Origin of the sequence: Mesorhizobium sp. WSM3864, from assembly GCF_002294955.1 — a bacterium.
Lineage (GTDB): Bacteria > Pseudomonadota > Alphaproteobacteria > Rhizobiales > Rhizobiaceae > Mesorhizobium.
The window spans coordinates 54982-111220 of the sequence record NZ_NSGD01000010.1 but is presented as its reverse complement, the minus strand read 5'-3'; the positions used below and the strand labels follow the sequence as shown (position 1 = coordinate 111220).

The 56239-nt window shown below is 64.2% G+C and carries 56 protein-coding genes (1 of these 56 cut by a window edge); 23 read left to right on the top strand and 33 right to left on the bottom strand.

The genetic code is table 11. The features are described from left to right. On the bottom strand, positions 1-394 hold the start of the coding sequence (locus CK215_RS20675) for a LysR family transcriptional regulator (protein WP_066993015.1). The gene continues 500 nt to the left of window position 1, outside the view; the window shows 394 of its 894 coding nt (coding positions 1-394); the start codon lies at positions 392-394; its stop codon lies beyond the left edge, outside the window. A 148-nt stretch (positions 395-542) separates the two neighbouring features. Here CK215_RS20675 and CK215_RS20670 point away from each other — a divergent pair, with 148 nt between their 5' ends. The 5 genes from CK215_RS20670 to CK215_RS20650 all read left to right on the top strand — a co-directional run bounded on the left by CK215_RS20670 (position 543) and on the right by CK215_RS20650 (position 4865). Next, positions 543-1733: an MFS transporter gene (locus CK215_RS20670; RefSeq protein ID WP_170950343.1), complete on the top strand. Its 1191-nt coding sequence runs from the start codon at positions 543-545 to the stop codon at positions 1731-1733. Continuing rightward, a complete protein-coding gene (locus CK215_RS20665) occupies positions 1730-2200 on the top strand; it encodes a cyclophilin-like fold protein (RefSeq protein ID WP_095831995.1) in 471 nt (156 codons plus the stop codon). Before CK215_RS20670 ends, CK215_RS20665 begins: the two co-directional genes overlap by 4 nt. A 19-nt stretch (positions 2201-2219) precedes the next feature. Further along, complete coding sequence (locus CK215_RS20660; protein WP_095783361.1) at positions 2220-2615, top strand: cupin domain-containing protein; 396 nt, start codon at positions 2220-2222, stop codon at positions 2613-2615. Between the two features lie 28 nt (positions 2616-2643). Further along, positions 2644-3660, top strand: coding sequence for a zinc-dependent alcohol dehydrogenase family protein (locus CK215_RS20655; protein WP_095831994.1), 1017 nt, complete (start codon positions 2644-2646; stop codon positions 3658-3660). 317 nt (positions 3661-3977) lie between these two features. Continuing rightward, the gene (locus CK215_RS20650; protein WP_245418746.1) at positions 3978-4865 is read left to right on the top strand and encodes an MFS transporter; all 888 of its coding nucleotides are present in this window, start codon (positions 3978-3980) and stop codon (positions 4863-4865) included. Between the two features lie 61 nt (positions 4866-4926). Here the strand turns inward: CK215_RS20650 and CK215_RS20645 are convergent, their stop codons facing one another. Further along, positions 4927-5451, bottom strand: a complete 525-nt coding sequence (locus CK215_RS20645; RefSeq protein WP_141245503.1) for a hypothetical protein — start codon at positions 5449-5451, stop codon at positions 4927-4929. A 219-nt stretch (positions 5452-5670) separates the two neighbouring features. On the opposite strand from CK215_RS20645, the gene CK215_RS20640 reads away from it, so the two are divergent. After that, positions 5671-6273, top strand: a complete 603-nt coding sequence (locus tag CK215_RS20640) for a cupin (protein WP_095778986.1) — start codon at positions 5671-5673, stop codon at positions 6271-6273. A 96-nt stretch (positions 6274-6369) separates the two neighbouring features. On the opposite strand, the gene CK215_RS20635 is transcribed toward CK215_RS20640, so the two are convergent. Further along, positions 6370-6729 (bottom strand): hypothetical protein, encoded by a 360-nt coding sequence (locus tag CK215_RS20635; RefSeq protein WP_095778929.1) that lies wholly within the window; start codon positions 6727-6729, stop codon positions 6370-6372. 149 nt (positions 6730-6878) lie between these two features. Between CK215_RS20635 and CK215_RS20630 the strand changes: the two genes are divergently transcribed. Beyond that, positions 6879-7169, top strand: a complete 291-nt coding sequence (locus CK215_RS20630; RefSeq protein WP_095831992.1) for a DUF982 domain-containing protein — start codon at positions 6879-6881, stop codon at positions 7167-7169. An 18-nt stretch (positions 7170-7187) separates the two neighbouring features. Here CK215_RS20630 and CK215_RS20625 read toward each other — a convergent pair whose 3' ends face one another. The 4 genes from CK215_RS20625 to CK215_RS20610 all read right to left on the bottom strand — a co-directional run bounded on the left by CK215_RS20625 (position 7188) and on the right by CK215_RS20610 (position 9766). Next, positions 7188-7757 carry a DNA-3-methyladenine glycosylase gene (locus CK215_RS20625; RefSeq protein WP_095831991.1) on the bottom strand — a complete coding sequence of 190 codons (570 nt, stop codon included), beginning with the start codon at positions 7755-7757 and terminating at the stop codon, positions 7188-7190. Beyond that, positions 7747-8112 (bottom strand): hypothetical protein, encoded by a 366-nt coding sequence (locus tag CK215_RS20620; protein ID WP_095831990.1) that lies wholly within the window; start codon positions 8110-8112, stop codon positions 7747-7749. The genes CK215_RS20625 and CK215_RS20620 overlap by 11 nt, the downstream gene beginning before the upstream one ends. Then, the gene (locus CK215_RS20615) at positions 8063-8425 is read right to left on the bottom strand and encodes a VanZ family protein (protein ID WP_067321824.1); all 363 of its coding nucleotides are present in this window, start codon (positions 8423-8425) and stop codon (positions 8063-8065) included. Before CK215_RS20615 ends, CK215_RS20620 begins: the two co-directional genes overlap by 50 nt. Positions 8426-8617: 192 nt before the next feature. Continuing rightward, positions 8618-9766: an amidohydrolase gene (locus tag CK215_RS20610; protein ID WP_095832040.1), complete on the bottom strand. Its 1149-nt coding sequence runs from the start codon at positions 9764-9766 to the stop codon at positions 8618-8620. A 196-nt stretch (positions 9767-9962) separates the two neighbouring features. On the opposite strand from CK215_RS20610, the gene CK215_RS20605 reads away from it, so the two are divergent. After that, complete coding sequence (locus tag CK215_RS20605; RefSeq protein WP_095831989.1) at positions 9963-10868, top strand: alpha/beta hydrolase; 906 nt, start codon at positions 9963-9965, stop codon at positions 10866-10868. Positions 10869-11051: 183 nt separating this feature from the next. On the opposite strand, the gene CK215_RS20600 is transcribed toward CK215_RS20605, so the two are convergent. Continuing rightward, positions 11052-11768 carry a class I SAM-dependent methyltransferase gene (locus tag CK215_RS20600; protein WP_095831988.1) on the bottom strand — a complete coding sequence of 239 codons (717 nt, stop codon included), beginning with the start codon at positions 11766-11768 and terminating at the stop codon, positions 11052-11054. 175 nt (positions 11769-11943) lie between these two features. Here CK215_RS20600 and CK215_RS20595 point away from each other — a divergent pair, with 175 nt between their 5' ends. The 5 genes from CK215_RS20595 (at position 11944) to CK215_RS20575 (ending at position 17814) form a co-directional block, all read left to right on the top strand. Beyond that, positions 11944-13434 (top strand): winged helix-turn-helix domain-containing protein, encoded by a 1491-nt coding sequence (locus CK215_RS20595; protein ID WP_164750424.1) that lies wholly within the window; start codon positions 11944-11946, stop codon positions 13432-13434. A gap of 88 nt (positions 13435-13522) precedes the next feature. Further along, positions 13523-14842 carry an aspartate aminotransferase family protein gene (locus tag CK215_RS20590; protein WP_095831987.1) on the top strand — a complete coding sequence of 440 codons (1320 nt, stop codon included), beginning with the start codon at positions 13523-13525 and terminating at the stop codon, positions 14840-14842. Between the two features lie 25 nt (positions 14843-14867). Beyond that, positions 14868-16019: an FAD-binding oxidoreductase gene (locus tag CK215_RS20585; RefSeq protein WP_095831986.1), complete on the top strand. Its 1152-nt coding sequence runs from the start codon at positions 14868-14870 to the stop codon at positions 16017-16019. Between the two features lie 134 nt (positions 16020-16153). Beyond that, complete coding sequence (locus CK215_RS20580; RefSeq protein WP_245418753.1) at positions 16154-16723, top strand: EF-hand domain-containing protein; 570 nt, start codon at positions 16154-16156, stop codon at positions 16721-16723. 137 nt (positions 16724-16860) lie between these two features. After that, positions 16861-17814 (top strand): EamA family transporter, encoded by a 954-nt coding sequence (locus CK215_RS20575; protein ID WP_095778913.1) that lies wholly within the window; start codon positions 16861-16863, stop codon positions 17812-17814. 430 nt (positions 17815-18244) lie between these two features. Here CK215_RS20575 and CK215_RS20570 read toward each other — a convergent pair whose 3' ends face one another. After that, a complete protein-coding gene (locus CK215_RS20570) occupies positions 18245-19156 on the bottom strand; it encodes a LysR substrate-binding domain-containing protein (protein ID WP_066993073.1) in 912 nt (303 codons plus the stop codon). Positions 19157-19553: 397 nt separating this feature from the next. On the opposite strand from CK215_RS20570, the gene CK215_RS20565 reads away from it, so the two are divergent. The 4 genes from CK215_RS20565 to CK215_RS20550 all read left to right on the top strand — a co-directional run bounded on the left by CK215_RS20565 (position 19554) and on the right by CK215_RS20550 (position 23996). Then, positions 19554-20321 carry an SDR family NAD(P)-dependent oxidoreductase gene (locus CK215_RS20565; RefSeq protein WP_095831984.1) on the top strand — a complete coding sequence of 256 codons (768 nt, stop codon included), beginning with the start codon at positions 19554-19556 and terminating at the stop codon, positions 20319-20321. Positions 20322-20329: 8 nt separating this feature from the next. Further along, positions 20330-21094, top strand: a complete 765-nt coding sequence (locus CK215_RS20560; RefSeq protein ID WP_095831983.1) for a glucose 1-dehydrogenase — start codon at positions 20330-20332, stop codon at positions 21092-21094. Between the two features lie 237 nt (positions 21095-21331). Further along, positions 21332-22885 (top strand): trimethylamine methyltransferase family protein, encoded by a 1554-nt coding sequence (locus CK215_RS20555; protein WP_066993209.1) that lies wholly within the window; start codon positions 21332-21334, stop codon positions 22883-22885. A gap of 82 nt (positions 22886-22967) precedes the next feature. Further along, positions 22968-23996 carry a GlxA family transcriptional regulator gene (locus tag CK215_RS20550; protein WP_170950342.1) on the top strand — a complete coding sequence of 343 codons (1029 nt, stop codon included), beginning with the start codon at positions 22968-22970 and terminating at the stop codon, positions 23994-23996. A 43-nt stretch (positions 23997-24039) separates the two neighbouring features. Here the strand turns inward: CK215_RS20550 and CK215_RS20545 are convergent, their stop codons facing one another. The 9 genes from CK215_RS20545 to CK215_RS20500 all read right to left on the bottom strand — a co-directional run bounded on the left by CK215_RS20545 (position 24040) and on the right by CK215_RS20500 (position 33766). After that, the gene (locus tag CK215_RS20545; protein WP_095832039.1) at positions 24040-25035 is read right to left on the bottom strand and encodes a 4-hydroxyproline epimerase; all 996 of its coding nucleotides are present in this window, start codon (positions 25033-25035) and stop codon (positions 24040-24042) included. A 67-nt stretch (positions 25036-25102) separates the two neighbouring features. Continuing rightward, a complete protein-coding gene (locus tag CK215_RS20540; protein ID WP_095831982.1) occupies positions 25103-26434 on the bottom strand; it encodes an FAD-binding oxidoreductase in 1332 nt (443 codons plus the stop codon). Beyond that, the gene (locus tag CK215_RS20535) at positions 26431-27948 is read right to left on the bottom strand and encodes an aldehyde dehydrogenase (RefSeq protein WP_095831981.1); all 1518 of its coding nucleotides are present in this window, start codon (positions 27946-27948) and stop codon (positions 26431-26433) included. Before CK215_RS20535 ends, CK215_RS20540 begins: the two co-directional genes overlap by 4 nt. Next, entirely contained in the window at positions 27933-28853 is a 921-nt protein-coding gene (locus tag CK215_RS20530) for a dihydrodipicolinate synthase family protein (RefSeq protein WP_066993091.1), read from the bottom strand. The genes CK215_RS20535 and CK215_RS20530 overlap by 16 nt, the downstream gene beginning before the upstream one ends. A 109-nt stretch (positions 28854-28962) precedes the next feature. Next, the gene (locus CK215_RS20525; protein WP_095783384.1) at positions 28963-30003 is read right to left on the bottom strand and encodes a betaine/proline/choline family ABC transporter ATP-binding protein; all 1041 of its coding nucleotides are present in this window, start codon (positions 30001-30003) and stop codon (positions 28963-28965) included. Beyond that, positions 29996-30883: a proline/glycine betaine ABC transporter permease gene (locus CK215_RS20520; protein ID WP_095831980.1), complete on the bottom strand. Its 888-nt coding sequence runs from the start codon at positions 30881-30883 to the stop codon at positions 29996-29998. Before CK215_RS20520 ends, CK215_RS20525 begins: the two co-directional genes overlap by 8 nt. A 146-nt stretch (positions 30884-31029) precedes the next feature. Continuing rightward, positions 31030-32022: a glycine betaine ABC transporter substrate-binding protein gene (locus CK215_RS20515; RefSeq protein ID WP_095831979.1), complete on the bottom strand. Its 993-nt coding sequence runs from the start codon at positions 32020-32022 to the stop codon at positions 31030-31032. Between the two features lie 432 nt (positions 32023-32454). Further along, positions 32455-32703 carry a hypothetical protein gene (locus tag CK215_RS20505; protein ID WP_141245502.1) on the bottom strand — a complete coding sequence of 83 codons (249 nt, stop codon included), beginning with the start codon at positions 32701-32703 and terminating at the stop codon, positions 32455-32457. Between the two features lie 376 nt (positions 32704-33079). Continuing rightward, on the bottom strand, positions 33080-33766 hold the full coding sequence (locus CK215_RS20500; protein WP_095831977.1) for a GntR family transcriptional regulator: 687 nt from the start codon (positions 33764-33766) through the stop codon (positions 33080-33082). 195 nt (positions 33767-33961) lie between these two features. Here CK215_RS20500 and CK215_RS20495 point away from each other — a divergent pair, with 195 nt between their 5' ends. Next, positions 33962-34942 (top strand): GlxA family transcriptional regulator, encoded by a 981-nt coding sequence (locus tag CK215_RS20495; protein ID WP_095831976.1) that lies wholly within the window; start codon positions 33962-33964, stop codon positions 34940-34942. A gap of 36 nt (positions 34943-34978) precedes the next feature. Here the strand turns inward: CK215_RS20495 and CK215_RS20490 are convergent, their stop codons facing one another. The 7 genes from CK215_RS20490 to CK215_RS20460 all read right to left on the bottom strand — a co-directional run bounded on the left by CK215_RS20490 (position 34979) and on the right by CK215_RS20460 (position 41606). Beyond that, on the bottom strand, positions 34979-36139 hold the full coding sequence (locus CK215_RS20490) for an ABC transporter ATP-binding protein (protein ID WP_095831975.1): 1161 nt from the start codon (positions 36137-36139) through the stop codon (positions 34979-34981). Next, entirely contained in the window at positions 36132-37274 is a 1143-nt protein-coding gene (locus CK215_RS20485; RefSeq protein ID WP_095831974.1) for an extracellular solute-binding protein, read from the bottom strand. Before CK215_RS20485 ends, CK215_RS20490 begins: the two co-directional genes overlap by 8 nt. Beyond that, the gene (locus CK215_RS20480) at positions 37271-38113 is read right to left on the bottom strand and encodes an ABC transporter permease (RefSeq protein WP_095783389.1); all 843 of its coding nucleotides are present in this window, start codon (positions 38111-38113) and stop codon (positions 37271-37273) included. The genes CK215_RS20485 and CK215_RS20480 overlap by 4 nt, the downstream gene beginning before the upstream one ends. 13 nt (positions 38114-38126) lie before the next feature. Then, positions 38127-39005: an ABC transporter permease gene (locus CK215_RS20475; RefSeq protein WP_095783469.1), complete on the bottom strand. Its 879-nt coding sequence runs from the start codon at positions 39003-39005 to the stop codon at positions 38127-38129. A gap of 264 nt (positions 39006-39269) precedes the next feature. After that, a complete protein-coding gene (locus CK215_RS20470) occupies positions 39270-39701 on the bottom strand; it encodes a hypothetical protein (protein WP_066993122.1) in 432 nt (143 codons plus the stop codon). Positions 39702-39917: 216 nt separating this feature from the next. Continuing rightward, the gene (locus tag CK215_RS20465) at positions 39918-40640 is read right to left on the bottom strand and encodes a haloacid dehalogenase type II (protein ID WP_095778896.1); all 723 of its coding nucleotides are present in this window, start codon (positions 40638-40640) and stop codon (positions 39918-39920) included. Between the two features lie 30 nt (positions 40641-40670). Further along, entirely contained in the window at positions 40671-41606 is a 936-nt protein-coding gene (locus tag CK215_RS20460; RefSeq protein ID WP_095832038.1) for a DMT family transporter, read from the bottom strand. 210 nt (positions 41607-41816) lie between these two features. On the opposite strand from CK215_RS20460, the gene CK215_RS20455 reads away from it, so the two are divergent. Continuing rightward, the gene (locus CK215_RS20455; RefSeq protein WP_095831973.1) at positions 41817-42707 is read left to right on the top strand and encodes a LysR family transcriptional regulator; all 891 of its coding nucleotides are present in this window, start codon (positions 41817-41819) and stop codon (positions 42705-42707) included. Positions 42708-42806: 99 nt separating this feature from the next. Further along, entirely contained in the window at positions 42807-43337 is a 531-nt protein-coding gene (locus CK215_RS20450; protein WP_095831972.1) for a dihydrofolate reductase family protein, read from the top strand. Between the two features lie 45 nt (positions 43338-43382). Here the strand turns inward: CK215_RS20450 and CK215_RS20445 are convergent, their stop codons facing one another. From CK215_RS20445 to CK215_RS20410, 8 genes are all read right to left on the bottom strand, one after another. Then, a complete protein-coding gene (locus CK215_RS20445; RefSeq protein ID WP_095831971.1) occupies positions 43383-44702 on the bottom strand; it encodes an HlyD family type I secretion periplasmic adaptor subunit in 1320 nt (439 codons plus the stop codon). 3 nt (positions 44703-44705) lie between these two features. Next, positions 44706-46463, bottom strand: coding sequence for a type I secretion system permease/ATPase (locus CK215_RS20440; protein WP_095831970.1), 1758 nt, complete (start codon positions 46461-46463; stop codon positions 44706-44708). Positions 46464-46514: 51 nt separating this feature from the next. Then, a complete protein-coding gene (locus tag CK215_RS20435) occupies positions 46515-48026 on the bottom strand; it encodes a family 16 glycosylhydrolase (RefSeq protein ID WP_095831969.1) in 1512 nt (503 codons plus the stop codon). A gap of 356 nt (positions 48027-48382) precedes the next feature. Continuing rightward, positions 48383-49174, bottom strand: coding sequence for a pyrroline-5-carboxylate reductase dimerization domain-containing protein (locus CK215_RS20430; RefSeq protein ID WP_095831968.1), 792 nt, complete (start codon positions 49172-49174; stop codon positions 48383-48385). 293 nt (positions 49175-49467) lie between these two features. After that, on the bottom strand, positions 49468-50172 hold the full coding sequence (locus CK215_RS20425; protein ID WP_067322013.1) for an SDR family oxidoreductase: 705 nt from the start codon (positions 50170-50172) through the stop codon (positions 49468-49470). A 121-nt stretch (positions 50173-50293) separates the two neighbouring features. Then, positions 50294-51529 carry a patatin-like phospholipase family protein gene (locus CK215_RS20420; RefSeq protein WP_095831967.1) on the bottom strand — a complete coding sequence of 412 codons (1236 nt, stop codon included), beginning with the start codon at positions 51527-51529 and terminating at the stop codon, positions 50294-50296. Between the two features lie 169 nt (positions 51530-51698). After that, the gene (locus CK215_RS20415; RefSeq protein ID WP_066993153.1) at positions 51699-52142 is read right to left on the bottom strand and encodes an SRPBCC family protein; all 444 of its coding nucleotides are present in this window, start codon (positions 52140-52142) and stop codon (positions 51699-51701) included. A gap of 113 nt (positions 52143-52255) precedes the next feature. Beyond that, positions 52256-53155 carry an SMP-30/gluconolactonase/LRE family protein gene (locus CK215_RS20410; RefSeq protein ID WP_095831966.1) on the bottom strand — a complete coding sequence of 300 codons (900 nt, stop codon included), beginning with the start codon at positions 53153-53155 and terminating at the stop codon, positions 52256-52258. Between the two features lie 104 nt (positions 53156-53259). On the opposite strand from CK215_RS20410, the gene CK215_RS20405 reads away from it, so the two are divergent. From CK215_RS20405 to CK215_RS20395, 3 genes are read left to right on the top strand one after another with little or no spacing between them, the layout of a single operon-like run. Continuing rightward, on the top strand, positions 53260-53979 hold the full coding sequence (locus CK215_RS20405; RefSeq protein ID WP_095778886.1) for a FadR/GntR family transcriptional regulator: 720 nt from the start codon (positions 53260-53262) through the stop codon (positions 53977-53979). Then, positions 53979-55181, top strand: a complete 1203-nt coding sequence (locus CK215_RS20400) for a mandelate racemase/muconate lactonizing enzyme family protein (protein WP_066993162.1) — start codon at positions 53979-53981, stop codon at positions 55179-55181. The genes CK215_RS20405 and CK215_RS20400 overlap by 1 nt, the downstream gene beginning before the upstream one ends. Positions 55182-55223: 42 nt before the next feature. Further along, entirely contained in the window at positions 55224-56201 is a 978-nt protein-coding gene (locus CK215_RS20395) for a sugar ABC transporter substrate-binding protein (RefSeq protein ID WP_066993164.1), read from the top strand. The last annotated feature ends 38 nt before the right edge of the window (positions 56202-56239 follow it).

Genomic DNA, 56239 nt, shown 5'->3' with positions numbered 1-56239 from the left:
CGTTGTCGCTGTAGAGCTCGACGCGCAAGTCGGGATAGTCGCAGAGCATCGGCTCGAGCTTCGGCCAGACCGTCGTCTCCAGCGCATGGTCGGACAGCGTGATGCGTACCGTGCCAGCGGGCTTGTCCCGGAAGGCGACCAGACCCGCGAGATCCGCCTCGATCTCCTCGAAGCGTGGGGCGAGCGACTGGTAGAGCCGCTCGCCGGCTTCCGTCGGCGCCACGCTTCGCGTCGTGCGCGTAAGCAGGCGAACGCCGAGGCGGGCTTCCAGCTGCTTGATGGTGTGGCTGAGCGTCGACTGTGACGTGCCGAGTTCCGCCGCTGCCCTGGTGAAGCTGCGCTCCCGGGCGACAGCCAGGAACCACAGCAAATCTTTCATGTCGCCGCGCTGCATGGAGAACCTCCTGGTCGATTTATATCACAGGTCGATAAGTCCATACGGATTATCTGCTCTAATCGAATTGGTTGCACTGCAATATCTTCCGGGCAGGTCGCGGCGGCCGTGGCCGATTCCGGCGCCCCGCTTGCAAGGATGCCCCCGAATGGAAACCACTTACGACACAAGGCTTGTCGAAGACCGCGCCATGCGGGGCGCGGTGCTCTCGATGGCGCTTTGCGTTTCGGTGCTCATCGCCTCGGAGTTCATGCCGGTCAGCCTGCTGTCGCCGATCGCGACCGATCTCGGTATCACCGAGGGTCGGGCGGGCCAGGCGATCTCGATTTCGGGCATTTTCGCTGTCGTGACCAGCCTGCTGGTCGCCGGCCTGACGCGCCGCATCGATCGCAGGCTGGTCGTCACCGGCTTCACCGTGCTTCTCATCGCGTCCGGGCTTGCCGTCACCTTCGCCCCCAACTACGCGTTCCTGATGGCCGGCCGCGCGCTGCTCGGCATGGCGATCGGCGGCTTCTGGTCGATGTCGACCGCGATCGTCATGCGCCTCGTCCCCGAGGAGCAGGTCCCTAAGGGCCTCGCCATGCTGAACGCCGGCAACGCCGTCGCGGCCACCATTGCCGCGCCGCTGGGCAGCCTGCTTGGGGCCTATGTCGGTTGGCGCGGCGCGTTCTTCCTGGTCGTGCCGCTCGGGTTCCTGGCGCTCGTCTGGCAGTGGCCCAGCCTGCCGCCGCTCCCGCCGCGCCGGCGGAAGGGGCCGGGCAACAGCCTGGCTCTTCTCGGCCGTCCTCCGGTCGCCGTCGGCATGGCATCGGTCATGATGCTGTTCATGGGTCAGTTCGCGCTCTTCACCTATCTGCGTCCCTTCCTCGAAAGGGTCACCCAGGTCGACCTCGCGACGCTTTCGGCGATCCTGCTGGTCATGGGGCTCGCGGGCGTCGGCGGCACCTGGTGCATCGGCCGGCTGCTGCGCGCGCGTCTGTTCAGCATCCTGATCGTCATTCCGCTGGTCATGGCCGTGCTTGCGCTCGCGCTCATCGCCCTCGGCGCAATACCCCTTCCTACAGCCCTGCTGCTTATCGCCTGGGGTTTCTTCGGCACGGCCGCGCCTGTCGGCTGGGGCACCTGGCTCAGCCGCACGCTGCCTGAAGACGGGGAGGCCGGCGGCGGGTTGCAGGTGGCCGTCATCCAGCTTGCCATTACCGGCGGCGCCGCGATCGGCGGCACGCTTTTCGACACGGTCGGCTGGTGGGGAGCCTTCGCCTTCGGCGCGGCGCTGCTTTGCGGATCGGCGCTCGCCGCGTTGGCCGCATCGCGCATGGCCGGGAGGTCTCTGCCATGACGACCGACCGTCCCACGCTCAGCCGCCGCATTTTGCTCGGCGCCGCGCTCGCATCAACGCTCCTGCCGCGGCGCGCCCGCAGCCAGCACGGCAGGGACCCAGCCAGCCAGGAACCCGCCGACATGAAGATCAGGATGACATTCGATGGCCGAACCATGACGGCCAAGCTCTACGACAATCCTTCGGCACGCGATTTCTTCTCCATGCTGCCGCTCGATCTCACGATCGACGACTACGCGCACAACGAGAAGATCGCCTATCTGCCGCGCAAGCTGACAGAAGAGGGCAGCGGCCCGTTCGGCAACGAGCAGCCCTATGACCTCTGTTATTTCGTGCCCTGGGGCAATCTGGCGATGTTCTACGCCGACTACCGCCATCCCGGGCTGATCAGGCTCGGCCGCTTCGACGAGGGCGAAGAGGCCCTGCACATACGCGGCGAGTTCCCGCTGCGCATCGAACGCATGTGAGAACGCAAAGGAGATCACCATGGACATTCTTCGCGCTGGCACGAGGCCGTCCGGCAAGGGGCCTTCCGACTGGTTCACGGGCACGGTCCGGATCGATCCGCTCTTCAATCCCTTCGATGCCGCGCGGGTGCAGGGCGCGCAGGTCACCTTCGAGCCCGGCGCCCGCACCGCCTGGCATACGCATCCGCTGGGGCAGACGCTGATCGTCGTCTCCGGCCGTGGCCGCGTGCAGCGCGAGGGCGGGCCGCTCGAGGAGATCCGCCCCGGCGACGTCGTCTGGTTCGCGCCCGGCGAGAAGCATTGGCACGGCGCGTCGCCCGAGACGGCCATGACCCACATTGCCCTCCAGGAGGTCAAGGACGGCAAGGTCGTGGACTGGCTGGAACATGTCAGCGACGCCGACTACCGCGCCTGATCACCGATCGAACGAAAAGGAAAGCAAAATGCTCGCAACTGTTCTTCATAAGCCCGGCGATATCCGCTGCGAGGAAATCGAGGACCCGAAGATCCTTCGCCCGACGGACGCCATCATCAAGCTCTCGGCGAGCTGCATCTGCGGCTCGGACCTGTGGCCGTATCGCGGGCTGCAGCCGATCGATCGCCCGATGCATATGGGCCACGAATATTGCGGCATCGTCGTCGAGGTCGGCGCGGAGGTGCGCAACGTGCGCCCCGGCCAGTTCGTCGTCGGCTCCTTCTGCCTCTCCGACAACACCTGCCCGCATTGCCGCTTCGGCTTCCAGTCTTCCTGCGTGCAACGCGAGTTCATGTCGGGCGCGCAGGCGCCTTATGCCCGCGTGCCGCTGGCCGACGGCACCCTGGTGGCGACTTCCGAGGTTCCGCCGGCCGACCTGGTGCCTGACCTGTTGGCCGTCTCGGATGTGCTCGGCACCGGCTGGTATGCGGCGGATGCGGCCGAGGTGCGCGAAGGATCGACCGTTGTCGTCGTCGGCGACGGCGCCGTCGGCCTGATGGGCGTGCTCGCGGCGAGCGAGATGGGCGCGCAGCGCATCATCGCCATGAGCCGGCACGAGAGCCGCCAGAAACTCGCGCGCGAGTTCGGCGCGACCGACATCGTGGTCGAGCGCGGCGAGGAAGGCATCGCCCGCATCAAGGAACTGACTGCGGGCGTCGGCGCGGACTCGGTGCTGGAATGCGTCGGTACGGCCGAATCCTTCGACCAGGCGCTGGCCTGCTCGCGCCCCGGGGGCACCATCGGCTATGTCGGCGTGCCGCATGGCGTGAGCTTCGACGGCCAGAAATTGTTCTTCGGCCAGAAGCGCATGCTCGGCGGCCCGGCGCCGGTGCGCCGCTTTCTGCCCGACCTGATGGAGCGCGTGCTCAAGGGCAGGATCAAGCCCGGCAAGGTCTTCGACCTCAAGCTGCCGCTGACTGAGGTCGCCGAGGGCTACCGCGCCATGGACGAGCGGCGCGCCATCAAGGTCATGCTCGAGGTCTAGGCGCCGGCGATGGTCGCGACGGACACAGCAGCCGACGAAAGCCGGACGATGGCGAAATTGCTGCCGATCATGGCGGCGGTCTTTGCCGGCTTCCTGCTCATCGGCCTGGCGTTGCCCGTCCTGCCGCTGCATCTGCATGACAGGCTCGGCTTCGGCCCGTTCGCCGTCGGGCTGGTGACGGGCAGCCAGTTCGTCGCTCGCTGCTCTCGCGCATTGGTGCCGGAAACTATGCCGATCTGCGTGGCGGCAAGCGGGCCGTCGCGGTCGGCCTTGTCGCCGCCGCGCTGGCCGGGCTTGTCTATCTCGGCTCGCTGGCTTTGCTCGCTCAGCCGGTCGCGTCCGCTACGGTGCTCTTCGTCGGCAGGGCGGTGCTGGGCGCGGCCGAGAGCTTCATCATCACCGGCGGCGTCGCCTGGGGCCTGGCGCTTGCCGGCGGACAGAACTCCGGCAAGGTCATCGCCTGGATCGGCATGGCAATGTTCGCGGCGCTGGCGCTCGGCGCGCCGATCGGGTCCGCGCTCTATGAAGCCGGGGGCTTCGCCGCGATCGCTCTCGCCACAATGGTCCTGCCCCTTGCAACACTGCTCGCCACTCTGCCGATGCGCGGCGTCAAGGTCGCCGGCAGCGCCGCGCGGCAGTCCTGGACGAGCGTCGCGCAAGCGATCTTGCTTCCGGGCGTCGGAGCGGCCCTCAGCAGCCTCGGCTATGGGGCGATCCTGTCCTTCGCAGCACTGCTCTTTGCCGAGCGCGGCTGGCATCCGGTGTGGCTTCCCTTCACCGCCTATGCGGCATCGCTGATCGCGGCAAGGCTGTGCTTCGGCCATCTGCCGGACAGGCTCGGCGGCGCCCGCGTCGCCGCCACCTTCGTGGTGGTCGAGGCGGCGGGCCTTCTATCGATCTGGCTGGCGCCGGGGCCGCTCGTCGCGGCTATTGGAGCGGGCCTGACCGGGCTCGGCTACTCGCTGGTCTATCCGGGCCTCGGCACCGAGGCGGTCGCCCATCTCCCCGCAAGCAGCCGCGGCTTTGCCATGGGACTCTACACCGTCTTTCTCGACGTGGCGCTCGGCTTCGGCAGCCCGGGGCTCGGCCTGATCGCCGCGTCCGCCGGGCTGCGGTTCGTCTTCCTCGCCGCCGCCGCGGCGGCACTTCCGGCTTTGGCCATCGCGCTCTTGCTTCGCCGCAGGTCAGCCCGGGCAAGGATGTAACGGCAAGCGCGCCGCCGCTGCGCCGTTTCTGCAGGTCGTCGGATCGGCTCTTCGGTCAGCCTCAGTGCCGGGGCACTTCGGCCCACAACCGGGCGGCAAAGCCGCGCTTGTCGAGCACCCAGGTCTCGCCGGTCACCACCGCCTTGCCGTCCAGACATTTGTAGGAATAGAGCGCGTCGTGACCGGTCGCGAAGGCTGGCACGACGTCGTCATTCGGGTTGGTCCTGCAGAATTCGTCCGCGCCGGGATTGTCGCGCGCGGCGTTCATTTTGGCGCAGGGCAGGTTTGCCCCGACGAAGCAGGCCAGCACCTTGCCGTTCATGCAGCGGTAGTTGGCCTGCGCCTGCAGTTCCGATTCCGCCGGCGCGCCCTTGGCGTCCGGAAAGAGCTTCCTGAACGCCTTGACCGTGCCGCCGTAGAGCTCGTGCGAGTAGGCGCGGATCGTATCGTCGTTCTTCACCTGGCGGCACAGTTGATGGAGATTTTGGGCCTTTGCCACGCTGCCTGAAGCGAGCGCCGGGAAGGCGGATGCCGCAAGCACCACCGAAACGAAAACGCCGATGGTCGAAAGGCAAAATGCACGCATTTTGAACTCCTCGGGAAGGGCGCGCGGCCATTGCTGGCGTCGCGCATGGACGCCGGCAACCTCCCACAGCTTGACCGCTGCGATGCCGGGAAGCAATCCGGGTCGCTCGTGCCGCAAGCGGGCGTCGGCAACCTCTGGAACCAAGGCTGTCCCCACGGGTTGAGTTCGGTCGGCCGAGGTCGCAAGGCGTTGCAAGCGGCACTTATGGAGGACCCGGCTTTGAGCATTGTCGAGAGCATCAAGAAAGCAGCCGAGAAGCTGACCGGGATCGCAAGACCGGGCACGTCCAGGCTCGCGGATCTGGTTAGGCAGAGGAAGGCCAATGCCTTCCGCTTCAAGGACGACGGCCTTGTTCCGAACCATCCGTCGTGGCCGCTGATCGTTTACCGCGGCGCCGTGACGTTGCCGGATGATCTCGATCCGGCAGCCGTCTTCGAGGAGCTATTCAAGGCGAATGGCTGGGGCGACAGCTGGCGCAACGGCATCTACGACTATGTCCACTACCACTCGCGCATCCATGAGGTGCTGGGCATTGCGCGCGGCACGGCCAAGGTGCGCTTCGGCGGCGACAAGGGCCGCGCGCTCACGGTCAAGGCCGGCGACGTGGCGGTTCTGCCGGCCGGCACCGGTCACCAGCGGCTCTCGGCTTCCGACGATTTCCTCGTCGTCGGCGCCTATCCGCGCTCCGGCACCTATGACGAATGCACCAAGCCCGAGCAGCACGCGGAAGCGCTACGCATGATCCCGAAGGTGAGCCGGCCGCGCAAGGACCCGGTCTATGGCCGCGACGGACCATTGCTGAAGGCGTGGGGCGAACGCTGAATGCAAGCATCTCGCCATCAAGCGAGGCCATCTCCACCTGCGCCTTCAACAAGAAACAGCGGCCGCCGATTCGAAGTCGCAGCGGCGCGCTTTCGCCTACGGATACTGCGTCTTCTTCGGCGCGTAGGTTGCCGGATCGAAATCCAGCTCCTTGGGCAACGGCTGGCTGGAGCATTGCAGGTGCACCTGGCGGGCAAGAAGCCGTCGCTGTTGCTGCTCATGCTCCTTCACCGCCGCCACCATCCCCATGCTGTACGGGCCGAGCAGCACGCCAAAACCCCAGCCGGGATGCTCCTTTTCGCGCACGTCGTAGTCCGAGGCCGCAATGCGGGCCTGCTGGCATTCCGGCGAGGCCCATTTCGGGTCCTGCTGCGACAGCTTCGCTCCGTAGTCGACCGGAGAGGTCACGCATCCAGCCAGCGCCGCGCTCAGCGCGAGGATCATTGCGATTCGCATCCGCAAGCCTTTCCTAATGTGCGGGCGAGAAAACACAGACGGAGGCTTCGGGCAAGCATCCCTCGACGGGAACCAAAATCGCTTTCGAGCTGCAACCGGCCTGCGGGACGCGCGTTGTCGAAGCAGCTTACCTCATGGAGCCCACACACATGCCCGCCAAGCGTTTCTCTCAGCCCGTCGCAATCTTCGTCGGGCTCGGCTTTCCGCGCGAGTTAAACACCGTCTTCGAGGCCTATCAGTTTCTCGACGAATGGACGGGCAGCCGCAGCCCGACCTACGCAACGACCCTCGCGCTGTGCCGGGCGGCGGTCGCGGGTGAACAGGATGCCGAAGCCGCACGCGTCGCCTTCGAAGCGTTCGCGAGGTCGCGCGGCATTCTCGCTGCCGAAGCGATGGAACTGGCCGCGGCGCGCGCCGCGCAGGAATGGATGGCGGCGTGATCGATCGCTATCGATCTGTCAAAACTTCCGGCTGACATAAGGCGATCCGCCGAGGCCGAACCGCCACTGCGCCTCCACGCCCTTCGTGATGCCGATCCTGCGTCCGCTCAGGATAGCGGCCGCGTTGGTTTCCGAGGCGGCAAACTCGAAGGGCGGCGCGATGAGCGACAGGCCGTTATGCGAGGCGTCGACGCCGATCGCCTGGCAGAGCTTGCCCGGGCCGGAGCAGAGCAGCCTGTCCTCGTCGGTTCCCCGCCTGTCGCGCATGGCGGCGATGCCGGATTGCGGCTGGATCGCGCGGATCAGCACCGCGCTGCCAGGCAGGCACACCGCGTTCAGGCACCAATGCAAGCCGTAGGAGCGATAGACATAGGCCGTGCCGGGGGCGCCATACATCGGCGCGTTGCGCGGCGTGCGGCCGCGATAGCTGTGCGAGGCCGGATCGTCGGGGCGATAGGCCTCGGTCTCGACAATGATGCCGCCGACGCCGGCGAGGCCGAGCCGCGCGCCGATCAAGGCGCGCGCCACCGTGACGGCTTCGCGCGCGAAGAAATTGTGGTGCTGGTCGGCGTGAGCGCTAGGCGGCATGGCGGTCAACGCTCGTCAGATAAGCCATGATCATCCTGCGGCACTGGCCCATCGCGCGTTCGCCGGCGACGCTGACCGGGTGCCGTTCGATGGCGCGGTGGACCACGTTCTCCAGGAGCGTCTCGATGAGCGCCGCCGCATCGCCCAGATCGAGGTCGGGCGCGATCTCGCGGCGGTGCCGCGCCAGCTGGTTTTTGATGATCCGGTCGCCGACCTCGCGGACCTTTTCCGCGCGATAGCGCCGCGCCAGCGAAGAACCCCAAGCGGGTTCCGCGCGGCTATTGCCTGCGCTGCCGTGCCGGGATTCAAATCCTCGGACCTGCCGAACGATCGACGGCCCTGCTCGCGACGGCAAACACAATCCGCGCCAAGGCAATCCCGATGAGCCCGGCCGCCGCTTTCACGAGCGCATCCTGGAGCCGGGCATGCCGGCCGGGATCGACCGCCTGCAGCAATTCCAACAGGCCGGCCGCGGCGCAGACAAACAGCATTGCGTGCATCAGCCGGGCGCGGAATCCGAAGGCCAAGGCAAGGCCGAACAGGGCATAGGCGAGAGCGCGTTCCATGTTCGCTTCACCCAGGTGCGGGCGCATTTGGACGGGTGAGAGGGTGGCAAACGTGATGGCCGCCAGCAGCACGAGCGCGGTAAGACGGGAGATCGAGGTCATTCCCCGCTCATACAAGCGGCAAGCCGGCATAACAATACAGGGCGCTACGCGGCACACGCAAACCGCCGGCGAAAGCTGTCCGGCCGTCCCTGCGCACCGTCTCAGTTCAGCGTTTCATGGAAAAGGTGAACTGCCCTGTCTCTCTGTTCCGACGCAATTCCGGCCGGAGAATGCGCCTCCTTTCCAGCCCGCTCACCCCAGCAGGTTGCGCGCCGCGCGCATGAAGATCTTCGAGCCGATCGGGATCAGGTCGTCCGGGAAATCGTAGTCGGGATTGTGCAGCGCCGGGTAGTGCTCGCCGGCGCCGAGGAAGAACATCGCCGACTTCGCGCTGTGGCCGAAGATGCCGAAATCCTCCGAGGCGCGCATCGGCAAGGCTGCCTCGCCGCGCGACACGCCTTCCTCGTCCAGCGCGCGCTCGAGATGCTCCACCGCGTCCGGCGCGTTGACGCTGGCCACGAAAATCTCGTGGTAGTCGTGGCGGACGGAAAGGCCGTGTTGGGCGGCGATTCTTGCCGCCAGCGCCTCCGCCGCTGCAACCAACTCCGCCATGCGCTCGTCGCGGCGGGTGCGCAGCGTCGCCCACACCTCGGCATAGCCGGGCGCAATGCCGAACACCGCTTCGCCCATCGAGCAATGGGTGACGGTGACCATAGCGAAATCGTCGTCGGCGAAAATGCCGCGCCCGAGCGTCGGCAATTGAGGCATCAGCTCACTCACCGCCAGCATCGGCGAGCTGCCGGTTTCGGGCATGGAGGAATGCGCGGTCTTGCCTTCGAGCACGATCCGCATGCCGCGCGAGGCGCAATTCACCACGCCGGGTTTGAGCCGCACTTCGCCGAACGGCACGCCCGGCAGATTGTGCAGCGAGAAGGCGAAGTCAGGCTGGATCTCGGAAAAGCGTGGATCGGCGACGACGCCGGCCGCGCCATTGCCGGTCTCTTCCGCCGGCTGGAACATCAGCACCACGCGGCCGCGCGCCGGCCTTTGGCGCCCGAACTGGCGGCCGAGCGCAGCCAGGATCGCTGTGTGCCCGTCATGGCCGCACATATGCGACTTGCCCGGCACCTGCGAGGCATGCGCGACGCCCGAAAGCTCATGGATCGGCAGCGCGTCGAGCTCGGAGCGAAACAGCACCGTCGGCCCGGCTTGCCCGCTGTCATAGACCGCCGCCACGCCATGGCCGCCGAGCCCGGTCAGTACCTTGTCGGGCCCGGTATCGGCGAGGAAGTCGACGACCTCCTTCGCCGTCTTCTCCTCTTCGTTGGAGATTTCCGGCTGCCGATGCAGCTTGCGCCTCCATTCCGTCAGCTCGACCAGGTCTCGGTTGGTCAGGGTCACGTTCGTCTCCGCGTGGTTTGCAGCTAACACAAACACAATAGGGTTCTGCTCGCGCCGTGCCATGCCGATCAATTCAAATAGTCCATGCGCGAATTCGCTGACGCAGCTTGACACATCCAGCGACTATCCCAACGATTTCCGTTGCCAAAGCTCAAAGCGCTACTAGTCGCGGCGCGCTTGGTCGTGGGGCGTAGAAATGAGCGGTGCGGGCGAAAACCTCGATCTAAAGGAAATCAACGCAATTCGCGCCTTGCTGGCGTCGAAGCCGCGGCCGGTGGGCTGGGACGAACGCCGGGCGCGGCTCGACGAGGTCGGCTCGTCCTGGCCGGTTGCGGGCGATATACGATGCGCGGCAGTGGTCTTCGACGGCCTCGCCGCGGAGTGGTCCCTGGCGCCCGGGTCCGGCACGGACAAGGTGCTGCTCTTCTTCCACGGTGGCGGCTACTGCTCCGGCTCGATCAAAAGCCATCGTCGAATGGTGACCGAGGCCGGCCGGGCAATGAGAATGCGCACGCTTGCGGTCGGGTATCGGCGCGCCCCGGAACATCCCTTTCCCGCGCAGCACGAAGACGCGCTCGCGGCGTGGCGCTTCCTCGCCGAGCAAGAGATCGCGCCGGATCGCATCGTTGTCGGCGGAGACAGTGCCGGCGGCAATCTCAGCCTGTCACTGGTCGGCCGGTTGCGCGCGGCGGGCGAGCGGTTGCCGAGCTGCCTTTGGCTGGTCTCGCCCTGGACGGATCTTTCGATGTCGGGCACCACATTGTCAGCCAAGGATGCGATCGACCCCATCATCCACCGGGCCTATCTGGAGGAACTGGCGGGCGCCTATGTTCCGCGTGATGTGGACCGGCGCGATCCGCTGATCTCGCCCTTGTTTGCCGATCTGACCGGATTTCCTCCAATGCTGATCCAGGTCGGTTCCGCCGAAACGCTGCTGTCGGACGCGACGCGGCTCGCCGAGGCCGCCGGCATAGCGGACGTCGAGGCACGCCTCGAAATCTGGCCGCATATGATCCATGCCTGGCCGGTCTGGAATGCGCAATTGAGCGCCGGGCGGCGCGCGCTTCTGAGCGCGGGCAGCTTTGCCCGCGAATTTGTGTAGGCACCGGCGGCCAGGCAGGATTGGCATGTTCCCGACCTGACTGCCTTGATGCTGGGGCCGCGCCTGGCAGCTCGATGTCCCGCCCACTCGCGCCCTGCATTTCGACCATTCAGGTAGAGCTTTGGTTCGCGTGTGAGTTCGCCGAGCCCGGCTCGTCGACGCGAAGTTGTCGGCCGCGAGCCGCTAAGCCTTGAAGCTGAACAACCGGAAAAGGTTCGAAGGACTCCTGTAGTGCTCACGCACCTCGCGGAAGCCGGCCCGCCGGCCAAGATTCCGCCAGGAAGACGCCGTCTCAGGGTAATCCATGCTATGCACGTGGGTGGCGAGCAGCAGCCATTCGAGGCTGCTGAGCGCTGAAAAATCTTTGCGCTGCCGTTCCCATCGTCTCATCCAGCCGGCCCGGCTCTCCCACATTTTGCATGTGTTCTCGTAGACCAGAAGCGTCCCGGATGGGCGGACAAGGCGCCGCAGCTGGTGCATGACCTCGAGTTTCTTGTCGAAGCGTAAATGGTGCAAGGACAGGCCGATCCAGGCGAAATCGACAGGCTCCTCCGAGGCGGTCAGCCACTCTACGAAATCCCCGCGCCGCAGTTCGGCGGCGCATGACAGACCGGCGACATTGGCGGTTGCCTCATCGAGCGCTGTCCGCGACAGGTCGATGCCGACATAGCGACCGACGGGCAAGCCCTCCAAGGCAGCCGCACTGAACGAGGCGTCTCCGCACGCAAGGTCCAGGAAAGTGAAGCCAGGGCGTTGGTTTTGCAGCAACTGGCGAAGCACCGCATAAGCTTCACGATGAAACAGGTAGTTGTTGTCCAGAACCTTGCGATAGATGCCCCACATTTCTTGGAACAGGGCAGAGTGGGGCACGGCAACTTCGATCTTGGTGGCGGCGGTCATGGGATCGCTCCTCTCGGTCAGGAGCAATCAAGGTGAAATGCGGGCCGCTAAATGTAGCGAACCGAGGTGCTAAAACTTCCGAAAACTTCCAAAAAACGCCTCATTGCATTAGCGTGAGCTGATGGAGGAGCGGCGCTACAGTTTTGGTCCTTTCTTGCTCGATGCGGGAGCGGGAATGCTTTACCGACGCGGAGTGCCGATTTCGGTAGGCTACCGGGCCATGCTGCTTCTGGAGCGCCTGCTGCGCTCGGCCGGAGTCGTGGTCGGTAAGGACGAACTGCTCGATGCAGCCTGGAACGGACTGGCGGTCGAGGAGGGCAACCTGTCGGTGCAGATCGCCGCCTTGCGCAAGGTCCTGGGCGAGGGACCCGACGCCTCGCATTCGATCCTGTCGGTCGCGCGCGTGGGCTACCGGCTGACCGGCGAGGTGCGGCTTGACGCAAGCGATACGCGAAACGGTGCAGCCGAATCGGACGAAGGGCCGTCCATCGCGGTGACCCGTTTTCGCCTGATCGGCGACGATCCCGAAAAGTCCTACTTTGCCGACGGCCTGTCGGAGGACATCATCACCGGCCTGTCGCGGTTGCGAGGTCTGCATGTGCGTGACCGGAGTTCTTCCTTTGCCTATGACCCGCAGCACATCGAGCTCGATCGCCTGCGCCGCGAGTTGAAAGTCCGCTACGTCCTGCAGGGCAGCGTGCGCCAGTCCGGGCAGGCCCTGAGGATCACGGCGACGCTGAGCGATGCCAGCGCGGGTACGCAGGTGTGGGCGGAACGCTTCGATGTCGAGAGCGGCGATTTCCTGGCGTTGCAAGACCAGATCACCCACAAGGTCATGGCTTCGATCGAGCCCCAGCTTTACGAAGCCGAGCGTCTGCGCCTCCATAGCCGTCCCGCCGAGAGGCTCGACGCCTGGGGCTTTGTGATGAAGGCCATGCCCCATGTCTGGACGTGGGGATCCGAGAAAGACCTCGACATGGCCGAGGGTCTGCTCGTCAAGGCGCTTGAGATCGATCCCGATTATGCCCGCGCCAACAGCCTTCTTGCCTGGACGACCGGCGCGCGGGCAGCGCTTGGCCTGACGCCGAAACCCCGTGAGCTGTTGGCCTCCGCTTTGACGAGGGCACAAGCGGCGGTTGTGCGCGATCAGGACGATCCCTGGGCGCATCTTTCGGCCGGCTATGTTCACATGGTGTCGCGAAATTTTCGCTCGGCGGTAGACGAATTGCTGGAGGCGATCGAACGCAATCCTGGGCTCTCGCTCGCGCACTGCATTCTGGGTTCCACCTATGGCTATGGCGACATGGCGGAGGATGGCTTGCATCACCTGGCGATTGCCGCGCGGCTCAGCCCGCGGGATTTCATTCAGGCGGCGATCTTTTCCACCATGGGTATCTGCCACTTCACCGCGGGACGGTTCGATGTGGCGGCCGATCTGGAGCGCCGGGCCGTTCAGCTTCGGCCGGCTTTCGGCACCGCTTGGCGGACTTATGCGGCAACGGCTGCCCTTGCCGGCGATGTCGCCACCGCCGCCGCGGCGTTGAAGGAGGCCCTGCGGCTACAGCCGAACCTCTCGGTGGCCTGGGTCGACGAGCACCACCCCATCGTCAGGCCCGAAAAGCGCGCTCTCTACATCAGCGGACTTCGCATGGCGGGGTTGGCCTAGCTTTGGCTTCAATTGGGTCTTGGTGGTCACGTCGCAGGCCCCGCCTGGCCGATTGCGCACTGTGCCAACAAAGCCATACGATCGAACCATGCCGCACTATCCAGACGCAATGCCCCTGTCGAAGACCCTGTTCGAACGTGCCAGGAAGGTGATGCCGGGCGGGAACACGCGCACCACGGTCTTTGTCGATCCGTTTCCGATCTATGCCTCGCGAGGCGAGGGGTGCAGGGTCTGGGATGTGGACGGCAACGTCTATTACGACTGCATCAACAATTTCACCTCGATGATCCATGGCTACACGCAACCGGATGTGGCCGCCGCGGTGATCGGCCAGCTGCCGTTCGGCACGGCCTTCGGTGCGCCGACGGTCAGCGAGATCGAGCTTGCCGAGCTGCTGGTCGAGCGGTTGCCCTCGGTCGACCGCATCCGCTTCGCCAACTCCGGCACCGAAGGGGTGATGATGGCCATCAAGGCCGCGCGCGCTTTCACCGGGCGGCCGAAAATCGTCAAGATCGAGGGCGCCTATCACGGCTCATACGACTTCGCCGAAGTCAGCCTCGACAGTACTCCCGCCAATTGGGGAGACATGCCGAATTCCACGCCCTATGCGAGGGGCACGCCGCGCGGGGTGCTGGACGATGTGATCGCCGTGCCCTTCAACGACAGCGAAGCGCTGCGCGCGGTCTTCGCCGCTGAGCGCAATACCATCGCGGGCGTGCTGATCGATCCCATGCCGAACCGCGCCGGTCTCATTCCTGCGCGGCAGGATTACCTGCACGCCATGGTCGAGATCGCCCATGCGGCGGGTGCGCTGGTCATTTTCGACGAGGTGATTTCGTTCCGCCTCGGATATTCGGGCGCGCAGGGGCTGTGGGGCATCCAGCCCGACCTGACAGCGCTGGGCAAGATCATCGGCGGAGGCTTCCCCGTGGGTGCCGTCGGCGGCCGGGCCGACATCATGGCGGTGTTCGATCCGACCCAGGGCAAGCCCGCTTTGCCGCATGGCGGCACCTTCACCGCCAATCCGGTGACGATGCGCGCCGGGCTTGCCGCGATGCGGGCGCTGACCAGGGAAAGCTTTGCCCACCTCGATCGCCTCGGCGCGTTGTTGCGCGACGGGATCGCGGCCTCATTGGGCAAGCATGGTCTTGCCGGCCAATGCGTCGGCCTGGGCTCGCTCTTCAAGGTCCATTTCACGTCGCATCCGGTCACGGATTACCGGTCCGTCTATCCCGGCCAGGCCGAACGCAGGAAGCTCGATGCCTTCCACAAGGGCTTGCTTGGCCGCGGCGTCTTGTCGGCCAGCTATGGCCTGTTCGCGCTGTCGACACCGATGACCGAGGCGGACGCCCGCGCCATTCTGCAGGCGATCGACGAGACCCTGGGCGAGATCGCCCGCCAGTCCTGAGACAGGCCGACAGGAGGATCACGAGATGACAGCTTCTCCTCATGTGGTGGTGATCGGCGCCGGCACGTTGGGTTTGTGCTCGGCCCTCCACCTTGTCGAACAGGGCGCGCGCGTGACCGTGCTCGAAGGCCAGTCGATCGCCTCCGGATCGAGCGGCAGGTCGGTCGGCGTGGTCGGGTCGCAATTCACCGATCCGTTCGAGATCATGCTTCGCGTTCATGCGCTGCGCCGCTTCCGCCAATGGGAGAGCCAGGGGCTTGGCTTCAACCATGTCGGCTACCTGCGGCTGGCGCGCACGCAGAAGCAGATGGAGCTGTTTGCAAAGTCGGTGGAACTTCAGGAAGCGGCCGGCCTGCGCTCGCGACTCTATCGCGCGAACGAACTCACGGAACTCGTGCCGCATATCGATCCGGATGGCCTGGAGGGTGGGCTGTTCGGGCCCGACAATGGCTTTCTCGACCCTCACGAGATGTGCACTTTCCTGGCGCAGACGGTCCGCGCAGAGGGCGGCGAAATCCGCCAGTATCGCAAGCTGCTCGGGGTAAGGCGGCGAGCGCGCGGCTACACGCTGGAGACCAGCGGCGATCCGATCGATTGCGATGTCGTGGTCAATGCGGCAGGAGCCTGGGCGCCTCAGGTCGCCGAGCTCTTCGGCCAGCGCCTGCACATTTGGCCCGAGCGTCACGAGGCGGTCGTCATCCATCTCGACGAGCCGCTCGGCTACACGATGCCGATGGTCATGGATCTGGTGAACGGCGAGGGAAGCGGCCTCAATTTCCGCCATGAGAAAAGCACCGAACTGATCGCCGAGATCCACAAGGTGGACTCGCTCGCGCCGGAGGATCCCGACAATTACAACGACCAGTGCGAGGAACGATCGAAGGTCAGACTGGCGGAGCTTCTCCTCGAGCGGCTGCCGGACCTGCCGGGCGCGCGGCTTGGCCGGGGCTGGGCCGGCCTTTACCCCGTGACCGCCGACCATCGCCCCTTCGTCGGCCCGATCGATGCTTCCGAGCCGACATTGGTGACCGCCGCCGGCGCCGGCGGCTACGGCATCCAGCTGGCCCCGGTGATCGGGCAGATCGCGGCCGACTGGGTTCTTCACGGCGCCCCGGTTTCGGCGCCCGGCACCGAGAGCCTGCTGCCGTCGGCAGCGCGAAACATTGCTCTTAGGTGATGAGCGATGGAGCTTGGCGGGATGTCGAAGTCCGTGTCACGCGACTAGGAGCGCGCCGGCATTCTGCAGGCTCGAAACACTTCTTGGGCCATCGGCGCTTCGCGCGGAACCATCGGATCGAGAGCAGGTTGGTTGTGCATCTCAGTTTGAGAGACAGTCACAGCTCAAGGGAGAACCCGATGAAACTTCCGTACAGAACTACAGCCGCCGCTGCTGCCTTGCTATTCATGAGCTTCCCGGTCCTTGCCCAGACAAGTGCTGCGCCGGAGCCCACGCCGATTCCGCAGAAGCCCGGACCGACCGCGACACCGGAAACCACCGCCCAACCCGCAGGTCCGACGCGCGAGATGATCCGCCGGATGATCGACGACGCGCTCCAGGAAAAGCTGCAGGAAGATCGTTCGGCTGAACAGGGACCCCGGCATGGCGGACGTTGGCACCGCGAAGACAGACAAGCGCGGCGCGACGACGACAGAATGGCTGGCAGGCCTGATCGGATGGGACCGCGCATGATGCACCGCGCCCGTATGCAGGTCATGTTCGCGATAGTGGATGCCGACGGCGACGGCGCACTGTCGCAGGGCGAAGTTCAGGATATCGTCGGCAGGATCTTCAACGCCGCCGACGAGGATGGCGACGGCAGCCTCGACCTGGACGAGCTGCAGTCGTTCATGCATGGCTCCGGTGGCGGGCGCATGCGGTAGCGGCGCCGAAGCACATCCAGCCGGAGCGAAGCATCTTAGCCGCCGCTGTCCATGGAAGCGCATATATGTGACGGCCAGGGATTGAGATATATTGCCGCCATCCTTGGGCGCTGACGTTCTTTGAACGGGGGCATGACATGCAGGCGGTGCCGATAGCTCATCCGGCGGAACAGTCCGCCGCCGCCTCGGTACCTTCGCTCTCCGGCTATCCGGCCGCGGTGCTGTGCTGGCTGCTGTCGGCCGGCGTCTATATCGCGGCCAAATGGGTGGCGCCGGAAATGCCGCCCTGGGGACTCTGCTTCTGGCGGCTTGCGCTCGCCTGCGCCATCCTGCTGCCGATCGTGCATCGCCATCACGGCGCGATGATCGCGCTTCTCAAATCCCGGCCGCTGGAGATCGCCGGCGTCGGAGCGATCGGCCTGACGCTCTGCCAGGGCATGATCTACCGCGGCCTCGCCGACACCGACGCGACCACGGCCGGCATCATCATGGCGCTGTCTCCCGTCATGACGATGGTGCTCGCGCGTTTCGTGCTTGGCGAGCCGCTCGGGCTTTGGCAGGCGCTCGGCGCGGTGGTTGCGCTCGCCGGCATGCTGGTGATCGTCGCGCATGGCGACCTGACGGCGCTGCTCCAGCTCCAGTTCAATCTGGGTGAATTGTGGATCGTCGGCAGCGCGTTCTGCTGGGCGCTCTACACCGTGCTGGTGCGCCGTTCCAAATTCGGCATCGAGTTGTTGCCGCTGGTGGTGCTCCTGCTCGGCGCCGGCGCGCTCGTCGCCCTGCCTTTCCATCTGTGGGAACTGGTCAACGACGAACGCTCCGCCTTGAACGCCCATGGCTGGCTCGCGCTCGCCTATCTGGCGGGCCCGGGCGGCGCCCTGATGTACTATCTCTACAATCGCAGCGTGGCGACGCTCGGCGCCAGCCGGGCGAGCATGCTGCTCTATCTGCAGACGATGTTCGTCGCCATCCTCGCCTATCTGCTGCTCGGCGAGAGCCTGCATGACTACGATCTCATCGGCGCCGCCTTCATCGTCGCCGGCATCGTGCTCGCCACGATGCTGAAGCCGCATGCGGCTCGCGTCGCCTAGCCCGGTCCTGGCAAGTGCAAGGAGAGTTTACCGCATCGGCGCGGTCTGTCGGCACCCTGACACGGAGCGGCCCGGAGCCCTTGTGGGTTTGGTGGCGAAAGGCAAGGGCCACCGGGCCTAACCGGCGGGGACCTAGTACGGGGACTTCGCTAAGAGGGCACCGGCTGATAGAAATATGCGCCAATGCTAATACAATTGGAACGCATCCCTAAGGACGATGGCCAGACTGGCCAGCTTAGGTAAATATCGGCCGTGCGCTTCGCATGCTCGGCCATTCGGACGACCGAGGCCACGACAAGGCATCGAAGCAAGCGCCTGCCTGATCTGGAATCCGTGGGCCAACGGATCGCGGTCGTCGACGAATATGGTGTTGTGGCCGACACTTCGCGCCCAGTCCGCCGACGCTTGGCCGAGGCTGCGGCGGCGAGCTCTAGCTCGCTCGTTCCTCTGCCGCCACTTCCCGGATCCAGCTGCGCAGGCTCTCTGCAGCGGGGGAAAGCTTACGATTGTCATTCCAGGTGAGATAGTAACCGCCGGGCGCCGGCAGTTCGAGATCGGTCAATCTGACCAGCTTGCCTTCGTCGACCTGCGCGTTGACCAGGCGGTGCCAGCCAACCGCAACGCCCTGGTCGGCCTGGGCGGCCTGCAGCGCCACGAAAAACTTGCCGAAGCGCCGACCTCTGGTCGAACCGTGGGGCACGCCGGCGCGTCGCAAAACTTCGTCCCAGCCGGCCCAATCAGGATCAACCCAATCAACATGCAGCAGTGGCAAGTCAGCCAGCGAGTCCGCCGTTGCATCGCGATGGCTGCTCGCAAAGCCCGGCCCGCAAACCGGATAGATGGTCTCGTCGAAAAGCAACTCGGCGGTTTCGTCCGGCCACGACCCAAATCCGTAGCGGATGCGCAATTCGACCTCGGCGCGGCGATAGTCGCGAGGATTGTCCGAGATCAGGTGATCAACGGAAATGTCAGGGTGCCGCGTCCAGAAGACCGGCATGCGCGGGATCAGCCACATCGATGCCAGCGCATCCGAGCAAGCCAGGGTAACGTTCTTCGAACGATCGCCGCGCTTCACATTTCGGACAATGTCGGCGGCTCGCGAAAAGCCGCTGGCCAGCACGCCATAAAGATCTTCGCCTGCGCTTGTCAGCGCCACGCCGGTGCCCAGGCGGGTAAAGAGCGGCACTCCGAGCTCGTCCTCGATCGCTTTGATCTGTCGGCTCACGGCGCCGGGAGTGACGTTCAGTTCCGCAGCCGCCAGCTTGAACGACAGGTGCCGGGCGGATGCCTCGAAAACCGCCAACGCGGTCAATGACGGCAGGTCGTAATAGCGGCGAACCATGTCCAAACTCTCAACACTTCGATGATCGCGCAGCGCGACAGCCTGAGCAAGAGAGGCCCGACTTGTCCGAAACTGCCTGCAGCCGATGCGATAGCGGTGTTTCGACAGCTATGGCGGCGATCCCCAACCCTTTGCGGCGGACCATAGGAGAATCCAATCCGCCCAGCCCCGCCTACCGCGACGCCTTCCAATCAGCGTCCGACACCGCTGCCATGAGGCACCTGCCGTCAATACCGTCAAAGCGTGCGAATGATTTTTCTGCGCGCTGCCTCCGTACGAGTTCTGGCGCCGCGCAACTCAACAAGGAGGTGAGTCTTTTGCAGGCCCGCGCCGCTGGCCTTCGGCGGCGGTTTCGAGAATATGCACTGAACTCTCCCCTAGGAAGATGGCTCGAGCAATGACTGATACTGCGAAGAAGACGGTCGTGATAACGGGCGCGGCCGGAGGCATTGGGCAAGCGATCTGCAGACAGTTCATTGCCAACGGCTATCGTGTGATTGCCGGTGATGCCGACCAGGCCGGGCTGGACAGGCTCGGGGTCGAGTTCAACGGAGGCGAAAAGAATGTCTGGAGCAAGGCCGGCGATCTCCGCAACAAGGCCTATTGCGAGGATTTGATCGACCATTCCATCCAGGCCACAGGGCGTCTGGACGTGCTTGTCAACAACGCCGGCATCATCACCCGCGGAAACATCCTCGAGACGACCGACGACGACTGGGAGCGGACATTCGACATCAACCTGAAGTCGATCTTCTATACGTGCAGGCAAGCCATCGGTCACATGAAGGGCCGCGGCGGCGGCGCGATCGTGAACATCGCATCCTGCTGGGGACTTTACCCCGGGCCTGGCCACGCGGCCTACTGCACCAGCAAGGCGGCCGTGGCGGCATTCTCGAAGTGTCTCGGCCGCGATCATGCCGGCGATGGGATAAGGGTCAACGCGGTGTGCCCGAACGAGGTCAACACGCCGATGCTGCGCACCGGCTTCGCCAAGCGCGGTTTCAATCCCGACACCGCCATTGCAGAGCTCAACAGGTCCGTGCCGCTCGGCCGTATCGCCGAGCCGGAAGATATCGCCGAGGTGGTCTATTTTCTGAGTTCCGACGCCGCTCGCTACGTCGCGGGCACGACAGTCGAAGTCAACGGCGCAAAGCCTGTCTATTGAGGATACACATGGCCGACAGATTGGCCGGCAAGATTGCAATCATCACCGGCGGCGGGCGCGGCATCGGTGCCGGCATTACCCAGCGCTTTGTCGAGGAGGGGGCAAAAGTCGCCATTGTCCAGCGAAATGCCCCGCCCGACGAAGTCCTCAACGAGCGCACCATTTATGTGAAAGCCGATCTTTCGAATTCCCAGGACATTGCCTCGGCCGTCGAGACCGTCGTTGAGCGGCTTGGCGGGCTGGATATCCTGGTCAACAACGCCGGCATCATGTTCGAGAAGACGGTCGACGAGATGACCGAGGCAGATTGGGACCAGATGATGGACATCAATCTGAAGGCTCCGTTCCTCCTGACGCAGGCGGCAATGCCGCATCTTCGCAAGCGCGGCGCTGCAAGCATCGTCAACATCGGCTCGATCGAAGGGCTGGCGTCCAATCCGGGGCATCCCGCGTATTCGGCCTCGAAGGCGGGCATCCACGGCTTCACGGCAGCGGTCGCCGTGGACCATGGGCATGAGGGTATCCGCTGCAATGCCATCGCGCCGGGCTGGATCAATTCAGACCTCAGCGAGGTCTACATCGACAGCATGACCGACAGCGACCGCGTCCGCAGGGAACTGCTTGTCATGCATCCAGTCGGGCGTCTCGGCCAGCCAACGGACGTCGGAAACCTCGCGGTCTGGCTAGCTTCGGAAGAAAGCGCCTTCGTCACCGGTCAGGTCTACGTCATCGACGGCGGCCGCACCAAGAAACTTCCGCTGCCGGTCTCGTAAAGCCGGAAGTTCGGCAATCCGTTACAGGCTCACCACGCGACTAGGGACAAGCTCGACCAGGCCCGAAGCCTGCGTCGTGACCGTCGGACGGCGACGGCTGTTCAGCACTGGAGCTTCGGCCTTTACGCGCTTTTGCTCAACAGGCGCGTGAGACTTTTGCAGTAGGTGAAATCTCCCCGTTTCGGCAATAGTTCCGCCAGCTCACAAGGGTTGCAAAGTTTTTTCTCGGAGACCGCCATGACTGCTCAATTGCAAGTTTCTCGTAGAGGTGGGCGGGAGGCGCGACGGACCATCCGCACGGCACCGAAGATCGACATGCTGCCGACGCTGAAGCGCGGCCTGCCGGTTGTGGAGCCGATGGATGCCGAGCAGGTCGAGCGTATTCATGAGGCTTCCCTCGCCATCCTCGAAGACGTGGGCGTCGTGTTTCGCGACCCGATCGCGATCGAGGATTGGAAGAGGGCCGGCGCCGAGGTCAGAGCCGACGACCGTGTTCATCTCGACCGCGGCCTGGTCATGGAACTCATCAAGACCATTCCCTCCAGGATCGAGTACTTCGCCCGCGATCCGGCGAAAAATGTCGAGCTCGGCGGGCCGAAGTCGATCTTCGTGCCGATGACCGGTGCGCCCTACATGCGCGACCTCGACGATGTCAGGCGCGGCCCGACGATCGCGGATCTCGGGACCTTTCACAAGCTGGCCCACATGATGCCGGCGCTGCACTCATCGGCGCACCACATCGTCGAGCCGATGGACATCGTGGTCGCGCATCGGCACCTGCACATCACCTACTCGTCGATGAAGCATTCCGACAAGATGTTCATGGGCATGACGACTTCGCCCAAGAATGCCGAGGACGTGCTCGACATGTGCGAGATCCTGTTCGGCGAAGGCTTCCTGGAGACACACTCGGTCGCGACGGGCAATTGCAACGGCAATTCGCCGCTGGTCTGGGACCAGGTGATGCTCGGCGCCATGCGCGCCTTCTGCAGGCGCAACCAGCCGGTGCTGTGCTCGCCCTTCGTTCTGGGCGGCGCCAATACACCGGCCTCCACAGCCGCCGCTGTCGCGCAGCTCAATGCCGAGGCGCTCTCCGCGCTCGCCTATACCCAAGTGATCCGCAAAGGCTGCCCGGCGATCTACGGGCACTATCTGTCGACGGTCTCGATGCAATCCGGCGCCCCGATGGCCGGGACGCCCGAGATCTCGCTGATGAACTTCATGATTGGCCAGATGGCGCGCCGCTACAACGTGCCTTGGCGCACGTCCAACCTGCTCGGCGGTGCCAAGGTCTTCGATGCCCAATCCGGCTATGAGAGCGCGATGACCATGATGGCGGTGCTGATGTCGGGCGCGAACTACATCTGGCATTCGGCGGGATGGAACGAAGCCGGCATGCACTGCTCGATCGCGAAGTTCGTCGTCGATGCCGAGGTCTGCTCGATGGGTTATCGGATGACGCAGGGAATCCAGTGGGACGACTTCGATGAGGCCCTGGCTGCCGTGCGTGACGTCGGGCCGGGCGGCCATTATCTTGGCCATCCGCATACGCAGGCGAATTTCGAGCGGGCCTTCTTCATCCCGAAGCTGTTCGACAACAACTCGATCGAGCAGTGGTACGCGGACGGCGCCAAGGACATCAAACAGCGGGCACTCGAGCATGCCCGCAGGCTTCTGGCCGAATACGAAGAGCCCACGCTCGATATAGCGAAAGACGAGGAGCTGCGCGCCTACATCGACCGACGCTCGCGCGAGATCCCCGCGGTCGATGCGCTGAACGAGGAATACTGAGCGTGACCCCCGAGCCCGGAACGTCCGGCAAGCCAATCGGCATCTACGGCGCCTGATGAACGCGTCCGCGAACATAAGGGCCATGAAGTCTTGCGCCACGCCGGAGATTTCGGCGATCGCCGACAGGCCCTTCGACCTGGTGGTTCTGGTGTTGCCCGGCTTCTCGCATCTGGCGCTCCACGCCTATATCGAACCGTTTCGCATCGCCAATACGATATCGCGCTTGCCACTGTTCCGCTGGCGGATCGCGGGAGTGGACGCTCGGCCCGTGGAGGGTGCGAACGCCCTCTCCATTGCAGTCGATGCAACAATCGATGAGCTGGGTTGCAAATCGGACGATCGCAAGCCGGACCAGCTCGCGATATTGGCGGGCGAACCGGTCGAACGGCAACTGACCCCACAACTTAATGGATTTCTGCGCACGATTGCACGTCGCGGCGTTTCGATATCGGCGGTTGGAACGGCGACATGGCTGCTGGCGCAGACCGGTCTGCTTGCAGGAACGCGTTGTACGATCCACTGGTCTCGGCTCGCCGCATTTTCCGAAGTTTTCAATCAGCCGCGAATACGAGACTCCCTGTTCGTCAAAGACGGACAATATTCAACTTGCGCCGGCGAGCTGGCGGCCTTCGACCTCGCGATCGATCTGATCGGCAGTCATGCCGGCGGGTACATCGCGCAAGAGGTGTGCCGGCATGCGACCGTAGAGGGCCAGCGCTCAGGCTCAAACCGGCAGACCGGCCCGACCGGTCTTGCCTTCGCCGGGGTGAGCGACAAGCTCGTGATGGCGATGCGGATCATGGAAGAGAATGTGGAATTTCCGCTCTCCATGGATGAGGTTGCACATCGGGCCGGAGTGTCACGGCGCCAACTCGAACGCTTGTTTGCTGCTCATATCGAGGTGCCGCCAGTGCGGCACTATCTGCGGATACGCACAGACCATGCCAAGCGCCTGATCGAAGGGACGCGCTTGCCCATCATCGATATCGCCATGGCGTGCGGCTTCATATCCGCCTCGCACTTTGCAAAGTGCTTCCGGGCGTTCAACGGCATCTCGCCGCAACAATGTCGCGCGATGGTGCCAGCCTGGGTCGGGCCTGGCCTGGGGTAGGGCCCAGGCGGTTAGCCATGCCGGCGCTTGTGTCCGCTTGCCGTCAGCGGATCTGGAACCCATGCGCGAGCGGATCGCGATCGTCGACGAAGATCGGATTGTGGCCGATGATCTGCGCCCAGGCGTCGATGCTCGGCTTGATGCCCTTGAACGGACCGATGTTAGTTTCCACCTCGACGCGGCCCTTGAACACCGTGCCGATCAGGCTCTCCTGACGGAACGTCTCGCCGACCTTCAGGCGGCCCTTGCCATGCAGTTGCGCCATGCGCGCCGACGTTCCGGTGCCGCCCGGCGATCGGTCGATCGCCTTGTCGCCGTAAAACACCGCGCCGCGGCCGTCGCCATCGCCTGAAGGCCCGTCGCACCAGATGGCATGATGCACGCCGCGTATCCTGTCATCCTCCGGATGGATTGGATCGCAGTTAGGCGCCAGCGCGTCGCGCAGCCGCCGGCTGAGCTCGACGATGTCGCTGGCCGACATGCCGTCCAGACCGTGCCAGTTCTGTTGCGGCTCGACCACCGCGTAGAAATTGCCGCCATAGGCGATGTCGACGACGAGCCGGCCGAGACCAGGTAGATCGACGCCGACATCGGCGGCATGCAGGTAGCTCGCGACGTTGAACATGCGCACGCTTTCGACGAAGGCGCCCGGCTTGTCATACTCGATGTCGACCCTTCCTGCCGGCGTCTCGATCGAGAGCTTGCCCGGGACGCGCGGCGTGACGAGCCCTTCTTCGAGCGCCGCCGTCACCAGTCCGATCGTGCCGGCGCCGCACATGGGCAGGCAGCCGCTGACCTCGATGAAGATGACGGCGAAATCGCAGTCCTCGCGGTAGGCCGGATAGATGATGGCGCCCGACATGATGTCGTGTCCGCGCGGCTCGAACATCAGCGCTCGCCTGATCCAGTCATGCTCGCGCATGAACAACTCGCGCCGCTCGGCGATGGGGGCGTGCGGCAGCAAGGGGCCGCCGCCGGCGACGAGCCGGACCGGATTGCCGCAGGTGTGGGCGTCGATGCAAAAGAAGCTGCGGCGCATGATCGTTCTCATTTCCCATCAAGTGGACGTCGCCATCCGGGCCACGTCCTCACATGCCCCGCCAGGCTCATCCCTCGCGGCCAGCACGCAATTCCTGCAAACGGATCACCGTGTTGATGCCCATCCACGCGAACGGCTCGGGAGGAAGCCGCGCGGGCTGCGGTTGATCCGCATATTTGTCGAGCGTGTTCGACCGGGTGCCGGTCGCGAGATCCGCGGCCATGACGCCCGCGAGCGTGCTTTTGACGGTTCCAAGGCCGTTCTCGCAGCACGCCGAATAAAGGCCGTCATCGATCTCGCCGAAGGCCGGCACGTGGTTGCGGCTGAGGCAAAGCCGTCCGGCCCAGACATATTCGAACGGCACATCCTTGAGGTCCGGAAACCTGGCATCCAGAGAAGCACGCTGCTCGGCGGCGATGCCGGCCAGGCGCTTCTCGCTGACCCGAACGGGCCAGTCATAGGTGAACCGGGTCCGGATCACGATCCGCGAGAGCCCCTCGCTGGTTATCTTCCGGACCGTGGCGCCCATCGGATCGGCCGGCAGCAAGGCCCACCGGTCCTTGCCGGTCGACTTCGCGGTGAATGGGGCGGTCATCGATGCATAGGTGAAGATGTGCATCAGGCGGCCGCGGAAGTAACCGAAATCGTCGATATGGCCGTTGACGCCGAGGATGACTTTCGGCGCGGTGACGCTTCCGGTGCGCGACACCGCCTTCCAGGCTCCTCCGGCCCGGGTGAGCTTGAGCACCGGCGAGTGCTCGAAGATGTCTACTTTCGGTGCGAGCCCCGCCGCGAGCCCGCGGATATAGTCGGCGGGCTGGATCATCACGGCACCGCGCGTGTGGATGCCGCCGAGATAGTAGGACGACCCGGTAATTTCCCGCATGTCGCTCGCGTCGAGGAAGCGATGCCCTTCGCCGATCGCCTTGAGCGAGCGGCCGTAATTGGCATTGAGCGTCATGCCGCGCTCGGTCGCCGCGGCATTGATCTTGCCCGAAGGATCGAAGGTGCGCGCAGACATCCCGTATTCCGAGGCCGCCTCGGCGGCGAAAGCGATCGCGAAGCGGTTCTCGGCGATCTCCGCCTTTGTTTCGGCCTCACCGGCGACGGAATATTCGCCCGACGACAAATTGTGCGGGGTGTCGATCATATAGCCGGAATTCCGGCCGGCGGGGCCTTTGGCGACCTCCCCGGCTTCCAGCAGGACGATCCTGTCGCCGGGCCGAAGCTGGGCGAGGCGCCGTGCGGCGGAGAGGCCGGCAAAGCCGCCGCCGATGATCAGCCAGTCGGCCTTGATGTCGCCGTCGAGCGTGCGGACCGGGAAGCAGCGTCTGCTGATCGCCTCCCAGCCAGAGATTCCGGATTCAGCCGGAAGCCGCTTGACGACGAGATCGCTCACCGGACGGTCTCGTCGACCGAACGGTCCGAAACGTCGATCCAGACCGTCTTCAGTTCGCAGTAATTGTCATGCGCGAAGACCGACTTGTCGCGCCCGCCGAAGCCGGATTCCTTGTAGCCGCCGAACGGTGTCGTGGCGTCGCCTTCGCCGAAGCAGTTGACGGTGACGACACCCGCCCGGATCTCGCGGGAGAGCTTGATCGCCTTGCGCAGGCTCCCCGTGTAGACGGACGCGGTCAGGCCGTAATTCGTGTCGTTGGCGAGCGCGATCGCCTCGCCCAGCGAGTTGAACGTCGTCACCGACAGGATCGGCCCGAAAATTTCCTCCTGGAAGAGGCGGCTCGCAGGCGTGACGCCGTCGACGACGGTCGGCTCGATATAGGCGCCCTTATGCGTGGCGCCGCCATGGGCGACCAAGAGCTTTTCGGTCTTCACGTCGCCGAGGAAGGATTTCACCTTCTCGAAATGGGTCTTGCTGACCAGCACGCCGATGCGGTTTTCAGGGTCGAGCGGATCGCCGGTCTTCCATTCGCGCATGTAGGCGCCGATCCGCTGCAGCAGCTCGTCCTTGATCTTGGCGTCGACGATGAGCCGCGAGGTGGCCGAGCAGTTCTCGCCCATGTTCCAGAACGCGCCGTTGACCACCTGTTCGGCGACGAGGTCGAGGTCTTCGGCGTCGTCGAGAACCACGGCCGGGTTCTTGCCGCCGCATTCCAGCACGACGCGCTTGAGGTTGGAGTCGGCCGCGTAGCGCAGGAAACGGCGGCCGGTCGGCGTCGAGCCGGTGAATGCCACCATGTCGACGCCCATATGCATGCCGATCGGTTCGCCGACCTCCTTGCCGCCGCCCGGCACGATATTGAAGACGCCGGCCGGGATGCCGGCCTCATGGGCGAGCTCCGCGACACGTAGCGTGGTCAGCGTTGTCTCCTGGGCAGGTTTCACGATGACCGAGCATCCGGCCGCAAGCGCCGGGCCGATCTTCCAGGCCAGCATCAGCAGCGGAAAGTTCCACGGCAGGACGCAGCCGACGACGCCGACCGGTTCGCGCACGACCATGGTCAGCGCCTTCGAGCCAACGGGCGCGGTGTTGTCGTAGAGCTTGTCGATCAGCTCGGCATGCCAGCGGATGGTATGGATCGTGTCCGGCACATCGACGGTCTGGCATTCGCGGATCGGCTTGCCGCTGTCGAGGCTCTCCATGACCGCGAGTTCGTGGCGGTTGCGCTCCAGAAGCTTCGCAAACTTCAAAAGCACGGTCTTGCGCTCGCCGGGCGCGAGATGCTGCCAGCGGCCGTCGTCGAAGGCCTCCCTGGCCTTGGCCACGGCGAAGTCGACATCGCTGGCGTCGCAAGCCGCGATGTCGGCAAGCACCTCGCCGGTCGCCGGATTGGTCGTTCTGAAGGTCTTGCCGGAATTCGCCGGGCGGAAGGCTCCGTCGATGAAGGCATTGGCCGGGAATTGAATCTCGGCGGCGAGCGCCTTGTATTCGGCGGCGGTCAAAGGCTCATGCATTGGTTTGCTCCCGACGTGATCTGGGCGACCGTCCGCTTCAGCGTGGCGACGACAGTCTGGAGGGATCGCTTTTCTTCCGAATTGAGAGGCCGCAGCGGAGCGCGCACGCCGCCTGCCTTCAGGCCGATCAACTCGCATCCATGCTTGATCGACTGGACGAACTTGCCGCATTCGAGAAAGTCCATCAGCGGCAGCATCGCGCTCATGATGGCGCGGCCCTTGTCGAAGTTCTTTTCGAGCACGCAGGCCTCGTAGAGCGCGACGTGCTCGCGCGGCAGGAAGTTCGAGCCGGCGCAGACCCAGCTCCTGGCGCCCCAGGCGAAGAATTCCAGCGCCTGGTCGTCCCAGCCGCAGGAAAGCGAGATGTGCGGGAACTTGCGGGCAAGCCGGTGCAAATTGCCCATTTCGCCGGAGCTTTCCTTGATGGCGACGACGTTGCGGGATTTGCCGACGCGGGAGAAATACTCCTCGCCCATCATCACGCCCATGCGGGCCGGATAGTTGTAGAGCATGATGGGAAGGTTGGCCGCGCGGTCGACGGTGAGCGCATGAACCGCGTTCTCGCGCTCCGTCGGCAAGGCATATGGCGGCGACGAGACGAGGATCGCGTCGGCGCCGATCTCCTTTGCCGCCTTGGCGTACTCGACCGAATCTTCGGTCCTGGTAGCGCCTGTGCCGATGACCAGCGGAAGGCGGGTGCCGATCACCTGCTTGGCGTAAGCACCGAGCTCGAAGCGCTCCTGGGCGCTTTGGGCATAATATTCACCGGTCGATCCACCAACGATGATGCCGTGCACCTTGGCTTCGATGAGCGACTCCAGAACATCCGCGAAAGCGGCGTCGTCGATCCGCCCGTCGGGGCCGAGCGGCGTGATCGCCGGTGTATAGATGCCTTCGAATTTCAAGATAATTCTCCATCAATGGAGTGGCGATTTCGATCAATAGGCTGTTCGGCAAAACAGGGGCGTTTGCGAACGCTCGCGTCGTCGCTTTCCGAGAACGCAATTGCGTACCTCACGCGACGGCCCCGGATGAAAGAGCCGCCGTGATCTGCCGCAGCGAAATCAATCCGAGCGGCCGGCCGCCGTCGCCTGTGACGAAGGCTGAATCATAGGAGGAGTTCGTCAGTTCCTTGGCAGCGGTCTCGAGCGTCAAGCCGGACTTCAGCTTCGGCAGCGATCTGCTCTCGGATTGCAGGAGGGATTCCATGATGGCATCGACCTTGATGAAGCGGCCGCGATTGACGTCCTTGACAAACCGCTCGATGTAATCGTCCGCAGGGCGCAACAGGATGTCCTGGCTATCGCCCTGCTGGATGATCGAGCCATCGCGCAAGATGACGATCTGGTCGCCGAGCCTCAGCGCCTCATCGAGATCGTGGGTGATGAAGACGATGGTCTTTTCCAACTCGGTCTGCAGTTCGAGAAGCATGGTCTGCATGTCGGTCCGGATCAGCGGATCGAGAGCCGAGTAGGCTTCGTCCATCAGCAGGATCGAGGCATTGTTGCTCAGCGCGCGCGCAAGTCCGACGCGCTGTTGCATGCCGCCAGACAGTTCGTTCGGATAGCGCGTCTCGAAGCCGGAAAGCCCCACGCGATCGATCCAGCCCATGGCCGTATCGCGGCTCTTGGCCGCTTCGACACCGCGCACCTCCAGGCCGAACGTTACGTTGTCGATGACGGTCCTGTGCGGCAGGAGTCCAAACCTCTGGAACACCATCGCTGTGTGATTGCGTCGGAACTCCCGCAGCTCCAGCTCGGACATATCGAGGACGTTACGCCCATCGATCATGATCGAGCCGGACGTCGGCTCGATAAGGCGGTTGATGTGCCGGATCAGCGTCGACTTGCCCGAGCCCGACAGCCCCATGACGACCTGGATCTTTCCGGCCGGCATGGAGATGTTGATATTATTCAAACCCAGGATTTGTCCGTGCACCTTTGCCAGTTCGGCCTTGGTCATGCCGCTGCGGACCGCGTCGACATGTTGCGCCGGCGACTTTCCGAATATCTTGTAGAGGTCACGGATTTCGATTGACGCGTTGTTGCTAGTCATGTGCTGCACCCCGGTGCTTCTGCAGGCGATGCCCATAGGCCTGGCTGATGCGGTCGAAAATGATCGCGATGCCGACGATGGCAAAGCCGTTGAAGATGCCTTGCGTGAAGTACTGGTTGGCGATGGCTTGCAGAACGTTGAGGCCGAGCCCCTGCACGCCGATCATCGAGGCGATGACCACCATGCCGAGCGCCATCATGATCGTCTGGTTTATGCCGGCCATGATTGTCGGCATGGCGAGCGGGATCTGCACTTTCCAGAGCTTTTGCGAGCGCGAGCAGCCATAGGCGTCAGCGGCCTCCAGGACCTCCTTGTCGACCAGGCAGATGCCAAGGTCGGTGAGGCGGATGATCGGCGGGATGGCGTAGATCACCACCGCGATGAACCCCGGCACACGGCCTATGCCGAGCAGCATGACGACCGGAATGAGATAGACGAAAGGTGGCATCGTCTGCATGACGTCGAGCACCGTCTGCATGACCCCGCCAACGCGCTTGTAGCGGTTCATCAGGATGCCGAGCGGGATGCCGATGGCGATGGCGAAGATGGTCGAGGTGAAGACAAGCGAAATCGTCTTCATCGCATCTTGCCACAGGCCAAGAAGGCCGATGGCGATGAGCGTACCGACGACGGCGGCGACCACGGCCCAGCGCCGTGCCGCAAACCAGGCGATGACGGCCAGGGCGATCACGACCAGGGGCCAAGGCGCGTTCGAGATGGTGCTTTCGAAGAAGATGAGGACGCGCTGCAGCGGATAGAAGAAATCCTCGATCGATTGACCGTAGCCGCGCGTCAGCGCTTTCAAAGCGCCGTCGATGGCCCGCTTGACCGCAAGCAGGAACTCAGGGTCGAGTTGAGGGAATCTGAAAAGCCAATCCATGTCGCGATGCCCTATTGTGAGTGCGCCATAGGCGACACATTGCCGGCCACGGGCGGAGAGCAGGGAACGAAGGCTACGCCGACAGACCGAGCCGCATCGGAGGCCTTGAGAATCCTCAAAGCCTCCACTTTGCTCGGTTGCCGGATTTAGAGCGCGGCCTTGACCTTTTCGGCGACGTCAGCCGGGACCCACTTGGTCCAGACTTCCGGCATGTTCTTGATGAACCACTTGGCGCCGTCCTCGCCGTTGGCCTGGTTGTCGGTCATCCACAGCATCACCTTGCCGACTTCGGCCTGGGTCCAGCTGCGCTTGGCGAAATAGTCCTTGACCGGACCGACGTCGCCACGCGAGGTGAACTTGCTGCTGGCCAGCGTCACCATCTCAGCCTGTTTCCAGTAGTTCGGCTTCGGATCGGGGCAGTCCTGCTTGGAGGTGCAACGCGCCCACTCGGCATCGTCGTGAGCCATTTCGAGGCGCACCATTGGATACTTCACCAGCAGCGATGTCGGCGCCCAATATTGCGCGAGAAATCCCTGCTTCTGTTCATAGGCCTTGGAGATCACGCCATCGAGCGCTGCAGCCGAGCCCGTTGGGACCAGCTCGAAGCCCTTCTTGTCACCCTCGATGGCCTTATAGAGCTGCGCCGTCACGACCGTGTCGCCCCAGCCCTGTGGCCCCTGGATAACGCCACCCTTGGAAGGGTCTTCCGGAGCCGGGAACAGCTCAGGATGCTTCATGGCGTCGTCGACGGTCTTGATGTCGGGATGCGCGTCAGCGACGTATTTGGGAATGTACCAGCCGGAAACCTGTCCGTCGCTGATCGCGGTCCCGATCTGGCTGATCCGCCCCTCGGCGGCGCCCTTGGTATAGACGTCACCAAGCAGGCTTGGCGTCGATTCCGAAGAGATATCCGGCTGGCCCTTCTCGATCATCGCGGTGATCGTCGGCACGGTGTCGCCAGCAACCGTCGTGGCGTTGCAGCCATAGCCGTTCTTCAGGATGAACTGGTCAACATTGGACATGGCCTCGGCCGACTGCCAGCTGAAGACCGCCAAAGTAATGTCGCCGCAGGCTGCGTTTGCGGCTCCGGCGCTCAGCAGAGCCCCAAGGGCAACGGCGGGAAAGAGCAATCGTCTCATTGTGTTCTCCTCACTTTTTCGCGTGGCTTATTGATGAACCGACACCGAACCCACGCCGCCCGGCGAAACTGAGCCTGCGACTAGCAGGTGATGCAAAACGGCGGTCTCATCGTCTCCCCATTGCTCGGTAGATCGCGATGTCCCCGCCTGCTTCTGGCTGCGGAGGCGCCACTGAGGCCTTCGGCCGACACTTCGTGCGGCAGATCGATAATGAAACCGGAGTTGCGGCCTGCAGGTCCGGCGCATTCGATGGGGCGCAAAATTGCACACGGCCGCGCCGGAGTCAACGAATTGTATTATCTGCGTACACAGATTTTATAATCAGATAACACATAGCGGCCGGAAGATCGTTACCGGGCGCGTCGTTTTCTGTCGTCTCGCACGCCTCTTCCAGGGGCTTGTCGTGCCGTCCTTGCGCTCGTCGCTCGCAGCTCACACTGGCTGGCGCCGCAGCTCTATCATTTTCAGGGGGATCATCCGGATATCAGGATCAGGGTCGTAGCCACCGACAGGGGCATCGAACCCGATCAGGACATAATGGTCACCGTCTGAGTCCGGCCTCGAGACTTTCAGGACCCCAACAGCTGGTTCGTCTGCGACGAAGTGATCTTCCCGGTCTGCTCGCCAAGCTACCTTTCGGCTCATGCCGAGCTGCGCACGGTCGACGATCTCGGCCGTCACCGGTTGCTCCATTCGTCCGACGCCTACCGCAAGCGCATGGCTGGCCCGAATGGGTGGAATTGGCGGGAGGCGATAGCGCCGGGATCAAACCCCACATCGTCTTCTACGACCATCAGCTAACGCTGCAGGCGGCGCTTGCCGGCGAGGGGATCGCGCTGGGTTGGTCGCTGACGGCCCAGTATCTTCTCAGCAACAAGCTTCTCGTGCGGCCGCTGCGGTCGGAGATAAGAACCGACAGAGCCTTCTTCCTGCTGACGAATGATCGTACGGGCCAAGGCCGAAAATCGCCGAGCTTGTGGAAGATTTCGCTGCCGACACCGGGCCCGGCAGCAGGCGTTCTTCCTATCCCGGCCGCAGTCGCTTTCCTAAGCGGCCGTCAGTTATCGCCGACCAGCGCGTCCGCCTTCATGCCCTGGGGCGCGATGAACATTTCCATGTTCTCGCGCGACAGTTCCCAGTGCTCGAACACGAGGTCGACGACGGCGTCCTCCTCATGCGCGCCGATGGCCGAGATGAAGCCGTCATGATGTTCGACCGCCGTCTGCAGCCGCTTGCGCATGTCGTCATTGCGTGGGCGGAAGAAGGTATGGCCGATGCGGGCGTGGTCGATCAGCAACCTGCCGAGGCTGGGCTGAAGATAGGCGTTCGCAGACATCTCACCGATGATCTCGTGAAACCTGTTGTTCTCGACCACCATGGAAAGCGCGTCGCCTGACTTGCTGGCGGCACGAAAACGCTCCTGCGTGTCCTTCAGGTCTACCATCTGCGAAGCCTTGAAATTCTGCACCGCCAGCCGGCCGATGGCGGCGTAGACCATGGGGGCAACCAGGAAGAATTGCCGAAGGGTCGAATGGTTCATCGGAACGACCCTGGCGCCCCGGTTCGCGCGGATTTCGATATAACCTTCGCCCTCCAGCCGGCGGAAGATTTCCCTGACCGGGGTTCGCGACAGGCCATAGCGCTCGCTCAGCGCCACCTCGTCCAGATCCTCGTCAGGATCGAGTTCCATTGTCAGGATGCGACGCTTCAGATCGTCATAGAGACTGCCCTTGCTTCCCTTCATGGCGCACCTTCGGAATCATCCTTGCCAACATATCTGGCACGGTTGGAAGAGTCGCATGCGCTTGCAAGTGAGTCAACGGATTGTATTTTCTTGGTACACAATATAAGACCGGATGGATCGGTGGCTCAATGACAGCCCGGACGGCGATCTTGTCTGAATGAGCTCCGGATAACGCAAGGGACAGGTCCGCAAAGCATGGCCAAGAAGTTTGCGTTTCTCCTGGTGCGCGATTTCACTTTGTCGCCGCTGTCGCTTTTCATCGACACGCTGCGTTTGGCCGGCGACGAGGGCGATCGCAGCCGCAGGGTGGAGTTCGACTGGCAGATCGTCGGCGAGCGCGGCCTGCCGATCCGGGCGAGCTGCGGCGTCGAATTGCTGCCGACCAAGGCGATCGGCAATCCGGAGGATTTCGACAACGTCGTCGTGGTCGGCGGCCTGCTCGACACCAACCGCAATCTCAGCGCTGAAAAGGAGGCCTTCCTTCTGCGGGCCGCCGACAAGGGCGTGCCGATAACCGCGCTGTGCACGGGAAGCTTCGTGCTGGCCCGCTACGGCTTGCTGGACGGCTACAGTGCCGCCGTCAGCTGGTTCCACATCAAGGATTTTCGCGCCGAATTCCCCGATGTGAATGCGCATGCCGACAGCCTCTATTCCGTCGACCGCGGCCGCGCGACATGTGCCGGCGGCACCGGCGCGGCAGACCTCGCCGGTTATTTCGTGTCGCAATTCATCGGTCAGAAGGCGGCGGAAAAGGCCGCCAAGATCCTCGTGCTCGATCGCATCCGCAACATCCGGGACGTGCAGCCCGTCGGCGACCTGTTTCCCGAAGCGTCGAGCCGTGCGGTGAAACGGGCCTTGCTGCTGATGGAAAGCAGCCTGCAGGAAAAGATATCGGTCACCGAGATCGCAAGCCGGTTGAATTGCTCCCGGCGCCAGCTCGAGCGTCTTTTCGCGACCGAGCTGGGCACAAGCCCGATGGCCGCGTACCTGGCGCTCCGGGTTCACTACGCCAAGTCGCTGCTGGAAGGCAGCGACCTGCAGATAGGCGACATCGCCTACAGGTGCGGCTTCGAAAATGCCGGGCACTTCAGCCGGGTATTTCGCCAGCACACCGGCATCACGCCGACCCACCTCAGGCATCCGGGCCGCTTGGCTGCTCAAGCGGCGAAGCAGTGAATTCCTTAAGGCCGATGCGAACAGGGGCTTGGTAGGCTACGAAATTCGCTGCCCGTTCTCGTCCAGCAAAACACAGCCGCTCGGATCGAATCCGACCTCGATTGTCTCGCCCTCCCGGACGATGCGGCCGTTGATCGGCGCGTTGGCGCGGATGCTCGTCTTGCCGCCAATATCGATCTCGTAGATGGCGCTGCCGCCGAGATAGGAGGTCGAGACGACCCGGCCGGAGAGCCGGTTGGCGCCGGCTGCAGGACCGACCGACAGTTTCTGCGACCGGACCACCACGGTGACCTTGCTGCCCGGCGCCAGCGGCCGCGGCGACGTTACATGGACGGTCTGGCCGGCGGCAAGCGTCACCGCTATCTGCCCGTCGGATCTGCTGACAGTGCCGGCAAGCATGTTGGCCTTGCCGAGGAAATCGGCGACGAAGGCGGTGGCGGGCCGCTCATAGACTTCCTCCGGCGTGCCGATCTGCTCGACCGAGCCGGCGTTCATCACCACGATGCGGTCCGACATGGAGAGCGCTTCTTCCTGGTCGTGGGTGACGAAGATGGCGGTGATGCCGGTTGCCTTCTGGATCTTCTTGATCTCGACGCGCATCTCCTCGCGCATGTTGGCGTCGAGCGCCGACAGCGGCTCGTCGAGCAGCAGCACCTGCGGTTCGAAGACGATGGCCCGCGCCAGCGCGATGCGCTGCTGCTGCCCGCCCGACAATTGCGAGGGCAGCTTCTTCTCGCTGCCCGGCAGCCGCACCATGTCGAGCGCCTGGCCGACCCTGCGCGCGATCTCGGGCTTCGGCACGTTGCGATACTTCAGGCCGAAGGCGACATTGTCGAACACGCTCTTGTGCGGGAACAGCGCGTAGCTCTGGAATACCAGGCCGATGTTGCGCTTGTAGATCGGCACGTCGTCGACCCGTCGCCCGTCGATCATGATCTGGCCGCCAGAAATATCGACCAGCCCGGCGATGGAGCGCAGGATCGTCGTCTTGCCGCAGCCCGACGGCCCGAGCAGCGTGACGAAGCTGCCCTTGCGGATCGACAGCGAGAAGTCGCGAACCGCGACGAACTTGCCATAGGCGATGTCGATGTCGCGGAACTCGACCGCCGGCTGCTCCGCATCCATGTTGGGAGCGGTGCCGGGTGCCCCGGCCGAGACCGGCCGGGGGCTGAGTGACGCTTGGCTTCTGTCAGGCACCTTTCGCGATCCTGTCCCATTGTTTGGTCCAGGCGTCCTCGTTGGTCGCCCAGTAGACCGGATCGGCGAAGGTCAGCGCCTTCATCGAGCCGGTCTTGTCGAAAGCCGGCAGCTTCTCGATCTTCTCGGTGAGCTTCACCTTGGTCGGGTCGAGCGACGGCGGGTAGCTCTGGCCCTCGGCCACCGCGATGGAGGTGGCCGGATCGAGCATGAAGTTGATCAGCTCTTCGCATTCGGTCATCGGCGAGCCTTTCAGGATCAGCATGTCCTCCATCCAGGCATAGGAGCCAGCAGGATCGAGATAGCCGATCGGATGGCCCTGATCCTGCAGGGCGGCGACGCGGCCCGACCAGGCGTCGGTCACCACGATCTCGCCCTTGGACAACAGGTCCATCAGTTCCGCGCCGGAGCTCCAGAATTTTTTGGCGAGGTCGCGCGTCTCGCGCACCTTGGCCCAGATCGTGTCCATGTCCTTGATGTTGTTGGGATCCTGTCCGGTGGCCAAAGCCGCGTACCAGACGCGCGTGGTCATGTCGGCATAGCCGCCGACCTTGCCGGCGTATTTCTTGTCGAGCAGCAGGCCGGCACCCTTTTCCTTCGCCTCCTCGGGCGAGATCACCTTGGTGTTGTAGGCGATGCCGGTGGTGCCGTAGTCGTAGGGCACCGCCGAGAGCTTTGGCGTCAGCTTGCGGAACGGCTCGATCATCGGCTGCAGCACATTCGCCATGTTGGGAATGTTGGCCTCGTTGATCTCCGAGTTCATGCCGGCATTGACGTATTTGATGTAGTAGTTGACGCCGGACGAATGCACGATCTGGAAGTCGCCGGGCTTCGCCGTCTTGATCTTGGTGATGATCTCGTTCTCGTCGCCGAACGTGCCCTGGACCACCTTGATCTTGGTCTTGGCCATGTAGGGCTGGAAGGCGTATTTGTCGATCGCCTCCTGCACGGTTCCGCCCCAGCCGTCGAAGCGCACCTGCTCGACCGCGGCGAGCGCGCGGCTCATCCACGGCATGGAGAGGCCGGCCGAGGCCGCGGCGGCGGCGGTCAGGCTCAGAAAGGTGCGGCGGCTCAAATCGCCGTTCACGTAGCGGTCATGCAGCCGTTCCAGCCGCTTGGTGTTGGATAGTTTCATTTTGCTTCCTCCTTTGGTTCGCCTCGTCTTCTCAATTTTGTCAGGCTTTGCATGAGAACGCCGCCGATCAGCGGGATGCCGACGGTCACCAGGATCATGACCGTGCCCAGCGCATTGATCTCCGGGCTTATCGAAATCTTCAGCATCGAAAGGATTTGGGTGGGCATGGTCTCGACGCCGGCCGGCCGCCAAAACAGGCTTGCCGAGGTGTTGTCGAACGAGATGGTGAAGGCGAGCAGCGCGCCCGCCACCACCGCCGGGATGAGCAGCGGCAGCGTGATCTCGCGGAAGGACGAGAAGCGCGAGGCGCCGAGCGAAAGCGCGGCCTCCTCATAGACGCGCCGGATGCCCACCATGCGTGCCTGGGTGATCAGCACCACATAGGGCACGGCGAGCAGAATATGGCCGAGCACCAGGAGGAGCAACGTCCGCGGCTGGTCGACCGCCTTGATCAGCACCAGGAGGCCGACGCCCAGAATGGTTTCGGGCACCAGCGCCGGCAGGATCACCAGCGTGCTCAGCGCCTGCTTGCCGGGGAAGTCGAAACGCACCAGCGCGAACGAGGTGACGACGCCGATCGCCGTGGTGGCGGCCGCGGTGACCAGAGCGATCCACAGCGACGTCCGGAACGCGGCCAGCACCGCCTCATTGGCCATCAGCTTGCCGTACCATTGCAGCGAAAAGCCGGTCATCGGGAAGCCGCCGAACATCGAGGCGTTGAACGACAGGATGACGGTCGCCGCAATCGGCGCGAACATGAAGATGTAGACGCAGAGCGTGACGAAGCCGGTCAGCCGCCAGGCCCATCTGCCTTCCTGTTTCCGGCGTGCAGGCTTCATCCGCCCAATCCCCTCATCCTCCAAGGCCTTTGACGATCTGCGACATGCCCATGTAGCGGGTGTAGATGGCGGCGAAGAAACCGAGCACGACGAACAGCACGATCGAAAGCGTGGCGCCCATCGGCCAGTTCAGCTCGCTCATGATGGTGTCGTAGATCAGATTGCCGAACAGCGCGTCGCGGCCCGAGCCCAGAAGCTGCGGCGTCACATAGCTGCCGGCGGCGAGCACGAAGCAGAGCAGCAGGCCGGCCGCGAGGCCGGGCAACGAAAGCGGCAGCGTCACCTCGCGAAACGCTTGCGCGCTGGTGCAGCCCATCGAGCGGGCTGCCGCAATCAGCGTGCGGTCGATGCTTTCCAGGCTGACATAGACGTTGAGGATCATGTAGGGCAGCAGGAAATGCAGCAGCCCCATGATCACCGCGCCCTCGGTGTAGAGCATCGGCAGCGGCTCGCTGACAATGCCCAACTTTATGAGCGCCACGTTGATGACGCCCTGTTCGCCGAGAATGTTGATCCAGGAAAAGGTGCGGATGGTGAAGCTGATCCAGAACGGCACGATGAGCAGGAGAAGCAGCAGCCACTTGTGCTTGAAGCTCGTCGCCCAGATGAAATAGGCCGGAAAATAGCCGAGCACGCCGCAGAGCAGCGCGGTGACGGCGCCGACCCGCAGCGTCTTCAACAGGAAGCCGTGATAGTAGCTGTCGGTGAGGAATTCGTGCCAGTTCGCGGTTGTCAGCGCGCTGGTTTCCACGCCGGCGGTGACGAAGGTGAAGAAGGTGTAGACCGACATCACGGCGATCGGCAGCACCAGGAAGAAGATCAAGAGCAGCAGCACCGGCGCGATCAGCATCCAGGCCAGCCGTGGATCATACAAGGTCCATCGATTTTTCATGCGCACCCGAAGGTCCGCGCTTTCTTTGAAGCGCTTCTTGTTCCCGCGGGTCAGATTGGGTGATTGGGCGCGCGATGTCTACAGGCGGCGATTGAGCCAGAGAGCCTCCGACTGTTGGCGATGGCGTCGTGCCTCCACGCAAACAGTCCAGGCAAGCAAGGAAAAGGGCCCGACATCGGGCCCTTCGCATTCTACCGGACACTCGGTGCGGCTGGATCAGGTGGCGCCAATTGGCGGAGGGAATGACCCGCTTGGCCCGCCCCCTTATTTCAGCCCGATGGTCATGCCGCTGAGATCGGCATTGATCTGCAGGCCTACCTGCCGGCCTGTGAGCTGGAGTTCGGCGCCCTTGTCGTTGGTCATGACGATCACCTGAGCGCCTCTGCCGAGCGCCCCGCCGCCGCCCGCCGCGCCGTACACTCCCGCCACGTCGCGGGCGCGGCGAATGTGGCGCACCGTGCCTTTGAAATAGGTCTTGGAAGCCCCGAAGGCGAGGCCGCCCGAGATGCCGCCGATCGAGATGGGATAGTTGCGACCACGGAAGGTCAGCGTGCCTTCGCCGCCGGCGCCGCCGATGAAGAAGGCCGCCTTATAGATGGAGAAGCGGATCGTGCCGCTGTCGGCGTGAGCTGCGCTGGCAAAGCTCACGCCGACAGCGGCGATGACCGCAATCGCGGCTGAACGAATTCTGGACATGGTGAGACTCCTCGAAAGCGCCGATTGCCCAACCGGCAGGGCACGTCAGCGTTGTATCAAACGATAGCTGAACAGTCTCGCAGGTCTTTTGGTTCCAAGGCTCGCGGATTGAATCGGGTTGCGGGAGGATGCCACGCAAGCAGGCGGCGTGGCGTCGTCCGGCTATCTCCGTCATCCGCCTCGGCCCGGTCGGTGCCTCCTCCACGCGCTGCGGCCTCAGGCGCCCAATTCTTGCCTGTGCGCCTTGACGAGGTCGGCCATGCTGTCGAAGCGGAAATCCACATTTGGCATATCGCCGGGGTGCATCGTGGCGCCGAAGCCCTGGTCGGCATGACGGCGATAGATCCAGCACGATGCCAGGCCGACGCGATTGGCGGGAGCGTGATCATGGAACATGCTTTCGGCCGTGTGCAGGACTTGGCTTTTCTCCACCCCGATCGTCGCCAGCTTTTCGAGCATATAGTCGAAGTTGCGGGCGGAGGGCTTGTAGGAGCCGATGTCCTCTGCCGTGTATATCGCGTCGAAGTCGACGCCGAGCTTCTTGTTGCTGAACGAAAAGCTCTTGTTGTCGACGTTGGAAAGGATGATCAGCTTGTAGTGCTGCTTGAGATACCGCAAGGCTTCCGCCGAGTCGGCAAAGGCCGGCCAATCCTTCACGCTTTCGCCATAGGCCGTGCATTCCTCCGCGGTGGCGACGACGCCCCATTCCTCGGCAAGCCGCTTGTAGACGATCGGCAGAAGGTCGCGGTAGCGTCTTGCCGGAGTCCAGTTCTGCTGGCTGGATTCGTGCCGGGCATGCGCCTCGAGGATGTCGTCGCGGCTCAAACGGCGGCCGGCGCGCTCTGTCAGCGGCTTCAGGCCCTCGATCATGCCGGATTCCCAGTCGATGAGCGTGCCGTAGCAGTCGAAGGTCAGGGCCTTGAAATCGGTCAGCTTCATGGAATTGCACTCCTTGTTGGTGTCGCGTGATTATCCGGCAGGCTGCTCGCATGAGCTCAGACGCGCCTTGTCCTTCGATGCAGCGCTCCTCGATGAGGTCAGCCAGACACCGAACAGGGTCACCGCCAGGCCGAGGAACATCGCTCTCGATAGCGGTTCGCCGAAGATCAGCCACGCCCAGAGCATCGTCACCGGCGGGCTGAGATAGACCACGCTGCTGACCTGTGCGGCGGTGTAGTGGCGCAGGCTCATATAGTAGACGCCGTAGCAGAAGAAGGTCGAGAACAGCACCAGCCACGCCATGCCGAACTGGAAACGCCCGTCGAGCGGCGGTGTCAGGCCGCCGTTCCATTCCGCGCAGGCGGCAAAGAGGATCGCCGCCGTCAGGCATTGAATGCACAAGCTCTGATGGATGGGCATATCGATCGTCCTGATCCGCTTCTGCACCACGGTCGCCAGGGCGAACACCAGCATGGAAGCGACGGTGAGGACATAGGCCCAGACCGGTGCTTTGCCGAGACTGAGGCTGTCCAGGGAGACGATAAGGACGCCGCTCGCGCCCAGGGCCGTTCCGATCCATTGCCTTGCGCTCAGCCGGTGGCCGAGAATGGGCTGCGACAGCGCCGCGATGGCGAGAGGCACAAGATCGGAGATCAGCGCGACGAGGCCGGTCGGAACGCGCTGGCCGATGGCAAGGGCGAACCCGCCCAGATAGAGGAACATCGTCGCCACGCCGAACGCCATTTGCTGCGCCAAGGCGCGCCCGCTGATGCGCTGTCCGATCAGCAGAGCAAATGGCAGCAGGATCAGTCCGGACAAAAAAGTCCGCCAGAACAGGACCAGCATGACGTCGGCGTTCTCGCTGGCGTAGCGGATGCCGACGAAGCCGGAGCTCCAGCTTAGGACCAGGGCTGCCGCCACGGTCGGCCATACGAGCGAATGGGCCTTGTTTTTAGGGAGCGTCATGGCGGCCTTGTTCGAACGGTGCGCCGTGTTCCTGAAGCGGATCACCAGCGCTGTCTGGCGCAGACTTATGGCCGCACACTCGCTGCCTTGCACATGACAAATTTCGATAGGCTCATGAAACAGCCAGGAATAAGGACATAAGAATTTGCCCGAAAACCCGCTCTGTGCCAAAGGTTTGGCGCGGTGCTTTCATTGCGAGCGAGGATTGTCATGGCCGGAATTATGAGCCGTCGCCTGGATGTCGATGCCCTGCGGGCGCTGGTCGCGATCGAGAAACACGGCGGTGTCACCCGTGCGGCCGAAGTTCTTGGCTTGTCGCAATCGGCCGTCAGCCACAAGATGAGGCGGCTGGAAGCGAGCCTCGACTGCGAAATCCTCAGCCGGAAGCCAAACGCGCCTCTGTTCACCACGGCCGGGCACGATCTCCTGGCTTATGCGCGGCGCATCTTGGGTATTCATGACGAGGCGGTACTGAGCCTCTCGAAAAGCACGCTGCAAGGCAAGATCGCGCTGGGAATGACCGAGGATACGACCTGCACGGATCTCTCACGCATTCTTGGCCGGTTCCGTAGGCTTCATCCCGAGGTGAGCGTCCGTACGCAAGTGCGCATGAGCCTCGTCTTGCGGGAGCAGCTCAGCCAGGGGGTCCTTGACGCCGCGATCGTCCAGCTGTTCCAGCACGAGGTTCGCCCCGCCGACATCGTCCTCTACCGCGAGACGCTGCACTGGGTGAAGTCGCCGGATCTGGTCCTGTCGAAGGAAAAGCCGATCCCGTTCCTGTCCTTCGACGAGAACTGCTTCTATCGGCGCTGGGGTCTCGATCTTGGGCAGGACGAGGGCACGGTGTTCGAGACCGTGTTCGAATGCTCCAGCGCAGCCGGTATCATCGCCGGCGTGACCTCCGGGCTCGGCGTCGCGCTCTTGAGCCAGCGGCACCTGCAACCCGGCATGGAGATCGTCGACAAACACTTCCCCAAACCGCCGGACCTGGCCTATGTGATCAGGCGCGCGCGCAACTCCCGAAATCCCGCGCTGGAGACTTTGGTCAGGGAGATCGAAGCCGAAGTCAAACGCTACGGGGCGCTTCAGATCGCCGTTTGAAACCGTCGTGCTGGCCAGGAGCGCGACAAGGCCGTCACAGATCACGCAGCGGCGCGATTCACCGGTATCCTGAAAAGAAGGCTGGAATGGAATATTAGCATGGCGAAGCTCGTCTTCGGAATGAATCAGTCACTGGACGGCTATGTCGACCACGAGGCATTTGCGCCCGATCCCGCGCTGTTTCGTCACTGGATAGAGCAAGTGCGCGGCCTGACGGGCAGCGTGTACGGTCGTCGCATGTACGAGGTGATGCGCTACTGGGACGAAGACTGTTCTGAGTGGACCCCTGAGCTCCGCGAATTCGCGACGGCGTGGCGGAGCCAGCCGAAGTGGGTCGTGTCGAGCACGTTGCTGTCGGTTGGCCCCAACGCCACGCTTGTCGAAGGTGGCCTGGCGGAGGTGATACGTGACCTGAAGGCTCGGCTCGCTGGAGAGATCGCCGTTTCCGGGCCGGACCTGGCGCGAAGCCTGACCGACCTCGGGCTTATCGATGAGTATGGTCTCTACATCCATCCCGTCGTGCTTGGTCACGGAAAGCCATTCTTCGCCGGCCCCCGGCCGCGGCTCCGGCTCGTGGCCAGTGATTTGATCGGGGAGGAAGCGATCAGGTTGACTTATGTTCCGGCGTAGGCACGCAACTCCCCGACGGACGGGCGCGTCGGGCGGAGCGCCCGCTCACCTCTCCGCAAACGCGCGGGCGAACGAATCCACCATCGGCCGCGCCAGATACTCGAAGAAGGTCCGGTCGCCGGTGTTGATGAAGGCTTCGACCGGCGTTCCCGGATAGAGTTGCTCCGGCTTGACGCCGGGCGGGAGCGCGTCGGCGATCTTCAGCTTGGCGCGGAAATAGGGTTCGTGGGTAGCCTGGTCGATCAGCCGGTCGGCCGAGATCTGCGTCACGGTCGCCGATACCTCTGGCGTCAGCCGCGTGTTGAGCGCCGACAGCCTGAGCTTCGCCGGCTGGCCGACGCGCACCTGATCGACGTCTTTCGGCCGCAGCTTGGCATCGACGTTGAGGCCCGATGCGGTGGGCAGGATCTCCATGATCTTTTCGCCGGGCGCGATCACGCTGCCTTTCGAATTATAGGTGGAGGACACCACGATGCCCGCCGACGGCGCCTTGATCGTCGTGCGCTGAAGCACCGCTTCGGCTGCCCTGATCTGCTCCTCGATGTCGGCGAGGTTGGTGCGGACCTCGTCGAGCTTGGTCAGCGCTTCCTCCACGCGCTGCGTGGTCAGCCGCTCGACCTGCACCTGCGCCTCGACGATCTGGCTGTTGGCCCCGGCAAGATTGGCCTCCAGCGCGCCGGCCTGGCCGACCAGATCGGCTTCCGAGCGCAGCAACTGCGAATATTCGGTGCGGTTGGTGAGGCCCTTGTCGAGCAGGCCTGTCTTGATGCCGAGCTCCTTCTTCACGACATCGGCCTGCTGCTGGATGGCGAGCTTCTGGGCGTTCAAGCCCACGACCGACTCGCGATGCATGGCGACCCGCTGCGCCATGATCGATTGCTCCGACCGGAACCGGGCGAGCCTGGCGTCGAACTCCTTCTGCTGCTCGCGGATGAGGTTTTGGAAATCCTGCTGGAACGGCGCCGGCGCTGCCTCGGTGATCGGCGCGAGCCTGTCCAGCCCGTCGCGCTCGGCCTCCAGCCGCGCCATGCTCGCCTTGAGCGCGATCGACTGCCTGGTCAGTCGGTTGAGCTCGGCTTGCGCCGCCGTCCGGTCGAGCAGGATGAGGTCCTGGCCCTGCTGCACGCGGTCGCCCTCGCGAACCAGCAGCTGCTGGATGATGCCGCCCTCGGGCTGCTGGATGAGGATGTTGCCGCCCGTCGCCGAGATCGTACCTTGCGTGATCACCGCGCCGGACAGCGGCGCGCTCACCGCCCAATAGCCGAAGCCGCCCGCGAAGATCGCGATTGCCGCATACCCTATGAAGGCCACGCGCCGGAAGTCGGTGCGCGGCTGTCCATCCCAGGTGAGGCTCTCGATCGTCATCGTCTAGGATCCGAAGCGGATGCCGTGCGTGCGGATCGTGGGCGCGAATGATCCGGTCACCACCGTGCCCTGCTGGGCGGCCGGGGCGTTGCCGGCGCCTCTATCGACAGTGGACCGCCGCAGCACCTCGACGCTCGGGCCGAAGGCCTCGATCACACCACCGCGCAGAACCATCACGCGGTCGCAGGCGGTGGCGATGGACGGGCGATGCGTGATCACGAGGATCGTGATGCCCGCCGCCCGCGCGGCGGCCAGCAGCGCTTCGAGCGCCGCCTCGCCGCTGCCGTCGAGATGGGAACTGGGCTCGTCGAGCACGAGAATCCGCGGGTTGCCGTAGAAGGCGCGCGCCAACCCGATCCTCTGCCGCTCGCCGCCCGAGAGCGTCCTGTCGGAAGGGCCGATCATCGTCTGGTAGCCGTCGCGCTGCGCCAGGATCAACTCATGCGCCTGGGCGCGCCTGGCGGCCTCGACGATCGCGGCGTCCTCGGCCTGCGCGTCGAAGCGGGCGACATTGTCGCCGATCGTGCCGGGAAAGAGCTCCACCTCCTGCGCCAGGTAGCCGATCTGTCGCCCCAGCTGTTTTTCGTCCCAGGTCCTGAGGTCGGCGCCGTCGATCCTCACTGCGCCCCCGGTCGGCTGCGCGGCACCGACAAGCAGCCGCGCCAGCGTCGATTTGCCGGCGCCGCTCGGCCCGACGATCGCCACCGCTTCGCCGGCGCCGATCTGGAAATTCAGCCGCTTGAGGATAGGTTCGGTGCCGGGCTGCGCGTTCGGTGCCATGAAGAAAACGTCCTGCACCGAAATCGCGCCTAAGGGATCGGGGAGCGCCAGTTTCCGCTTCTCGGCCGGGTGCGCAGCAAGCGCCGTCTCCAGCCGCTTCCAGGCCCGCTTTGCCTCGACGATCTGCCGCCAGGCGCCGATCAGCTGGTCGAGCGGCTGCAGCGCGCGCGACGACACCAGCGAGGAAGCGAAGATCATGCCCGCCGTCATCTGCCCCTCGAGCACCAGCCAGGCGCCGGCGCCGAGGATGGCCAGCTGCAGCATCATGCGCAGCGCCCGCGAGGCGCCGCTGAAGATCGCATTGGCGCTCGAGGAACGGTCGTAAAGCGTGAGCGCTGCCCCGACATGCCGTCCCCAGACCCGAGCGGCGTTCTCGACCATGCCCATGGCGCGCAGCGTTTCGGCATTGCGGGCAAAGACCTGTTCCGCATGGCTCGCCAACGCCGAGCGTTCCGCGGACATGGCATCGTTCCGGCCAATGGCGAGCTGGTTCGCGACGACAAGGACAAGCAGAAGCACCGCGCCGGCGACTGTCACCCAGAACAGCACCGGATGGATCAGATAGAGCAAGGCGAGGAAAACGGGCGCAAAGGGCAGGTCGAACAGCACCGCCACGCCGCGCGACCGGACGAAGGCGCAGACCGAGGCGAGATCACGCAGCGGCGACAGGCCGCCGGCATATTTGGGCGCCAGCGAGAGGGCGAATGTCCTTGCCCCGAGCTTCCTGTCGACGGCTGCCGCGACGCGCTGCGTGTAGACGGCGCGGATCGCGTCCAGCAGTCCGAGGAAAGCGAGCGCAAGAACCGCAATCGCCGACAGATAGACCAGCGTCTCGACGCTGGAGGAGGGCAGCACGCGGTCATAGACCTGCAGCAAATAAAGCGGGATCACCAGAAGCAGGATGTTGATCAGCAGCGAGAAAACGCCGACATCGGTGATGGCGCGCAGGAACACCGCCCGCAGGCTCGACGGTGCAGTCATATCGGCCGCCGCTAAATCATCCCGGGACATCGAACCGATCGCCTGAAAATCTTAAGCGTGGCCCCCAAACTCGGAACCGTGATGCAGCGTGCTGCTGCCGAAGCTGTGCGTGGCAGTGCTGTGCGTTGCGGTGGCGGTGCTGGCGGTGCTGCCGGTGACGACCAGGGGGTTAGCCTCTACAGCGTCCAGCGTATAGGCGCGGATGTAGTCGATCTTCATCTCGGCCGGTGTGGCAAGATGATCCGGCGGCGCGCCGGCCTGGCCGCCGATCGCAAGGTTGACCAGCATGTACATGGGCTTGTCCATGTCCGAGGGCGTCGCCGCTTCCGCGACCTGCACGCCGTCATAGGTCCAGACAAGCTTATCCGGCGTCCACAGCAGGCCATAGGTGTGGAAACCGGCAGTATCCATCACATTCACCGTGGACCCGACCATGGTGTGCGTCCCCGTCTCCATCGTATGCGCGGTCATCAGAAGCGAGTTCGGGGTCTGGCCGTATCTTTCGACGACGTCCAGTTCAGGCGGCCACGAGCCGTCTTCCGGCAGCAGCCAGAAGGCCGGCCAGGCGCCGGCGTTCTCCGGCAGGTCGGCGCGCATTTCGAAATAGCCGTATGTCTGCGAGAAGCTGTCGTGCGTGGTCAGGATGCCGGACGTGTATTCGTAATTGTTGATCAGCGGCTTGATGTCCGCCGGCGCTTGCGCCGCGGTGATGGTGAGCACGCCGTTGTTCACGCTGAACGGGTGGACCGAGCTCGTCGGCGCGTAATTGGCGTCGATATACCATTGCAGCTCGTTGTTGGTGGCGAGCGTGCTGCCGTTCGGCGCGCCCCACCAGAAGTTGGTATCCCACGTGCCGCCTTGGCTGTTGTGGAGGTTCAGCGCGTTGAAGTCGTCACTGAAAGACAGCGCCATGTCGGACTTGTCGATCGGCAGCTGGAATTGGCTGGGCTGCAGCTTGTCGATGGTCGTGTCCTTGAACATGAGGATCTCGCCGGATCCGAGGTTCAAGATGACGTTCGGTCCCGCCTGGATCATGTTCGAGTGGATGGCGTCGAAGGAAGTGAAGCCATAGCCATCGAGACGGACGCTGTCAGTCGCGGCAAAATTGGCGATCAGGTCGCTTCCGTTGCCTTTCGCGATGATGAAAGTGTCGTAACCGCCGCCGCCATCGATCAGCACATCATTGCCCTTGCCGCCGTCCAGCGTCTGGTGGCCGGCCTTGGCGGTGATGATGTTGTCCAGGTCGTTTCCAAAAGCGTAGTTCTTGGCATTGGTGACGATCAGGTTCTCGACATTGTCGGGAAGCGTGTAGCTCATCCATGTGCTGATGGTGTCGATGCCTGCCCCATAGCCCTCGGCCACCTTGTTGCCCGCGGCATAGAGATAATAGATGTCATCGCCGTAGCCGCCGTGCATGGTGACATTGACGCCGGAAGCTCCATAGAAGGTGTCGTTTCCGGAGGTGCCCCACAAGTCCGGTCCGGACCCCGCCGCCGAGTACCAATGGTTGGACGAGCCGCTATAGGGGAGAGGAACGCCTACGGCATTGACGAAGCTGCTCATCGGACAACCCTCCTCGCAATACACGGCTTGCTTGAATCGGCGATGCGAATTCAACCGATCGCTAGCGGGTCAACTTGTAGTTCCGGGTATCGTTCCAAGGAATTGTGTAATAGTACAGAGAAAATTTGCCGTTCAGCGATCAATTATTCGCAAGAAAAGAGAGTGAGAACGCCCTAATACAATCTGTGCGCGAGAGCTCACTCAGTTTTACACAATATTACTAATTTCTTTCATCAAAAATTAAGCATCGCGGCGCGAGGAGTTCGCGTAGGCGGCACGACTCACCTGAGCGGCGGGGCCCGATCCGGCGGATGCTCGCCTGATGCATTCCGCGCTCAAAGGGCGGCGTCGTCGGCTCACGCCTTGCCCATCGCGATCGACTTCAGGAACGCGGCCGCCAGTCCCTTGGCAACGGCCTGGTCGAAGCCCGCTTCGCGCATCGTCTCGATCGCGGCCGCTGTCGTGCCGCGATAGCCGAGAAAGGCCTCGACCGTATCGGCCGGTGAAGCGTCGTTGAGCTCCAGCAGCCGGCCGGTTCCGGTGAGCACGGTGTTGACCGCGCGGCGCGCGACCTCCGGCTTGAGGCCGAAGGCCACGGCGTCGCGCATCATCGCCTCGGCGAGTAGGGCAGGGAAGGCGGGGCCAGAGCCCGTCAGCCCGGTGAGATAGTCGATGTCGCGCTCGCTGCCGACCTCATCCTCAACGCCGCAGGCTCCGAAGATCGCGCGCACGGTCGCGCGATCCAATTCGGTGGCGTCGCCGCTCGCGATCCACGGCGTGTAGGATTTGCCGACCTCGGCAGCCGCGTTGGGCAGCGTGCGCACCACGCGGCCGGTGCCGTGCTTCTCGCCGATCTCGGCCATCCGGATGCCCGCCATAACCGAAATCACCAGCTTGCCCTTGGCATCCAGCTCGAGCGACGGCCAGTCCTGCGGCCGCACGGAAAGCATGATGACGTCCGAGCGGTCGGCGAGCGCCTGGTTGTCGTCGCTCCAAAAGACGCCTGGAAAGCGATCCGGCTTCGTGCTCCGATAGGAGAGGGCGAGGTTCTCCGCCCGCACCACGCCGGTCGAAAGCGCGGCACCCGCGATCGCGCCGCCCAGCCAGCCGGCGCCGCCGACAATGCCCAGCCTGAGTGAAGCGCTCATTCGTGTCTCCCTTGCAGTCTTAAGGGTGCGGGAGGCGGCGGCCATTGTCCAGCAGTCAGCCGCAGCCGCGTCAGTCCGCTATCGACCGGGCTGGAAAAACCAGCCTGCCGCAAGGCCCGAGCGCCGACAGCGCCATCGCAACGGTCGAGAGCCAACCTGACAGGGCTGCGTTCCCGAGCATGGGCAGGGAGAGCAGTGGATACGAAACCTTTGCGCCGGCTCCCTCCTGCCATCGGAGGGCGTTCGCCGGCCACGCATTGCCGGCGAAACGACCCGCCTGTCGAAAACGAGCCTCAGTACCCCCGCATCAATCCACCATCGACGCGGATGTTCTCGCCGGTGATATAGGCCGCGCCGTCGGAAGCGAGGAAGGAGATCGTTGCCGCCACTTCCTCGGATGTGCCGTAGCGCTTCATCGGCACGCTCTGGCGGCGTTCCTCTACGCCGGGCAGGCTGTCGATCCAGCCCGGCAGCACGTTGTTGATGCGGATGTTATCGGCCGCATAGGTGTCGGCAAAGATCTTGGTGAAGGCGGCGAGCCCGGCGCGCGCCACCGCCGAGGTCGGGAAGGCGACGCTCGGCTCGAACGCCCAGGCGGTCGAGATGTTGATGATGACGCCCGCCTTCTGCTTCTGCATCACCGGCGTCACCAGGCGGGTCGGGCGCACGACGTTAAGGAAATAGGTGTCGATGCCCTTGTGCCAGTCCTCGTCGCTGATCTCGATGATCTGCGCGCGCGGCCCGTGGCCGGCGCTGTTGACCAGCACGTCGATGCGGCCCCAGCGTTCCAGCGCGCCGTCGGTCAGCCGCTTCAGATCCTCGTTCGACTGGTTGGAGCCGGTGACGCCGAAACCGCCGAGTTCGTTGCCCAGCGCCTCGCCCTTACCGGAGGAGGAGAGCACGCCGACCTTGAAGCCATCGGCGGCCAGCCGCTTCGCCGCCGCCGCGCCCATGCCGCTGCCCCCCGCCGTCACCAGAGCTACTTTTTCTCCTGCCATGTCGCTGTCCATCCTTGTTGAAAGCGCCTCTGTTAGCACGCGGCGGTGCAGGGCACGAACCGGTTTGGATTGCGCCACGATGGCGATTGGCGAAAGCGGACGCGGAGTCCGAACGCCATGCTCACACGTTGAAACCGCTCATCAGCGCCTTTGACACCACCGCACAGCGTCCGGGCTTCACGTCGCCCGCCTTCAGTGGCACGCCCTTTCCAGCCGGCACCGCCGGCCGGTACCAGCTCCGCAGCGCCTGGTCGCTGGCGCAATAGCCCCAATTGACGAGATCGATCGTCTCCTCGCTTCCCAGGAAATGAAGCGACGTGCCGATATCGGCAGGCGCGATTGCCGCGCTTTGCACGAAGCTCGGCTCGGCGGCGTCAGGCTTGCTGGCGATCGACCAGTAGACGCCGCGGGTGGCGGCATAATCGGGCCGGGTCGCGTCATTGGGCAGGCCCTGGTCGTCGGCATCCTTCGCCGCCTGGAAGCGGGCGATGAGGTCGCGCCGCCTGAGCGAGCGCACCTGGTTGTCGGTGGTGTCGAGCACGCGCTTCAACTGCGAGAACCAGTTCCAATAACCGGAGCTCGACGCCCGCCAGGGCGCGCCGGCGTCGCTGACTAACAGCGAGCGGCAGCGCTTCAGCGCCGGCTCGATGCCGTGATTGTCATAGACGCCGCCATCGGTGAGCACGGCGCGGCCGGCCGGGACGGGCGGGCCGACGCTCGCGTCGAGCTTGTCGTTCTCCCACGCGAATTGCGTGAGGTCGAGCCTGAGCGGCGACAGAAACGGCGGGAAGGCGGACGACGCCGCGACCGCGGTCGCGACCGGCAAGTCCGCATGCTTGGCCATGCCGATCCGGTAATCGGCAATGTAACGGTTGGACATGCGACACAGCGAGCCGGTGCTGAGATTGCTCGAGCAGAACACGAACCACGGCCGCCGGGTCAGGCTCTTCAGCGTCGGCACCTTGCCGTCGAACAGATGGTGCTCGTAGCAGGCGGCGACTTCGCGCGCCGCGCTCGAAAACGGGTTGAACACGCCCTTGAGGATCGACGGCGCGTCAAGGAAGACCTGCGAGAAAACGAGGATTCTTTCGACGTAAAGCTCGCGGAAATTCGTGGCAACGCCGTCGGCAAAGCTGAGGCGCGGCCAGAGAACCGCAAGCAGCCCGGCGGCGATTGAGCCGCCCGAGACCGAACTGACCATGTCGATTTTCTGAAGCAGGCCGGCCTCGTTCAGCCGGCAGAGCACGCCGGCATGGAACAGCATGGCGCGATAGCCGCCGCCCGACAGGCAGAGGCCGAGCTCGTAATGCTCGACCTTGTCGTCAGCCGGTGATGATCCGGCTGGAATCGGCTCCATCGCGCCCCCCTTCTGCCTGTCTGTTCGGCATTCGAGCTCGGCTTTGCTCAATCCAGCCCAGCGCAGCCATTCTGGCAAGCGGGGGAAACGCGTAACGTCGCGGATTGGAAATCGGGCCGCGTGCCGGCCGCTCCGTCGCGGCCGGCTGCATAGACCCTGCGATCGATCTTTACTGATTGATCTCGGGCTCGACGAGCCTTGCCAGGTTCTTGAGCGACTCCTGCCAGCCGAGATAGCAGGCCTCGGCGGGGATGGCGTCCGGAATGCCGGCCTGGGTGATCTCCATCTCCGTGCCGACCGAGACTTTCTTCAACTTCACCGTCACCTGCATCTCGCCGGGCAGGTTGGGATCGTCGAACTTGTCGGTGTAGCGCACGAGCTCACCCGGCACGAGCTCGACATAGTCGCCGCCGAAGGCATGGCTTTCGCCCGTGGTGAAGTTGCGGAACGACATTTTGAAGTTGCCACCGGCCTTTGCATCCAAGTGATGCACCGTGCAGGTGAAGCCGTTCGGCGGCAGCCATTTCGCCAGCGCGTCCGCCTCGATGAAAGCGCGATAGACTTTTTCAGGTTTGGTGGAAAGCACGCGGTGCAGGCGGACAGTGCTGGGCATTTCGTTTCTCCTGTTGATTGCCGGTCTATGCTCCTATGACGAACGGTGATTGGCCAGTCCGACATCGATGGTGAAGTTTTTTGATCGCTGCTGCCGATCTCTCGATGGGGAGATTATCCGAACCGGTTGCCCTGCACGCCGCGCACGCCGGGCCTGAGCGCGAACAGGCCGCCTTCGAAGGGGTTGGCGTCGAGATGCTCGGCGCTCATCGTGAAGCGCGCGGAGGTGACGAACAGCGTGTCGAGGCCGGGGCCGCCGAAGGCGCAGCTCGTCGGCCAGCTGCAGGGCAATTCGGCGATCCGGTCCAGCCTGCCGTCGGGCGCGATGCGGGCGAGGCAGCTTCCGCCAACCACCCGGCAGTTCCAAATATAGCCCTCTGCGTCAAGGCAGGAGCCGTCCGGCAGGCCGCGCTCGAAGCCGGTGAAGAAGGGGAGCGCCCGGCCGAGCCGTCCCGCCTTCTTGTCCCAGTCATAGCTGTAGAGCGCGTTCTTCGTCGTGTCGGCGGTGACGAAGCGTCCGTCGGGCAGCCACACCATCGTGTTGGTGATGCCGAACCGGTCTTCGCTGAGCGGCGTCACATTGCCGTCCCGGCCGAGCCGGTAGAGCCGACCTTCATCGCTGGCGATGGGCACCGGCGCGTCGTCCGGGCCGATGTTGTTGGCCATCGTTCCGATCCAGAACGAACCGTCCGGCGCCACCACGCCCTCGTTGAGCCGCGTTCCGGGCCTGTCGGCCTCGATCGTCGCGAGCGCCCGGAACGGCCCATCGAAGTCCCATAGCGCGATCTCCTTGCGCAACCCGACGATCGCGCCGCCGTCGTTGCGCGGGCCGACCGAGGTCACGAGATCGGGCGTCTGCCAGCTTTCATGCGCGCCGCCCAGCGGATCCAGCCGATGGATCCTGCGGCCGATGATGTCGACCCAAACCAGCCTTTCGCGGCGCTCGTCCCACACGAGGCTTTCGCCGACCACGTCGCGCGCATCGAAGATCAGGCCGGCTTGCTTCTCGTGCATGGGGCGCCTCGGGGCAGGGTGTCACAAAATCACCTTGCATATATCTTTAAGCCGAACTATGAGCAATTCAACATCAACCTGTCATACAGGTGTTGAGGAAACGCATGCAAGAGCAGACGGACCCACCGGATGAACCGAGTCCTGGCCTGGTCAGCACGGCGATTCAGGCGATAACCCAGCACATCCGCTCGGAAGGCCTGGCACCCGGCGATCCGCTGCCCAGCGAGGCCGCCATGACGCGCCAGCTCAACGTTTCCCGAACGGTCGTGCGCGAGGCCTTCCGCTCGCTGTCGGCGATGCGGCTGATCGACATGAGCGCCGGGCGCCGCGCCACCGTCGCCAAGCTCGACACCGGCGCCATGTCGATGGTGATCGAGCATGGCATCACCACCCAGCAGATCAGCGTGCAGCAGGTCTATGACGTCAGGCGCACCATCGAGATGCGCACGGTGGCGCTGGCCGCGCTGCGCCGCACCAACGCGGAAGCCGCGGCGATCGCCCAGTCGGCCCGGCTGATGCGCGAGAGTTGCAAGAGCCCCGAGACCGTCATGGAGCATGACATCGCCTTCCACGAGGCGATCGCGGCGGCCTCGCACAATCCGGTCTTTTCGCTGATCGTCACCGCCTTCAGCGGCGTGACGCGGCGCACCTGGGTCATTGGCTGGCGAACCCGTTCCTCTGACGAGGACCAGCTCAAGATGATCAAGGGCCATGAGGACATCGCCGACGCCATCCTCAAGGGCGATCCGCGGCTTGCGGCCGAGCATATGGCCGAGCATTTCGACAAGAGCGTCAAGGCGCTGATCGACGCGGGGATAGCCTGATGAAGATCCGCGCCATCGAGACCGTGCGCATCGAGGAACGGCCCAACCTGCTCTGGGTCGAGGTTCATACCGACGAGGGCATCACCGGGCTCGGCGAGACGTTCTATCTATCGCGCACCGTCGAGGAATATCTGCACGAATATGTGGCGCCCAGGGTGATCGGCCGCGATCCGCTGGAGATCGATCTCTTGGCCGCCGATCTCGTCGGCTATCTCGGCTTCCGCTCCAGCGGCGCCGAGGTGCGCGGCAACTCCGCCTTCGACATCGCGCTGTGGGACATTTTCGGCAAGGCCACCGGCCAGCCGGTCGCGCAGCTGCTCGGCGGTTTCAGCCGTCGCTCGATCCGCACTTACAACACCTGCGCCGGCACCGAGTACATCAAGGACGCCAAGGGCCAGACAACGGCCAATTACGGCATCGGCGCCGGGCGCGATTACGACGATCTCAACGCCTTCCTCACCCGCGCCGGCGAGCTGGCCGAGGAATTGCTCGCCGACGGCATCACCGCCATGAAGATCTGGCCGTTCGACCACGCGGCGGAGAAGACGCGCGGCAACGACATCTCGGCGGCCGACTTGAAGGCGGCGCTCGAGCCTTTTGAAAAGATTCGCAAAGCCGTCGGCGACAGGATCGACATCATGGTCGAGTTCCATTCGATGTGGCAGCTCCTGCCGGCGATGAGAATCGCCGAGGCGCTCAGGCCCTACGCCACCTATTGGCACGAGGACCCGATCCGCATGGACAGTCTTGGCGACCTGAAGCGCTACGCCGCCGCCAGTCCGGCGCCGATCTCGGCCTCGGAGACGCTGGGCAGCCGCTGGGCTTTCCGCGACCTTCTGGAGACCGGAGCGGCCGGGATCGTCATGCTCGACATCTCCTGGTGCGGCGGCCTGTCGGAGGCCCGCAAGATCGCTTCGATGGCCGAGGCTTGGCGGCTGCCGGTGGCGCCGCACGACTGCACCGGTCCGGTCGTGCTCGCAGCGTCCACCCATTTGTCGCTCAACGCGCCCAACGCGCTCGTCCAGGAAAGCGTGCGCGCCTTCTACCGCACCTGGTACCGCGACTTGGTGACGGCGCTGCCCGAGGTGAAAGACGGCATGATCACCGTGCCGCCGGGGCCTGGGCTTGGGCTGGCGCTCAGTCCCGATCTTGGCAAGGCCTACACCGTCCACCGCCGCGTCAGCAACCAGACGGACATTTAGCGCAAGGCGCACATCTGGAAAGATCCATAGGGAGGAACAAACATGAGAAAACTGACAGCAATGCTTCTGCTCGGCGCCGCCCTTATCGGCGGGCAATCGGCCGCCAAAGCCGACGGGCTCAACATCGTCTTCACCCATCATTCGTCGGCCTCCAACACATTCTGGCAGGCGGTGAAGAAAGGTTTCGATGATGGCTGCGCCAAGGTCGAGGCCAACTGCAACATGGTCTTCACCCAGACCGAGGGATCGATCGAGCAGCAGGTCGCGAACATGCGCGCGGCCCTTGCCGCCAAGCCCGACGCGCTGCTCACCTCCATCGTCGACGACCATGCCTTCGACGATGTCATCAAGGAGGCCCGCGACGCCGGCGTGGTGGTGATCGCCGTCAATGTCGACGACACCGAAGGCGCCAAGGGCAATGCGCGCCAGGCCTTCATCGGCCAGGGCTTCAAGCCAGCCGGCTACTCGCTCGCCAAGGCGATTTCCGAGAACTTTCCGAAGGATGGTCCGATCAAGGTGCTGGTCGGCATCTCGGCGCCGGGCCAGAACTGGTCGGAAACCCGCGGCGCCGGCGTCATGCAGTTCCTCGAGGAATACAAGGCCGCTCATAAGGACCGCGACGTTTCGTGGGAGCGCATCGACAGCGGCACCGACCTCGCCATCACCTCCGACCGCGTCGGCGCCTATCTCAACGCGCATCCCGACACCACCGCCTATTTCGACACCGGCTTCTGGTGCGCCGGCGTGGCCCGCGTGCTGGCCGATCGCGGGGTCGCGCCCGGCAAGGTCCTGCTCGGCGGCTTCGATCTCGTGCCGGAAGTGCTGCAGCAGATGCAGAAGGGCTATGTCCAGGCGCTGGTCGACCAGCAGCCCTACATGCAGGGCTTCATGCCGGTGATGGAAGTCTATCTCAACAAGAAGCTCGGTCTTGCGCCTTCCGACATCGACACGGGGCAGGGCATCGTGCGCCAGAAGGACGCCGATGCGATCATGGCGCTGTCCGCGCAGGGCATGCGCTGAGGTCGCATGCCTTTGAGATTGGCCGAGACGCCCGTCAC

Bases quoted from the DNA above. Each gene is read 5' to 3' on its own strand.
- CK215_RS20600 (WP_095831988.1), bottom strand. From the start codon at position 11,768: ATGACCGCCGCCACCAAGATCGAAGTTGCCGTGCCCCACTCTGCCCTG.
- CK215_RS20500 (WP_095831977.1), bottom strand. From the start codon at position 33,766: ATGAAGGGAAGCAAGGGCAGTCTCTATGACGATCTGAAGCGTCGCATC.
- CK215_RS20670 (WP_170950343.1), top strand. From the start codon at position 543: ATGGAAACCACTTACGACACAAGGCTTGTCGAAGACCGCGCCATGCGG.
- CK215_RS20430 (WP_095831968.1), bottom strand. From the start codon at position 49,174: ATGAGCGCTTCACTCAGGCTGGGCATTGTCGGCGGCGCCGGCTGGCTG.
- CK215_RS20555 (WP_066993209.1), top strand. From the start codon at position 21,332: ATGACTGCTCAATTGCAAGTTTCTCGTAGAGGTGGGCGGGAGGCGCGA.
- CK215_RS20515 (WP_095831979.1), bottom strand. From the start codon at position 32,022: ATGAGACGATTGCTCTTTCCCGCCGTTGCCCTTGGGGCTCTGCTGAGC.
- CK215_RS20550 (WP_170950342.1), top strand. From the start codon at position 22,968: ATGAAGTCTTGCGCCACGCCGGAGATTTCGGCGATCGCCGACAGGCCC.
- CK215_RS20460 (WP_095832038.1), bottom strand. From the start codon at position 41,606: ATGACGCTCCCTAAAAACAAGGCCCATTCGCTCGTATGGCCGACCGTG.
- CK215_RS20485 (WP_095831974.1), bottom strand. From the start codon at position 37,274: ATGAAACTATCCAACACCAAGCGGCTGGAACGGCTGCATGACCGCTAC.
- CK215_RS20630 (WP_095831992.1), top strand. From the start codon at position 6,879: ATGCCCGCCAAGCGTTTCTCTCAGCCCGTCGCAATCTTCGTCGGGCTC.
- CK215_RS20395 (WP_066993164.1), top strand. From the start codon at position 55,224: ATGAGAAAACTGACAGCAATGCTTCTGCTCGGCGCCGCCCTTATCGGC.
- CK215_RS20625 (WP_095831991.1), bottom strand. From the start codon at position 7,757: ATGCCGCCTAGCGCTCACGCCGACCAGCACCACAATTTCTTCGCGCGC.
- CK215_RS20590 (WP_095831987.1), top strand. From the start codon at position 13,523: ATGCCGCACTATCCAGACGCAATGCCCCTGTCGAAGACCCTGTTCGAA.
- CK215_RS20635 (WP_095778929.1), bottom strand. From the start codon at position 6,729: ATGCGAATCGCAATGATCCTCGCGCTGAGCGCGGCGCTGGCTGGATGC.
- CK215_RS20450 (WP_095831972.1), top strand. From the start codon at position 42,807: ATGGCGAAGCTCGTCTTCGGAATGAATCAGTCACTGGACGGCTATGTC.
- CK215_RS20575 (WP_095778913.1), top strand. From the start codon at position 16,861: ATGCAGGCGGTGCCGATAGCTCATCCGGCGGAACAGTCCGCCGCCGCC.
- CK215_RS20545 (WP_095832039.1), bottom strand. From the start codon at position 25,035: ATGCGCCGCAGCTTCTTTTGCATCGACGCCCACACCTGCGGCAATCCG.
- CK215_RS20665 (WP_095831995.1), top strand. From the start codon at position 1,730: ATGACGACCGACCGTCCCACGCTCAGCCGCCGCATTTTGCTCGGCGCC.
- CK215_RS20415 (WP_066993153.1), bottom strand. From the start codon at position 52,142: ATGCCCAGCACTGTCCGCCTGCACCGCGTGCTTTCCACCAAACCTGAA.
- CK215_RS20405 (WP_095778886.1), top strand. From the start codon at position 53,260: ATGCAAGAGCAGACGGACCCACCGGATGAACCGAGTCCTGGCCTGGTC.
- CK215_RS20420 (WP_095831967.1), bottom strand. From the start codon at position 51,529: ATGGAGCCGATTCCAGCCGGATCATCACCGGCTGACGACAAGGTCGAG.
- CK215_RS20455 (WP_095831973.1), top strand. From the start codon at position 41,817: ATGGCCGGAATTATGAGCCGTCGCCTGGATGTCGATGCCCTGCGGGCG.
- CK215_RS20660 (WP_095783361.1), top strand. From the start codon at position 2,220: ATGGACATTCTTCGCGCTGGCACGAGGCCGTCCGGCAAGGGGCCTTCC.
- CK215_RS20585 (WP_095831986.1), top strand. From the start codon at position 14,868: ATGACAGCTTCTCCTCATGTGGTGGTGATCGGCGCCGGCACGTTGGGT.
- CK215_RS20445 (WP_095831971.1), bottom strand. From the start codon at position 44,702: ATGACGATCGAGAGCCTCACCTGGGATGGACAGCCGCGCACCGACTTC.
- CK215_RS20410 (WP_095831966.1), bottom strand. From the start codon at position 53,155: ATGCACGAGAAGCAAGCCGGCCTGATCTTCGATGCGCGCGACGTGGTC.
- CK215_RS20525 (WP_095783384.1), bottom strand. From the start codon at position 30,003: ATGACTAGCAACAACGCGTCAATCGAAATCCGTGACCTCTACAAGATA.
- CK215_RS20605 (WP_095831989.1), top strand. From the start codon at position 9,963: ATGAGCGGTGCGGGCGAAAACCTCGATCTAAAGGAAATCAACGCAATT.
- CK215_RS20475 (WP_095783469.1), bottom strand. From the start codon at position 39,005: ATGAAAAATCGATGGACCTTGTATGATCCACGGCTGGCCTGGATGCTG.
- CK215_RS20470 (WP_066993122.1), bottom strand. From the start codon at position 39,701: ATGTCCAGAATTCGTTCAGCCGCGATTGCGGTCATCGCCGCTGTCGGC.
- CK215_RS20425 (WP_067322013.1), bottom strand. From the start codon at position 50,172: ATGGCAGGAGAAAAAGTAGCTCTGGTGACGGCGGGGGGCAGCGGCATG.
- CK215_RS20480 (WP_095783389.1), bottom strand. From the start codon at position 38,113: ATGAAGCCTGCACGCCGGAAACAGGAAGGCAGATGGGCCTGGCGGCTG.
- CK215_RS20560 (WP_095831983.1), top strand. From the start codon at position 20,330: ATGGCCGACAGATTGGCCGGCAAGATTGCAATCATCACCGGCGGCGGG.
- CK215_RS20535 (WP_095831981.1), bottom strand. From the start codon at position 27,948: ATGCATGAGCCTTTGACCGCCGCCGAATACAAGGCGCTCGCCGCCGAG.
- CK215_RS20400 (WP_066993162.1), top strand. From the start codon at position 53,979: ATGAAGATCCGCGCCATCGAGACCGTGCGCATCGAGGAACGGCCCAAC.
- CK215_RS20645 (WP_141245503.1), bottom strand. From the start codon at position 5,451: ATGCGTGCATTTTGCCTTTCGACCATCGGCGTTTTCGTTTCGGTGGTG.
- CK215_RS20435 (WP_095831969.1), bottom strand. From the start codon at position 48,026: ATGAGCAGCTTCGTCAATGCCGTAGGCGTTCCTCTCCCCTATAGCGGC.
- CK215_RS20440 (WP_095831970.1), bottom strand. From the start codon at position 46,463: ATGACTGCACCGTCGAGCCTGCGGGCGGTGTTCCTGCGCGCCATCACC.
- CK215_RS20465 (WP_095778896.1), bottom strand. From the start codon at position 40,640: ATGAAGCTGACCGATTTCAAGGCCCTGACCTTCGACTGCTACGGCACG.
- CK215_RS20570 (WP_066993073.1), bottom strand. From the start codon at position 19,156: ATGGTTCGCCGCTATTACGACCTGCCGTCATTGACCGCGTTGGCGGTT.
- CK215_RS20520 (WP_095831980.1), bottom strand. From the start codon at position 30,883: ATGGATTGGCTTTTCAGATTCCCTCAACTCGACCCTGAGTTCCTGCTT.
- CK215_RS20615 (WP_067321824.1), bottom strand. From the start codon at position 8,425: ATGACCTCGATCTCCCGTCTTACCGCGCTCGTGCTGCTGGCGGCCATC.
- CK215_RS20565 (WP_095831984.1), top strand. From the start codon at position 19,554: ATGACTGATACTGCGAAGAAGACGGTCGTGATAACGGGCGCGGCCGGA.
- CK215_RS20655 (WP_095831994.1), top strand. From the start codon at position 2,644: ATGCTCGCAACTGTTCTTCATAAGCCCGGCGATATCCGCTGCGAGGAA.
- CK215_RS20595 (WP_164750424.1), top strand. From the start codon at position 11,944: ATGCTTTACCGACGCGGAGTGCCGATTTCGGTAGGCTACCGGGCCATG.
- CK215_RS20495 (WP_095831976.1), top strand. From the start codon at position 33,962: ATGGCCAAGAAGTTTGCGTTTCTCCTGGTGCGCGATTTCACTTTGTCG.